The sequence below is a fragment of the Vibrio sp. V12_P9A6T4 genome (assembly GCF_963874835.1).
GTDB classification, from domain to species: domain Bacteria; phylum Pseudomonadota; class Gammaproteobacteria; order Enterobacterales; family Vibrionaceae; genus Vibrio; species Vibrio anguillarum.
In genome coordinates this window covers 1-57,671 of record NZ_CAWNJO010000038.1, presented here as the reverse complement: position 1 = coordinate 57,671, position 57,671 = coordinate 1, and the positions used below count along the sequence as shown (strand labels likewise).

Annotated in this window: 45 protein-coding genes (1 of these 45 running past the window's edge); 29 read left to right on the top strand and 16 right to left on the bottom strand. The window is 44.7% G+C overall.

Going from position 1 to position 57,671, the window contains the following annotated elements; genetic code table 11:
• Both AACQ42_RS04390 and AACQ42_RS04385 read right to left on the bottom strand, forming a co-directional pair.
• Window positions 1-277: the 5' portion of a GNAT family N-acetyltransferase gene (locus tag AACQ42_RS04390; RefSeq protein ID WP_047688721.1), read on the bottom strand. Its footprint begins 173 nt before the window's first position; only the first 277 of its 450 coding nucleotides appear in the window; the start codon lies at window positions 275-277; its stop codon lies off the left edge, out of view.
• A 42-nt stretch (window positions 278-319) separates the two neighbouring features.
• Window positions 320-1,414, bottom strand: coding sequence for a response regulator (locus AACQ42_RS04385; RefSeq protein ID WP_013868403.1), 1,095 nt, complete (start codon window positions 1,412-1,414; stop codon window positions 320-322).
• A 123-nt stretch (window positions 1,415-1,537) separates the two neighbouring features.
• On the opposite strand from AACQ42_RS04385, the gene AACQ42_RS04380 reads away from it, so the two are divergent.
• Both AACQ42_RS04380 and AACQ42_RS04375 read left to right on the top strand, forming a co-directional pair.
• On the top strand, window positions 1,538-5,506 hold the full coding sequence (locus AACQ42_RS04380; RefSeq protein WP_094165638.1) for a hybrid sensor histidine kinase/response regulator: 3,969 nt from the start codon (window positions 1,538-1,540) through the stop codon (window positions 5,504-5,506).
• 139 nt (window positions 5,507-5,645) lie between these two features.
• A complete protein-coding gene (locus tag AACQ42_RS04375) occupies window positions 5,646-7,382 on the top strand; it encodes a methyl-accepting chemotaxis protein (RefSeq protein ID WP_029189686.1) in 1,737 nt (578 codons plus the stop codon).
• Window positions 7,383-7,511: 129 nt separating this feature from the next.
• Here the strand turns inward: AACQ42_RS04375 and yjeH are convergent, their stop codons facing one another.
• Complete coding sequence (gene yjeH / locus AACQ42_RS04370; RefSeq protein ID WP_094165637.1) at window positions 7,512-8,789, bottom strand: L-methionine/branched-chain amino acid transporter; 1,278 nt, start codon at window positions 8,787-8,789, stop codon at window positions 7,512-7,514.
• Window positions 8,790-8,980: 191 nt separating this feature from the next.
• Here yjeH and AACQ42_RS04365 point away from each other — a divergent pair, with 191 nt between their 5' ends.
• Window positions 8,981-9,595, top strand: a complete 615-nt coding sequence (locus tag AACQ42_RS04365; RefSeq protein WP_013868407.1) for a LysE family translocator — start codon at window positions 8,981-8,983, stop codon at window positions 9,593-9,595.
• 81 nt (window positions 9,596-9,676) lie between these two features.
• Here AACQ42_RS04365 and AACQ42_RS04360 read toward each other — a convergent pair whose 3' ends face one another.
• Entirely contained in the window at window positions 9,677-9,886 is a 210-nt protein-coding gene (locus AACQ42_RS04360; RefSeq protein ID WP_017045072.1) for a hypothetical protein, read from the bottom strand.
• 328 nt (window positions 9,887-10,214) lie between these two features.
• Between AACQ42_RS04360 and hcp the strand changes: the two genes are divergently transcribed.
• Window positions 10,215-11,876: a hydroxylamine reductase gene (gene hcp / locus AACQ42_RS04355; RefSeq protein ID WP_094165636.1), complete on the top strand. Its 1,662-nt coding sequence runs from the start codon at window positions 10,215-10,217 to the stop codon at window positions 11,874-11,876.
• 95 nt (window positions 11,877-11,971) lie between these two features.
• Entirely contained in the window at window positions 11,972-13,027 is a 1,056-nt protein-coding gene (locus tag AACQ42_RS04350) for a hybrid-cluster NAD(P)-dependent oxidoreductase (protein WP_094165635.1), read from the top strand.
• A 106-nt stretch (window positions 13,028-13,133) separates the two neighbouring features.
• Here the strand turns inward: AACQ42_RS04350 and AACQ42_RS04345 are convergent, their stop codons facing one another.
• On the bottom strand, window positions 13,134-14,576 hold the full coding sequence (locus AACQ42_RS04345; protein ID WP_094165634.1) for a glyceraldehyde-3-phosphate dehydrogenase: 1,443 nt from the start codon (window positions 14,574-14,576) through the stop codon (window positions 13,134-13,136).
• A 515-nt stretch (window positions 14,577-15,091) separates the two neighbouring features.
• Between AACQ42_RS04345 and AACQ42_RS04340 the strand changes: the two genes are divergently transcribed.
• The 6 genes from AACQ42_RS04340 to copI all read left to right on the top strand — a co-directional run bounded on the left by AACQ42_RS04340 (window position 15,092) and on the right by copI (window position 25,041).
• A complete protein-coding gene (locus AACQ42_RS04340; RefSeq protein ID WP_094165633.1) occupies window positions 15,092-17,758 on the top strand; it encodes an ATP-binding protein in 2,667 nt (888 codons plus the stop codon).
• A gap of 112 nt (window positions 17,759-17,870) precedes the next feature.
• The gene (locus tag AACQ42_RS04335) at window positions 17,871-18,287 is read left to right on the top strand and encodes a hypothetical protein (protein WP_094165632.1); all 417 of its coding nucleotides are present in this window, start codon (window positions 17,871-17,873) and stop codon (window positions 18,285-18,287) included.
• A gap of 82 nt (window positions 18,288-18,369) precedes the next feature.
• On the top strand, window positions 18,370-19,818 hold the full coding sequence (locus tag AACQ42_RS04330; protein WP_094165631.1) for a TolC family protein: 1,449 nt from the start codon (window positions 18,370-18,372) through the stop codon (window positions 19,816-19,818).
• A 9-nt stretch (window positions 19,819-19,827) separates the two neighbouring features.
• Entirely contained in the window at window positions 19,828-21,330 is a 1,503-nt protein-coding gene (locus AACQ42_RS04325) for an efflux RND transporter periplasmic adaptor subunit (protein WP_094165630.1), read from the top strand.
• Complete coding sequence (locus AACQ42_RS04320) at window positions 21,327-24,455, top strand: efflux RND transporter permease subunit (protein ID WP_094165629.1); 3,129 nt, start codon at window positions 21,327-21,329, stop codon at window positions 24,453-24,455. The genes AACQ42_RS04325 and AACQ42_RS04320 overlap by 4 nt, the downstream gene beginning before the upstream one ends.
• A 76-nt stretch (window positions 24,456-24,531) precedes the next feature.
• Complete coding sequence (copI, locus tag AACQ42_RS04315; protein ID WP_176429669.1) at window positions 24,532-25,041, top strand: copper-resistant cuproprotein CopI; 510 nt, start codon at window positions 24,532-24,534, stop codon at window positions 25,039-25,041.
• A 35-nt stretch (window positions 25,042-25,076) separates the two neighbouring features.
• Here the strand turns inward: copI and AACQ42_RS04310 are convergent, their stop codons facing one another.
• Complete coding sequence (locus tag AACQ42_RS04310; RefSeq protein WP_094165627.1) at window positions 25,077-26,108, bottom strand: LacI family DNA-binding transcriptional regulator; 1,032 nt, start codon at window positions 26,106-26,108, stop codon at window positions 25,077-25,079.
• Window positions 26,109-26,352: 244 nt separating this feature from the next.
• Here AACQ42_RS04310 and AACQ42_RS04305 point away from each other — a divergent pair, with 244 nt between their 5' ends.
• The 3 genes from AACQ42_RS04305 to AACQ42_RS04295 are packed head-to-tail and all read left to right on the top strand — an operon-like array spanning window position 26,353 to window position 28,404.
• Window positions 26,353-26,796, top strand: a complete 444-nt coding sequence (locus AACQ42_RS04305; RefSeq protein WP_017048182.1) for a PTS sugar transporter subunit IIA — start codon at window positions 26,353-26,355, stop codon at window positions 26,794-26,796.
• A 55-nt stretch (window positions 26,797-26,851) separates the two neighbouring features.
• Window positions 26,852-27,139: a PTS sugar transporter subunit IIB gene (locus AACQ42_RS04300; RefSeq protein ID WP_088733162.1), complete on the top strand. Its 288-nt coding sequence runs from the start codon at window positions 26,852-26,854 to the stop codon at window positions 27,137-27,139.
• Window positions 27,140-27,147: 8 nt separating this feature from the next.
• Complete coding sequence (locus AACQ42_RS04295) at window positions 27,148-28,404, top strand: PTS ascorbate transporter subunit IIC (protein WP_019282681.1); 1,257 nt, start codon at window positions 27,148-27,150, stop codon at window positions 28,402-28,404.
• Between the two features lie 61 nt (window positions 28,405-28,465).
• Here AACQ42_RS04295 and AACQ42_RS04290 read toward each other — a convergent pair whose 3' ends face one another.
• Complete coding sequence (locus AACQ42_RS04290; protein WP_010319355.1) at window positions 28,466-28,909, bottom strand: dCMP deaminase family protein; 444 nt, start codon at window positions 28,907-28,909, stop codon at window positions 28,466-28,468.
• Between the two features lie 849 nt (window positions 28,910-29,758).
• On the opposite strand from AACQ42_RS04290, the gene AACQ42_RS04285 reads away from it, so the two are divergent.
• The 4 genes from AACQ42_RS04285 to yddG all read left to right on the top strand — a co-directional run bounded on the left by AACQ42_RS04285 (window position 29,759) and on the right by yddG (window position 32,856).
• The gene (locus AACQ42_RS04285) at window positions 29,759-30,745 is read left to right on the top strand and encodes a Gfo/Idh/MocA family protein (protein WP_094165626.1); all 987 of its coding nucleotides are present in this window, start codon (window positions 29,759-29,761) and stop codon (window positions 30,743-30,745) included.
• Window positions 30,746-30,775: 30 nt separating this feature from the next.
• The gene (locus AACQ42_RS04280; protein ID WP_026028175.1) at window positions 30,776-31,174 is read left to right on the top strand and encodes an OsmC family protein; all 399 of its coding nucleotides are present in this window, start codon (window positions 30,776-30,778) and stop codon (window positions 31,172-31,174) included.
• A gap of 171 nt (window positions 31,175-31,345) precedes the next feature.
• On the top strand, window positions 31,346-31,945 hold the full coding sequence (locus AACQ42_RS04275; RefSeq protein WP_026027405.1) for a sugar O-acetyltransferase: 600 nt from the start codon (window positions 31,346-31,348) through the stop codon (window positions 31,943-31,945).
• Window positions 31,942-32,856, top strand: a complete 915-nt coding sequence (gene yddG / locus AACQ42_RS04270) for an aromatic amino acid DMT transporter YddG (RefSeq protein WP_013868422.1) — start codon at window positions 31,942-31,944, stop codon at window positions 32,854-32,856. The genes AACQ42_RS04275 and yddG overlap by 4 nt, the downstream gene beginning before the upstream one ends.
• Before the next feature lie 75 nt (window positions 32,857-32,931).
• Here the strand turns inward: yddG and AACQ42_RS04265 are convergent, their stop codons facing one another.
• A complete protein-coding gene (locus tag AACQ42_RS04265; RefSeq protein ID WP_094165625.1) occupies window positions 32,932-33,828 on the bottom strand; it encodes a cation diffusion facilitator family transporter in 897 nt (298 codons plus the stop codon).
• Between the two features lie 239 nt (window positions 33,829-34,067).
• Window positions 34,068-34,946 (bottom strand): LysR family transcriptional regulator, encoded by an 879-nt coding sequence (locus AACQ42_RS04260; RefSeq protein ID WP_010319645.1) that lies wholly within the window; start codon window positions 34,944-34,946, stop codon window positions 34,068-34,070.
• Window positions 34,947-35,159: 213 nt separating this feature from the next.
• Here AACQ42_RS04260 and AACQ42_RS04255 point away from each other — a divergent pair, with 213 nt between their 5' ends.
• Window positions 35,160-35,741, top strand: coding sequence for a class I SAM-dependent DNA methyltransferase (locus AACQ42_RS04255; RefSeq protein WP_254918580.1), 582 nt, complete (start codon window positions 35,160-35,162; stop codon window positions 35,739-35,741).
• A 296-nt stretch (window positions 35,742-36,037) separates the two neighbouring features.
• On the opposite strand, the gene AACQ42_RS04250 is transcribed toward AACQ42_RS04255, so the two are convergent.
• Both AACQ42_RS04250 and AACQ42_RS04245 read right to left on the bottom strand, forming a co-directional pair.
• Entirely contained in the window at window positions 36,038-36,973 is a 936-nt protein-coding gene (locus AACQ42_RS04250; protein WP_094165623.1) for a LysR family transcriptional regulator, read from the bottom strand.
• Window positions 36,974-37,106: 133 nt separating this feature from the next.
• Complete coding sequence (locus AACQ42_RS04245; protein ID WP_176429674.1) at window positions 37,107-39,080, bottom strand: acetoacetate--CoA ligase; 1,974 nt, start codon at window positions 39,078-39,080, stop codon at window positions 37,107-37,109.
• A gap of 270 nt (window positions 39,081-39,350) precedes the next feature.
• Between AACQ42_RS04245 and phhA the strand changes: the two genes are divergently transcribed.
• The 3 genes from phhA (at window position 39,351) to AACQ42_RS04230 (ending at window position 43,108) form a co-directional block, all read left to right on the top strand.
• Window positions 39,351-40,142, top strand: coding sequence for a phenylalanine 4-monooxygenase (gene phhA / locus AACQ42_RS04240; protein ID WP_094165621.1), 792 nt, complete (start codon window positions 39,351-39,353; stop codon window positions 40,140-40,142).
• A complete protein-coding gene (locus tag AACQ42_RS04235) occupies window positions 40,135-40,467 on the top strand; it encodes a 4a-hydroxytetrahydrobiopterin dehydratase (RefSeq protein ID WP_013868428.1) in 333 nt (110 codons plus the stop codon). Before phhA ends, AACQ42_RS04235 begins: the two co-directional genes overlap by 8 nt.
• A 316-nt stretch (window positions 40,468-40,783) precedes the next feature.
• On the top strand, window positions 40,784-43,108 hold the full coding sequence (locus tag AACQ42_RS04230) for a methyl-accepting chemotaxis protein (protein WP_094165620.1): 2,325 nt from the start codon (window positions 40,784-40,786) through the stop codon (window positions 43,106-43,108).
• Between the two features lie 76 nt (window positions 43,109-43,184).
• On the opposite strand, the gene AACQ42_RS04225 is transcribed toward AACQ42_RS04230, so the two are convergent.
• Window positions 43,185-44,579, bottom strand: coding sequence for an MATE family efflux transporter (locus AACQ42_RS04225; protein ID WP_094163152.1), 1,395 nt, complete (start codon window positions 44,577-44,579; stop codon window positions 43,185-43,187).
• Between the two features lie 94 nt (window positions 44,580-44,673).
• Between AACQ42_RS04225 and AACQ42_RS04220 the strand changes: the two genes are divergently transcribed.
• The 3 genes from AACQ42_RS04220 to AACQ42_RS04210 all read left to right on the top strand — a co-directional run bounded on the left by AACQ42_RS04220 (window position 44,674) and on the right by AACQ42_RS04210 (window position 48,125).
• Window positions 44,674-45,516 (top strand): AraC family transcriptional regulator, encoded by an 843-nt coding sequence (locus AACQ42_RS04220; RefSeq protein WP_176429670.1) that lies wholly within the window; start codon window positions 44,674-44,676, stop codon window positions 45,514-45,516.
• 237 nt (window positions 45,517-45,753) lie between these two features.
• Window positions 45,754-47,301 (top strand): DUF3369 domain-containing protein, encoded by a 1,548-nt coding sequence (locus AACQ42_RS04215; RefSeq protein ID WP_017048193.1) that lies wholly within the window; start codon window positions 45,754-45,756, stop codon window positions 47,299-47,301.
• 50 nt (window positions 47,302-47,351) lie between these two features.
• Window positions 47,352-48,125: an ABC transporter substrate-binding protein gene (locus AACQ42_RS04210; RefSeq protein ID WP_094165618.1), complete on the top strand. Its 774-nt coding sequence runs from the start codon at window positions 47,352-47,354 to the stop codon at window positions 48,123-48,125.
• Between the two features lie 22 nt (window positions 48,126-48,147).
• On the opposite strand, the gene AACQ42_RS04205 is transcribed toward AACQ42_RS04210, so the two are convergent.
• Entirely contained in the window at window positions 48,148-50,118 is a 1,971-nt protein-coding gene (locus AACQ42_RS04205; protein WP_254918577.1) for a sensor histidine kinase, read from the bottom strand.
• 112 nt (window positions 50,119-50,230) lie between these two features.
• Between AACQ42_RS04205 and AACQ42_RS04200 the strand changes: the two genes are divergently transcribed.
• On the top strand, window positions 50,231-51,199 hold the full coding sequence (locus AACQ42_RS04200; RefSeq protein ID WP_094165616.1) for an ABC transporter substrate-binding protein: 969 nt from the start codon (window positions 50,231-50,233) through the stop codon (window positions 51,197-51,199).
• Between the two features lie 99 nt (window positions 51,200-51,298).
• On the opposite strand, the gene emrD is transcribed toward AACQ42_RS04200, so the two are convergent.
• Window positions 51,299-52,504 (bottom strand): multidrug efflux MFS transporter EmrD, encoded by a 1,206-nt coding sequence (gene emrD / locus AACQ42_RS04195; protein WP_094165615.1) that lies wholly within the window; start codon window positions 52,502-52,504, stop codon window positions 51,299-51,301.
• Between the two features lie 345 nt (window positions 52,505-52,849).
• Here emrD and AACQ42_RS04190 point away from each other — a divergent pair, with 345 nt between their 5' ends.
• Complete coding sequence (locus AACQ42_RS04190; protein ID WP_094165614.1) at window positions 52,850-53,107, top strand: hypothetical protein; 258 nt, start codon at window positions 52,850-52,852, stop codon at window positions 53,105-53,107.
• 107 nt (window positions 53,108-53,214) lie between these two features.
• Window positions 53,215-54,567 carry a molecular chaperone gene (gene yegD / locus AACQ42_RS04185; RefSeq protein WP_094165613.1) on the top strand — a complete coding sequence of 451 codons (1,353 nt, stop codon included), beginning with the start codon at window positions 53,215-53,217 and terminating at the stop codon, window positions 54,565-54,567.
• On the opposite strand, the gene AACQ42_RS04180 is transcribed toward yegD, so the two are convergent.
• A complete protein-coding gene (locus AACQ42_RS04180) occupies window positions 54,558-55,511 on the bottom strand; it encodes a DMT family transporter (protein WP_166537977.1) in 954 nt (317 codons plus the stop codon). The genes yegD and AACQ42_RS04180 overlap by 10 nt on opposite strands.
• Before the next feature lie 149 nt (window positions 55,512-55,660).
• On the opposite strand from AACQ42_RS04180, the gene AACQ42_RS04175 reads away from it, so the two are divergent.
• Complete coding sequence (locus AACQ42_RS04175) at window positions 55,661-56,116, top strand: Lrp/AsnC family transcriptional regulator (RefSeq protein ID WP_026027548.1); 456 nt, start codon at window positions 55,661-55,663, stop codon at window positions 56,114-56,116.
• A gap of 39 nt (window positions 56,117-56,155) precedes the next feature.
• Here the strand turns inward: AACQ42_RS04175 and AACQ42_RS04170 are convergent, their stop codons facing one another.
• Window positions 56,156-57,406 carry an SGNH/GDSL hydrolase family protein gene (locus AACQ42_RS04170; RefSeq protein WP_094133317.1) on the bottom strand — a complete coding sequence of 417 codons (1,251 nt, stop codon included), beginning with the start codon at window positions 57,404-57,406 and terminating at the stop codon, window positions 56,156-56,158.
• Window positions 57,407-57,671 lie beyond the last annotated feature (265 nt).

The following is a 57,671-nucleotide window of genomic DNA, read 5'->3' as shown; positions in this document are numbered from 1 at the left end:
GGCTACCCACCCCTCTATTTTGAAAATCTGGCAGAATAAAAAAGCGTGAGAAGTAGAGCGTTTCATGCTTGCTCTGCAGTAAATAAGTGCCAATCGGTTGGCCATCAGCGCAGATGATCGTTGGTAGACCAGAATGCCATTCTTGGCGATGCAGCACTTGCTGCAACTCTTCATCCCAGCCAAATATCGCCGTAATAGCATCCATTTCTGCGACTTTTTTTAGATCAAAAGCAAATTGATAATCGCTGTCACTTGCGGGGCGAAAGGTTACCTTCATACGTTTATCTTTTTGTTTAATAATACGTTGCTTACCAAGATATCAATCGTCGGCGTATTCATGGGCAATCGAAATAAAGCGCTCTTCTATTGCCAAGAAGGCATCAATGACTTCTGGGTCAAAATGGCTTCCTCTTCCGTCCAAAATAATCCCTTTCGCATCGGCGTGAGGCATCGGCTCCTTATAGATGCGTCGGCAAATCAGAGCGTCATAAACATCAGCGACAGCCATTAACCGTGCGCTGAGTGGTATAGCATCACCTTGTAAACCGTTAGGATAGCCAGAGCCATCCCATTTTTCATGGTGCCCATGGGCGATCTCTTTCGCCATATCGATAAGGTCATTTTTCGCGCCTGACATCTTTTCCGCTTTTTCTAGCGCACGTAGCCCTAAGCTGGCATGGCCTTTCATGATCTCAAACTCATCACTGTCCAGTTTTCCTGGTTTTAATAGTATGTTGTCGGCGATGCCCACTTTACCAATATCGTGTAAAGGGGCGGCTTTAAAGTAGGTATTAATAACATTCGGCGTTAGCTTTTGTTGATATTTTGGCAGCTTAGCCAGTTGCTCGGCTAACGCTTTGACGTAATGTTGTGTTCGCAGGATATGGTTACCAGTATCTGGGTCTCTGGTTTCAGCGAGGCTGGCGAGAGCATACACGACCGCGTCTTGCATTTTATCCAATTCATTTGAACGTTTGATCACCTCTTTTTCCAAGTAGCCATTTTGGTTCTTCAGTATGTCTTTTGAAATTTTGTTTTGCAGGTGAGTATCTACTCTGGCTCTTAGCAACGGTACGCTTACGGGTTTGTATACATAGTCAACCGCACCTAACTCAAAGCCTAGTTTTTGATCTTCAGGGTTATCCTTTGCGGTCAGAAAAATCACAGGGATGTCTTGGGTGTTAGGGTTTGCCATGATCTTTTGTATGACTTCAAAACCTGACATTTCCGGCATAACAATATCGAGCAACACTAGGTCAATAGAAAACTTGTCTAAGATACTGAGCGCCATCGGGCCTGATTTAGCGGCCTTGACATGATATCGGTTAGCCAACCCCTGTGACATAAATGCAAGGTTATCTGGCGAATCATCGACGATTAACACGGTACAATTGTCCAAGTTTTCGATGGGCATGAGTCTTTCCTAATAAAAAATAGCAATTGAGCGGCGAAGGTTGGGTTTAAGTCTAAACTTATCAATAACTATAGCTAATCTCAGCGTTAGTAGAGTGAGAAAATTATTAAGAAGGCGCTTCACATGCGATCCATCCGAACTTTATTCACCGTCTTATTTATTGCTATGGGATTATGTTCCATTGCGATGTTTAGTATCACAGACAAAGTAGCCGCTCTGAGAACTGAGAGCCGACAACTGAACGACGAACTTTACCGTTTCTATCGTCTGTCACAAGAGTTGAAGCAGAGCTCAGATCACTTAACCAAATTTGCCCGAGCCTACGCTTCGACTGGCGATGAAAAGTGGCTCAACCTTTTTAATTATGTGCTGAGCGTCAGAAATGGTTCTGTGCCTTTACCGAAAGGGAATGAGTACGAATTTTGGGATGTCGTTGCACAAAACAAACTACTTGCCCGCTCACTGGGTGGCACACCAGACAACCCTTCGTTACTCGATAGAATGCGTCTTTCGGGCATTGAATCGGTGGAGTTTTTAGAGCTCAAAAATGCGCTTACTTTGTCTGATTCACTGGTGTTACTCGAAAGAGAAGCCTTCATGGCCATCAAAGGATGGAAAAAGAATAGCCAAGGCGAATTTGTCGACACAGGTGAGCCGGATCTGGAATTGGCTCGGGCTATTCTCTATGGTGAGCAATACTTCGCGGAAAAGGCGAAAATTATGCAGGCGATTGGTTCTGCGCATCAATCGATCATGCAACGCATGGAGCAAAACATTCAACGTGCCGATAGCGAAGCGCTGCGTTATGAATGGATAAACTTGGCGTTAGTATTAACCTTACTCAGCGTGATCATCGCCTCCTTTGTTCTGCTGTGGCGTCTTTACATCAATCCGTTAAGTCAGCTACTCAAAACGGTTGTGACTCAAGTCAAACGGGAAGATTACGCTTTTACGATCACTCAAACTGCCTATGCAGAGCTACAACATTTTATCGACAGTTTGAATGTGGTGTTTCATCACATCGCTGAGCAGCTTAGCCAAAATACTTTACTTAAAGATTTCAATATCATCCTGCGCAAAAACGATTCTACGGACCGTTTGTGTAATGAAGTTACACAATTCTTACTGCATCAATTTCCTTTGGAAATGGTTGGCATGTACATCTATCAAGAGGGCGTATTAAAACGAGTGGCTGGGGTGGGTTATGGTGAGCATTCGGCCAGAGAATACACCGATCCATCATCGACGCAGCTCAGTGTGTTGCTCAGTGGCCAGCCCTATGCGATGAAAGCACTCGATGGCAACTGTCACATTGAATTTAACGGTGGCAAGTTAGTCATTAACGAAGTGTATTATTTGCCGCTGCACGTCAATCACCATCCTGTCGCTTTACTAGAGCTGGGTACTATCGGGTCGTTGTCGAGTTTGCAATTTCAGTGGTTATCGCAAATGTTGGATGACTTATCGGTCAGTATTCAATTGAGCCAAAACATTGAAATTCAGCGACGAGCCGAGCAGAAAGTACTCGAACAATCTCAACTGAATCAAGAGATCCTCGATGCGACGCCGAACCCCATGTATTGCTTGTCGGCCTCGGGTACGTATCTCACCATTAACGCTAAGTTTATGGATTTAGTTGGCCTGTCGGCCGAGCAAATTATCGGTAAATCGCCGCAAGATATCTTTCAAAATGAAACGGCGACCATTTTTGCCCAAGTACATAAAAGGCTTGGAGAGGAGCAGTCTTCGCAAGATTACGAATTGTCTCTCTATGACGCTTCGCACCACAAAAGAGAGATGTTGGTATACGAAGCTTCTTTCCAAAATAATCGTGGTGAAGTTTCTGGAATTGTCGGAATTTTGCTTGATTTAACCGATCGCAAGCAGATGGAAGAGCAATTAAGAGAAGCTAAAGAGACCGCGGATGCCATGAGCCAAGCCAAAGGCGATTTCCTCGCGAACATGAGCCACGAGATCCGTACACCAATGAATGCCATTTTGGGCATGGCACATTTGGCGCTCAACACCGAGCTCAATCCTACGCAACAAAAATACATTTCACGGATCAATGAATCGGCGAAAAACTTGCTTGGCATCATTAACGACATTTTGGATTTTTCCAAAATAGAGGCGGGCAAGCTGAATGTTGAGCACATTGATTTTAGCCTTGATGAGGTATTGGATAACCTCACCACCTTGATTTCGCTAAAAGCCCAAGAGAAAAACATCGAGTTTTTATTAGATATCGACCCACATATTCCTGTGGGCTTGGTGGGCGACCCGCTGCGTTTGGGGCAAGTTCTCGTTAACTTATGTGGCAATGCGGTGAAATTTACCGAACAAGGGGAGATCATCGTTTCGGCGCGAGTCGTGGGGCAAAACGATGCCAACGTGACCTTGAAGTTTACCGTTTCTGATACAGGTATTGGCATTGCTGAATCTAACGTAGCCACTCTATTCTCTGCATTTTCTCAAGCTGATAATAGCATTACTCGCCAATATGGAGGAACGGGCTTGGGGCTTAGCATCAGTAAACAGCTAGTCGGATTGATGGGTGGCGACATTCAAGTTCGCAGTGAAGAAGGGTCAGGATCCACCTTTGAATTCACGGTTGAGTGTGGGCTGCAAGAAGCCAAAATGCGCGATATCGCTAAGCCACTCAGCGCTCTAGCAGGCAAACGTGCGTTGGTAGTCGATGATAATGACTCGGCGCGCAATATTTTAATGACGTTGCTCAATGCGATGCATTTTGAAGCGAAGTCAGTCAGTAACGGTTTTGAGGCGCTAGATGAAATTCGCAATACGCATTTTGATATGCTGTTTATTGATTGGAATATGCCGGGTATGAATGGCATAGAGTTGCTGCAGAGAATGAAACCATTGGGTGTTTTTGATAACACCAAACGATTCCTCGTCACGGCTTACGGCCGAGAAATCTCCTTGGTGGGAGAAAACAGTAAATTAGTCGATGCTTTGATTGTGAAACCTGTGAACCCATCAAATCTCCTTGATGCCATTATGGACAGCTACGGCATCGAGCAATTAAGGCAGAGCCATGAGTATCTTGATCATGATACAAGGCCAACATTTATTGGGCAAAAAGTACTTTTGGTAGAAGATAACGAAGTGAACCAAGAGGTGGCTTTCGGCCTGTTAGAAAGTACTCAATTGAGCATTGTTCTTGCTAATAATGGACAAGAAGCTTTGACGAAATTGCAGCAAGAAGCTTTTGATTTAGTGCTGATGGATATGCAGATGCCCATTATGGATGGTATCAGTGCGACGAAAGAGATCCGCCAACATGAGGAGTGGAAAACGCTACCGATTGTTGCAATGACCGCCAATGCGATGTCTTCAGATGTCGAGCACTGTTTAAATGCAGGTATGAATGATCATGTGGCGAAACCAATTGATGTACAGCGCTTGTACCACGTACTACGCAAATATTTAAAGGCGGATGAAACCACGCCAGTACCCTCTACGGTATTACCGAATCAAGTGAAACCGAGTACTGGCTACCCAGAATTGACCGGTATTGATGTGGAGCAAGCGATTTTCCGAATTGGTGGCAATGCGCAGCGATACTTTGAAATATTGGATCACTTCCTTGCCAGCCAGCAGCAAGAAATAGCCGCATTCCCTAAATTGATTGATAAGGGGCAGTGGGAAGAGGCAGAGCGAGTGATGCACACCCTAAAAGGTTCAGCGGCTAATCTAGGGATTGAGCCTATTGCGCAGCTAGCCAACGAGATGGAAGGGGTAGTACAGCGACATACGAAACCCGCCATTCAAGATCTCAACACGGTATCAAAGTTGATGTCTACTTTGTTGGATGAGCTAAGGGATTGGGAGCAGACACAATTACATCCGCAGCAAGAGCACCGTGATATTGCGTTGCTCTACCAACAATTAGTGCAATGTGTTGAAAACTACGATGCTGATGCGATTCATATGATCCACCAAATTAAACAATGCAATTTATGGTCTGACGAGCAAAAGAAAAGTTTGATGCATGCGATTGAAGATTTTGATTTTGAAGCGGCTAAAGAGGTATTGGCTCAGTTGCCAGTACCGACTGAAAAAATAAGTTGAAGTATGATGGTGCTTAAAATTGATGCAATAATTGTGGCGTAAAATTCGACATTTTGGCCATTCTCATCCTATGCTAAGAGCAATAATAACAATGAATAAACAGAAATAATTTCGTTGATAAATGAAGAAGGATACTTTTATGAATATCAACAACACCATGAAGCTCGTGTTTGCTGTCATCGGTATCGGTATTGTCATTAGTGTTGTGACGGTATTACAGCTCAATGGGCTAATGCAACAAGTTGATAATATGGCTCAAGTTCGTTATCAATCTTACCAAGCGGCCGATGAGCTTCGTCAAAGCTCTGATGATTTAACTCGGTTGGGCCGAACTTATGTGGTCAGTGGCGATGAAAAGTATGAAAAAATGTACATGGATATTCTTGATATTCGTAATGGTAAGAAACCTCGCCCGCAGAACTATCACACGATATATTGGGACCTTGTGTTGCAATATGGACAAAAACCTAAAGCAGACGGTAAGAATATCTCTCTCAACCAAATGATGACGGATCTTGGTTTTACTCCGCAAGAGTTTAGTTTGCTCAAAGAAGCTCAAGCTAATTCAGATGGCTTAGTGAACATGGAAGTCAAAGCGATGAATGCTGTTAAGGGGCTTTACCCTGATAGCAATGGCAACTACACCGTTAGAAAAGAGCCAGACCGTAATATGGCGATTTCTCTCTTACACAGTAATGAATACCATCAAGAGAAAGCCAAAATTATGGCTCCGATCGATAAGTTCTTTATTGAATTAGAAAATCGAACCAATAAACAATTCATGGATGCGGCGCAGAAAGTAAAAAGTACGGTATTGATTGGTAATATCTCCTTAATTAGCGTTTTTGTTATTGCCATTATTGGGTATGCCATTGTTAACCGAAAAGTAGTGAAGCCGATTGATACCATGGCTAAATTGCTACAACAAGTAGACAAAAATTCTGATTTGACTTTGCGAGTTGACGATAACAGTCACAACGAACTGGGTATAATCGGCGGCACCATTAATAAGGTGCTTGGTAGTTATGCCACAACCATTAGCAAAATAAACCAGGTAAACCACACCATTTCGGCCATCTCTGAAACGATAAGCGATGTCACCAAACAAAACGTCAAAGTGGCGAATCAGCAAAATCAAGAACTTGAAATGGCGGCGACGGCGATGGAAGAGATGACATCGGCGCTCTCTAGCGTGGCGGAAAGCACCACCATGGCAGAAGAGTATGCGGGCAGCGCGGAAAAAGAAGCCAGTACCAGTAAACAGGTCTTTGATAAAACGACCCATGAATTCGGTGAATTAGAGGGTGAATTTACCAAAACATCCGAGATCATCCAGCAACTTGCGAATGAGTCTAATAACGTTGGTAATGTGCTTGATGTGATTAAAGCGATTGCTGAACAAACCAACCTACTGGCGTTGAACGCGGCGATAGAGGCTGCTCGTGCGGGTGAGCAAGGTCGCGGTTTTGCGGTGGTAGCGGATGAAGTACGCTCACTTGCCCAACGAACTCAACAATCGACGGGTGAGATCGAAAGCATGATTTCGATGCTGCAAGAGAAAGCAGAACAATCGACCAAAACGATCCGGGTGAGTGCTGATAAAATGCAGTCAACGCGCTCTAATATGTCGGTGGCGAACGAAGCGCTTGGTACCATCCAAGGATCGGCGATTGAGATCCATAAATTGAATACGTCGATATCGGCTGCGACAGAAGAGCAATTGGCTGTGAGCGACGAAATTTCCAGCAATCTTAGTAACATTAAAGCCCTTTCGGGTGATATGAACGTTGCCATCAATCAACTCGGGCCTGTCGTTGTTGATTTGCAACGTAATGTCGATGAGTTAAATAGCGCGATTAAGCACATCCGCACTTAAATTTAATATCCTCTCCTTGCTATTTTTTAGGCTCTCTATACTGAGAGCCTTTTATTTCGGCAAAATTTTTTATTTGCAGAATGATGCCCACTTAAGTGGTCACGGTAATACCGCAAGGTAAGCGATAAGTTAAAGCTCTTGCTTCGGCTGACTTTTTCTTGCCAAACGTTGCCAAGGTAAAGAGAGCAAAATGAAGATAGTCAGAGCATACAGCATTGACCAGCCTAAGCAGATAAATACCGCAGTGCAGAGGATCAACGAAATCGCCGCCAACAGTTTGTTGATGCCACTGAGCAATTTATAAGCGGCGAACATCGCTAACAGATAAACTAAGACAAAGATTCCATTCGCAAGTTTTAGGAAAAATTCCAGATTAAGACCAGACCATTCACCAAGCAGGCAAGAAGCCATTAATACAACTCCAACAGCAATGGTTGCATTGGCTGGGACGCCGCGGATTGAAATTCTGGCGATTGCGCTTTCTGGTCGATATTGCCTTGCTTGTGCCCACACCATGCGAGATAAGCTTTGCGTGTATAAATTGATGCTCGCAAAGCATGCAAAAAAGCCGATAAGGCTTATCACCGTTGCCAAACTGCTACCAAAAATTTGTTCGCTCAGCCAAGGAATGGAGGTGCTATCAAATTCTGAGCTGCCATACGCACCAAATTTAAGGATGACCACCGAGCATGCCCAATAGGTGATTCCAGCCACAAAGCAGCCGACAATGATCGCGATCGGAAAATCGCGCTGTGGGTTTTTAAACTCTTCTCCCATATGAGCGAACGCTTCAATGCCAACAAAACACCAGAACATCACGCCGAGTGTGGCGCCAATCGGCCAAATACTGTCCGTGCTGAGTGCGGGCATGGTTAAATCTGCAGCGCCAACATCGCCTATCCAGAAAAAAGCACCAACTAATACGAAAATGCTCAGTGCAATAACGGTTTGTAACTGCCCGGAAGATTTGGTGCCCGCCAAATTGACCGCAATCAGCAACAGTACGGTTAATACTTGCGCCATCATCGCCGAGTTGAGTGGCGCAGGGAGGAGTTGTTGAGCAAAGCCTGCCGCCAATGCGACAGCGGCCGGAACGCCGACAGGGATCACGCTGACAAAAAGCCAAGCAACCGAGCGTTCCAACTTAGCGTTAAAAGCTTGGCGGACAAAGTAGGCGGTTCCGCCGGCGTTAGGGTAACGCTTACCCAGAGCGGCAAACGTCAGTGCAATCGGGCAAATCGCCACAAACAGCAGTAGCCATGCCCACAGTGAGAGCTCACCTGCAATACCAGCGGCAATCGCTGGGATCATAAATAACCCTGTTCCCATTAAAGTGGTGGAAAGTTGTCCAATACCAGACAGCAAGGTGATCTCTTGTTTTAACTTATTCACGGCTTCCGTTCCCAAATATCGTTCTGGCGGTTAGCATACGCTGAAGCGAAATAATATGCATCTATCTCAGTTTGCCTATGCCCATTGGGTGCAACGGCTAACCTGCAATATCAGGCCGTTTGGGCAGCGCCATATTCAGGTAGCGTTATGCGAGTCATTTCGTTATCGTCATTACCTTAAATCACCGAAACAACAGCGAGAAATCCATGACATTCACCGTTTGGTTATCACTATTTACCATTTGTATTTTAGGCGCGATGTCGCCAGGGCCAAGCCTAGCTATGGTGGCCAAACACAGCCTCGCTGGTGGGCGTAAAAATGGGTTTGCAACGGCGTGGGCGCACGCATTTGGTATTGGTGTCTATGCCTTCATTACCTTAATTGGCTTAGCGGTTGTACTGCATCAATCCCCCTTACTGTTTAAGACAGTAGGCTATGCAGGCGCGTTGTATTTGGCCTATTTGGGTATCAATGCATTACGTTCCAAAGGGGGCGTGGCGGCTAAATTAGAATCGGGTGAGACGGTCAGTGTGTGGCAGTCGGCTAAAGAGGGATTATTGATTTCTCTGCTTAGTCCTAAAATCGCGCTATTTTTCATCGCGTTATTCAGTCAATTTGTCGCCATCGGCAACGAACTGAGTAGCAAAGCTATTATTGTGTTAACACCATTTTTAGTGGATGGGCTTTGGTATACGTTCATCACCTTAATTCTTTCTAGCCCAATATTACTCGATAAACTGCGCGCGCGTGCCGTATTGATTGACCGTTTGTCGGGCGTAGTACTGATTGCGCTTGCCATCCGTGTCGTCATGACTCTTTAGCTAATACCAAAAAAGCGGGAGGAAATGCCTCCCACTTCTAATGAGTTTCGCCGTGCCAATGAAAGAGGGCGAATAGGGTTTTCATCGATAGTGTGCTTGAGTTTTTTCTTCATATTCACCTTCAATAACGTAGCCGCTTTTTGACGTAAAGGTGTGGCGCTTGAGCTGCTTTTCTATACGTTTGCCAGTGATGATCGCTGCAATAGCGAGAGGAATGGCGAGCAGCAAACTCAGCATCAACGCGAAAAACCCTACAACCAGCGCAAATGTAGTCACAATAAATCTATTCATAACCTGTACCTCTTTCTGAATTGAAGCTAGGTTAACGCAGCCAAGATGAATCCAACATGAATGTTGTGTCTCTAATTTTTGGAGTTGTATGGACGACGTTCATTCCCCCAATAATATTGGGACTCTGACAGGTAGTTCAAATTTTGAGTCATTTTGACACCTTGGTGTCTTTGCTCGTTATTTTTGGTAGTCAAATTGACATTATTGTTGTGTGGTTTTTTATTTATTCTTTTTAAAAACAAGTTGTTATATGTTGGCATGTATTATGCCCTAAAGGCTTCGGATAATAAGCGTGATTGACACGCCTCAAATAACTGGAGCTAAAATAATGTTCTGTATTCAATGTGAACAAACCATTCAAACCCCTGTGGCAAAAGGTTGTGCCTACTCTCAAGGCATGTGCGGTAAAACGGCTGAAGTTTCAGACTTACAAGATGTACTAGTGTATTCATTACAGGGCGTCTCTTTTTGGGCCAATTTAGGTCGAGCGTGTGGTGTGATCGATCAAGAAATTGACCAATGGGCTCCCAGAGCCTTCTTTGCCACGTTAACCAATGTCAATTTTGATCCTGAACGTATCCTTGAACTCGTTCAAGATTCCACGCAGTACCGTCAACGTTTGGAAGAGAACGTGAGAGCGGCTGCGGTATTAGTCGGATTTGAATTGCCTGAGCTCTCTGCTGCTGCCAAATTTGAATTACCACAGACCAAAGAGGCTCTGTTGGCCTTTGCACCGATAGCGGCCGTTAACCGTGGGCGTGAAAGCCTACATGAAGATGTGATTGGTTTGCGTTTACTTTGCTTATATGGGTTAAAGGGTGCGGCGGCTTACTTAGAACACGCTCGCGTTTTAGGCCAAAGTGATCAAGCCGTGTACGCTGAATACCACCAAATTATGGCTTGGCTTGGCACTGATCCAACTGACCTACAAGCGTTACTCGATACGGCAATGCAAATTGGTATGGTCAATTACCGCATTATGGAGATGTTAGATATGGGTGAAACCGAAACCTTTGGTCACCCTGAACCTACGAGCGTCAATGTGAAAACGGTAGCGGGTAAGTGCATCTTGGTTTCAGGCCATGACTTGCATGATCTGGAAAAAATTCTGCAACAGACTCAGGGCAAAGGCATTAATGTCTATACCAATGGTGAGATGTTGCCTGCTCACGCTTACCCGCAGCTAAAGAAATATCCGCATCTTGTGGGCAACTATGGTAGCGCTTGGCAAAATCAGCAAAAAGAGTTTGCTAACTTCCCCGGTGCAATCGTGATGACATCAAACTGCTTGCTCAACCCGAATGTAGGGCAGTATGCCGACCGCCTATTTGCCCGCAGTATTGTCGGCTGGCCGGGTGTGGCACATGTTGAAGGTGACGATTTTAGTGAAGTGATCGAATGCGCGTTAGCCCAGCCCGGTTTTAAACACGATGAAATAGAGCAACATATTACGGTTGGTTTTGGTCGTAATGCATTAATGGCGGCCGCGCCAGCCGTGATTGAACAAGTCAAACAGGGCCACATCAAGCACTTCTTCCTGGTGGGAGGTTGTGATGGTGATAAATCTGAACGCAGTTACTACACTGATTTCACAACGCAAGCGCCGGAAGATAGCCTTATTTTAACGTTGGCGTGTGGCAAATTCCGCTTCAATAAAAATCAATTTGGTGACATCAATGGCATACCGCGGTTATTAGATGTTGGCCAATGTAACGATGCGTATTCAGCGATTCAACTGGCACTCGCACTGGCCAGTGAGTTTGATTGCGGTGTGAATGATCTCCCACTGACATTGGTTCTTTCTTGGTTTGAACAAAAGGCGATTGTTATTCTACTGACGCTACTCGCGTTAGGTGTGAAAGGAATTTATACCGGCCCAACCGCACCAGCATTCCTCACCGAAAACTTGATGAAGATTTTGCAACAAGAGTTCGATCTACGAGGAATTACTACTGCTGAGAATGATTTAAAAACGATTTTGGCTGCGTAATCGTCAGCATTAGGCTCTGCGTATTCAGAGCCTAATGCCGCTTAAGATGTTTGAATAAAGCATGATTTGAAAAAAGTATTGTATGAGGGATGGGTATGTCAGCTTGGGCTTACCAAGATGTGCTTGAATTAACTTGCCGCCAAAAATGGGCAGAAACCGAGGAAAGCGTCAGTTTTGAACTGGCCTCGAAAGAAGAGAGCGCCTTTCATTTTAAACCGGGTCAATTTGCAACTTTAGGCTTTGAATTACCAGAAGGCGTGGCGTTTCGTGCTTACTCCATCAGTTCAATGCCACAGCAAAACTTTCTGCGCTTTACGGTTAAACGAGTAGTAGGTGGAAAGGTTTCAAACCATATTGTCGATGCATTGAGTGTTGGCGATACGGTCTCGGTGCTACAACCGCAGGGTGCATTTAACAGTGTAGATTGCGCGCCGAAACGAAAAGTGACACTGATCAGTGCGGGTTGTGGTGTTACCCCTGTGATGGCTATGGCGCAACAATGGCTGCGACAAGGCGACATTGAGATCGATTTTATTCATGTCGCCAAAAGTGTTTCCGACACCATTTATTACGCAGAGCTGCAACAACTGGCACAATGTTATCCGCAGTTTCATTTAAAACTTCTGCTCAAAGAGGCGAAGGGTAGCTCGCATCCACAAGGGCGGCTGAGTCAGGCTTGGTTAGTCCGATTGTGCCCTGATATTGCCGAGCGCAGTGTGTATCTGTGCGGTCCCGTTGGTTTTATGCAAGATGTTAAAAGCTACCTACAACAGCTGAATTTTGATATGACACACTTCTTTGAAGAGAGTTTTACGCCATCAGTGTATGAAAGCGAAGTGAGCCACCCCAAACAAGAGAGCTCAGATCAAGACGAGATTGAGCCTCAGGAGGTGACAGTCAGTACGCCAGCGTTTGCATCATCCGTGACCGTGAAAAAGGGCAGTTTACTGCTCGATGCGTTAGAGAAAGGTAACGTACCAGTGATTGCGGCTTGCCGAAGTGGGATATGCGGATCGTGCAAATGCAAAGTGAAGGTGGGTATGGTCGAGCGTTTGAGCACCGAAACATTGAGTGCACAAGAGATTGATCAAGGCTATGCCTTAGCGTGTTCGAGCAGATTAGTTTCGGACGTTGAAGTCTCATTGAACTGATCGCTTCATAAAAAAGCCGCCTTATATCAAAAGGCGGCAAGCAGGGGGAGGTGAGATAAACACTCACTATTATTATGTTGTGGAGATAAAAATAATATTAAGCCGTTTACTGGGCGGTAGTTGGGAAAGTTCGGTAACGAACGCCCATCATCTGCTCCATACAATGTACAACTTGGCCGCTGTAGCCAAATTCATTGTCATACCAAATGTAGAGCACGCAACGGTTATCTTGAGCGATCGTCGCTGCGCCATCAACTACGCCAGCATGGCGAGAGCCAACCAAATCACTGGAGACAATTTCTGTTGAGTCGGTGTAATCAATTTGCGCTGAAAGCGGCGAGCTAAGCGCCATTTCACGTAGATATGCGTTGAGATCTTGCTTATTCACTGCATTGGCTAAGTTGAGGTTAGCCACGGCCATCGACACGTTTGGCGTGGGGACACGAATCGCATTACCGGTTAACTTACCAGCGAGTTCAGGTAACGCTTTGGCAACCGCTTTGGCGGCACCCGTTGAGGTTAACACCATGTTGAGCGATGCGCTGCGGCCACGTCGTTCACCAGAATGGAAATTGTCGATAAGGTTTTGATCATTAGTAAAAGAGTGCACCGTTTCGATATGGCCAGAAAGTACGCCATATTGATCATGAATTGCTTTCAATACCGGTGTGATAGCGTTGGTGGTGCAACTGGCGGCTGAGATAATGGTGTCTTCGGGCTGAATATCAGCGTGGTTTACGCCGAACACGATATTTTTAATCTCACCTTTGCCGGGTGCTGTCAGCAGCACCTTGCTTGCCCCTTGACAGTTCAAGTGTTGACTAAGCCCTTCGCTATCACGCCAAACACCAGTATTGTCGACCACTAACGCGTTATGAATACCATAGTGTGAATAATCAACCTCTTGTGGCTTATTGGCGTAGATGATTTGGATATAATTGCCGTTGGCAATAATGGCCTTGCGAGCCTCATCGATGATGATGCTGCCGTTAAACTGGCCATGAACTGAGTCACGGCGTAGCAAGCTTGCCCGTTTTTCTAAATCTCCTGCTTTACCCCCACGAACGACAATCGCTCGCAAGCGCAGTGGATAGCCCGGGCCACTTTTTTCTATCAAAAGACGAGTCAGCAAGCGACCAATACGACCAAAACCGTACAGCACCACATCCTTAGGCTCACTGAGTGTTTCACCATTCAACGCACCATTAAGCGCCGTTAGCAGGTAATCCTCAAGGCCATGTTCATCATCATGTTGTTGCCAAAATTGATGAGCAAGTTGGCCAATGTCGATACGACATGGCGACAGAGCAAGCGTGGTCAGTTTTTGTAAAATCGGCATCGTTTGCTGGGTTGAAAGCGCCTCACCTGTGTAGCGACGAACAACACGATGTGCCTTGATGATATCAATGGTGGTGGCGTTGATGAGTGTTTTTCCAAATAAAACCACTTCAACACCTTGTTGGCGATAAAGCTGACCGATGAGGGGAGACATGGATTCAGCAATCGTTTGGCTGGCTTGCCAGTCTGAGAGATGTTTCTCTGGGCTCATATTGACTTGGGACCTTTCACGTTATGTTAAGCAGTAATGTTCACAGTGTAGGGCTGGTGAACGCGTATCTTGCACGGTCATCTGTGCTGAGATACAAGTCGATGTTTATTGTTGTTTTTATGTGGCCGGATTGTAAATGTGGAATGGTTATTCTGCTAGCAAAAATAATGACGACATTTTTTACTAAAAACTAGGTAAAAATCAGCGTATTGAGTGGTTTTTGGCGGTGGTTAGAGATGTTGACAAATTCTAAAGTCGCGACTTATTTTGTGATGATAATGGTCTACTTCAAATATTTGATGTGGAATGGTTTTTCTTTTTCATAAAAATGAGATTAGATTCAAATTGTTATCTTAAAATGTGGTGAGTTTTCGGTTAATTCACCATCACGCTTATTGGATGAATCGTGACGCGCAATGCTTTCGTTACTGCGCTGGTTTTATCTTAATAAGAGCGCAGACGCATAAAATAGCGTCTACTATTTAACCATTGGCTAGGATGTATTACTTCCAAGGATGATAACAATGGTAATACTTACCCACTTCTCAATTAAGGCACGCTTGTTCTTACTCTGCCTCATTCCAACACTGGTTATTCTGGCTGTGGCATGGCGTCTATTCCTCCCATTTGAAAGCCGTTTAGACACATACCATGTGTTGAACCAAAAGATTGGAGCAATCAATCAGGTCACTACCAGTTCAGCCCTTTTTTATACCTTGCTAAGTGCGAAGTTGCGCAGCGAAAATAGCGAAGACTCTCGGCCGCAGCTCAAGCAGGAGCTAGCTGAATCGCTGGATAAAATTGTGCTGGATACAGGTTCTACAAATAGTCATTTTGGGAGTAAAAGCAACCGTACATTGATAGAAAACCGTGTGCTTGACCTTCACCATTTGTTGGATGAGTTGCCGTCGGCTTCACAAAGCGAGACCCTAGAATTAGGCCGCCAAGTATTTAATCTTTTGTATGAAGTGATGGCCGAGCTGCAAAGAACCAACAGTTTTCTTGCGCCTGTTGATATTCATACCTTGGATCTGGTGTATAGCGACCTGCATTGGTTTGCATTTTGGGTGCAAAAAGAGGCGTGGTTAATCAAAGAATTAACCATGGATCAAGAGGTGTTTCAATCTCGACAAACAGAATACTTTCAAGCTGTTGAGCGCCAGCAACAATACTTCGAACGTATCATTGATAACGGCGCTCAACTCGAACAACTGGTGCAGTTGTTTACGCAACCTGAATTTCGCCAAGCCGCTTTGATTCGCGAAAAAATCGTTAGTAATGAAGCTGATCCTCAAGCATTAGCTTCTTATGTCAAAAATGTGGAAGAGCGTTACTTGGCGATAGATAAACTGGTGCAAAGTGTCAACCAACACTTATCGGCTCAACTGAATGTGCGTCTCCAGCAAGAAAAAATGGGTATGTTAAGTATATCGGCATCGCTGTTAGCCGTGTTGGCGCTGCTGTTTGTGCTAGGAGCAAGTACCTCATCTCGCATCTCGTCAAAGCTCAAGCGGATCATCAATACCATGAGTCGATTGCGTGAAAAGCAGAACGGCATTGAACAGATCCCGATTGATGGCAAAGATGAGTTTTCCCGCTTTACGATCAATCTCAACCATATTATTGAGAAACAGCAACAGTACGAGAGTGCTTTGGTGGAAACAAAGGAAGCGGCAATTGCCGCTAATCGAGCCAAAAGCGCGTTCTTAGCCAATATGTCGCATGAGATCCGAACGCCTCTTAATGGTATTATCGGTATGACTGAAATATTGTCACGCAGCGAGTTTACGGGGAATGAGCGTGAAGTCCTGGCCGATATTGATACCTCTTCGCAAGCGTTGCTGATCTTGATTAACGATATTCTCGATTTATCTAAAATTGAATCAGGCAACTTGGAGCTTGCTCCGCATCGCTTTGAACTCGCTGAATTGGTATACGACACGGTGAACTTGGTGAACGCGAAAGCGTTGAGCCAGCATATCGAGCTTAATATTTATCTCGACCCTACATTACCTCGTTTTATCATCGCGGATGAATATCGCCTGAAGCAGGTCTTGATGAATTTGTTGTCCAATGCGGTGAAATTTACCAAAGATGGTTATGTCAACACGGGTTTAACCTTAGAAACGGGCGATATAACCTCGATACGTTTTGCTGTATCCGATACGGGAAGTGGCATCGATAAAGAGATGTTGAACACGATTTTTGATCCATTTATTCAAGAAGATAGCAGTATTACCCGTCGCTTTGGTGGGACTGGGTTAGGGTTGGCTATCTGCCGTCAATTAGTCGATCTGATGCAGGGTGACATTCATGTACAGTCCACTAAAGGCTTAGGTAGCTGCTTTGAATTTGTCGTCCCGATTGAGGTTGCCGAAGATCAGCCGCAAGTTGAGCCTCTTGCCACGCAGGCGTTGTTAATTACCAATATGTCTAACTACTCATCCGCTATTCGGCGTGAATGCGTTCAATGGGGGATTCAACTCAATGAAGCGCGTGATGTTGAACAAGCAGTCAAGAGTGGGCTTAGCGCCGTATGTATTTTATATTGCCAAAGCTTAAGCCACAGCGTGCAATCGGATCTCATTGCGCTACGTGAGCATTTTTCAAGTGCAAAAATAGTGGTTCTGCAGCATCACTTGTTCGTCAACAAAGACGCAATTCATCTTGCGCAGGCAAGTATCACGTTGCCTTTTTTAGGGGCGCGTTTTGAACGTGCCCTCAAAGCATTAGTGGCCGATACAGAAACGCTTTTAACGCCAGTCGAGGAGAGTCAGTTAGACTACTTAGAGTGCAATCATAAGCGTATTTTGATCGTTGAAGACAATTTGATGAACCAAAAAATCGCCAGCTTCTTCCTTGAAAAAGCAGGGATTGGTTATGTGGTGGCCAACAACGGGCAAGAAGCGGTAGATGCCATCACCCAAGGGGGACATTTTGCTGCGGTGTTAATGGACTGCATGATGCCAGTGATGGATGGCTTAACCGCGACGAAGAAAATCCGCGAATGGGAAAAAGAGCAAGGCGTTGAAAAATTGCCTATTATCGCCTTAACCGCCAGCGTTTTGGAGGAGGATATTAAAAGCTGCTTTGACGCGGGCATGGATGCGTATTTGCCCAAACCTTATAAATCCAAGCAACTTTTTGATATTTTTAGCGATCTGCAAGTGGCGAACTCTTGAGAAGATAGCCTAATCGCTATTTTTATCGATTTTCGAAATTTAAATTAATTGACCTTACCCCTAGGGCAAGCTTTAGTCTGTGAGAGTTTTCAGTCAGATAGTGATATTGGATATGCAACTTTCGCTGCATACAATTTGGGTTTCCATGTTGGTGATGATGACGCTGCTTGCTTCAAGCTTAGTGTCTAGTGCACCTTTAATGGCGATCACAATGTCACCGAGTTCGGTTGTATCCCATTCAGTGACTGACGATGCAAACCCGCCGCAACACTGCTCAAATATGAGCGCCGCTCACCATGATTCCGATGCAAGTGACATGACTTCATCAGCGATGAGTAACGATTGTATCGATCACAGCTACCAAGGTGTTGATTCCTGTTGTAGCGTCATGTGCATGACCACGTTAGCTTTCTTTATCACTGAACACCAACCCTTCACACCTCACGCGGTTTTATTGTTGATCAATGCAGAAGCAACGCGTGGCATTGTGATGGTCGCCCGCTCACTTTACCGTCCCCCTATCGTTTAATTTCCCTTTCATTACGCCTATGGCGTGTTTGTGCGGCCTTTAACTAGGTTCGTGACTCTCTGTTGCATCTCAACCTTTTGCGATGCATGAAAGATGGAATTTTATTGTGAACCTTAAACTCTCTGTGATCGCTTGGTCGATCAGTATAGTGGGCGTTTTGTCATTCCCCTTGATGGTGAATGCAGCCCCACAAGCCGCGATGGCTCAGCCAGATTCGCATGCAAAACAATTAGCTCAGCTGATTGACGCTGCATTATCGAATGATGCCGTCCGCAAGCAATATTTTGCTCAATCTCAAGCAATACAAGAAACTGGAATGGCCAGTTCAACCCTAATGGATCCTAAGATCAAAGTTGGCTTTGGTGGTTTGCCCATTGATAGTTTTAAGTTTGATGAAGATCCTATGACTAACATTTCTGTGGGTTTAATGCAGCAGTTTGAACGGGGTTCAAGCTTGGCATTACAAGCGAAAAAAGCAAAGCAACAAGCCAGTGGCGTTGCGCTTCAGGTTAATTTACGTGAGTTGGAAGTGGCAAACAGCATGACTCAATTATGGTTAGAGTTAGGCTACCAACAACGCGCTGAACGTATCGTGCGGGCAAACCAAACCTTAATGCGTGAGCTGGTCGGTTTTATTGAAACGAACTATTCATTAGGTAAAAGCGAAGCGCAAGATCTGCTGCAAGCGCAGCTACAAGTTTCTAAGTTGGATGAAAAATTACAAGCCAATCAGCAAATGCAGCAACGCATTGTGTCGCAATTATCCGAATGGTTAGGTAGCGCTTGGTTGGTTGAACAGCCTATGTTAGCCGCTGAAGAGTCAGTGAACTGGTCCCGTTTGGAAGCGCAATTGGCGGCCATGAATGACAGCACCACTCACTATGCTTTATTGGTCACTCACCCGATGGTCGGCATGGCAGAAGCGACAATTCACACCAACCAAACGCAAGTCGAAATAGCACAAACGGCCTATCAACCTCAGTTTGGTGTCGAAGTGATGTACGCCTATCGCCAAGCAAGCAGCATGCAAGGTGGGCCCGCAGCCGATATGGTCAGTGCTTATCTTACCATGGATATCCCGCTGTTTACAGGGAACCGCCAAGATAGAAACCACGCTGCGGCGCAATATCAAGTGGTCGCGGCTAAATCACAGCGTGATGTTCTATTGGCGCAGATGAACGCCAAAGTGAATGCCTTATTGGTTGATAAAACGAACCTCGAACAGCGTTTAGCGCGCTATCAAACCACCTTACTAAAGCAAGCGAAAGCCCGCACTCAAGCGGTTGAGAGAGGCTATGAAAACAATACCTCCCAGTTTAATGATGTCGTCAGTGCCGCCAGCGATGAACTAGCGCTGCAATTAGAACAAATGCGCCTAATGACCGATTTAAATCTAACCAAAAGTAACCTCGCTTATCTGTTAAATGGGTTCGATTTTCAAGTTAGTGCGCCTTCACTTACGTCTGTAGAAATATTTACGTCTGTAGAAAAACTTACCTCTTTAGAAACACTTACGCCTGTAGAAAAGTAGGAGAACTCAATGAAATCATTAAACATAGCCGTATTTTCCTTAGCGATAGGTGGATTACTGGGGTTTAGTATCAATCAATACCTGTCTGGTCATGGTATGGAGGCAATGAACTCAACCAATGCGATGTCTGAACCGCTGTATTGGGTTGCGCCGATGGACCCAAACTATAAACGTGATAAACCGGGCAAGTCACCGATGGGGATGGACCTCATCCCTGTGTACACCGAATCGCCGACGCAAGCACAAGAGAAGAGTGGCACGGTGACCATCAGTGCTGTGGTCGAAAATAACTTGGGTGTGAAAACGGAACCCGTGGTGTTTGCGCAGTTATCTCCACGCATTGAGACAGTCGGCTACATTGCGTTTGATGACAGTTTATTGTGGCAAACGAATGTTCGCGTTGCTGGTTGGGTTGAAAAACTGAACATTAATGCGGTTGGAGAGCGGGTTCGTAAAGGCGATGTCTTATTTACGCTCTACTCACCAGAGCTGGTTAAAGCGCAGGAGGAGCTGTTAAATGCTCATCGAGCCAGCCGTGAAAGTTTACTGAAAGGCGCAACCGAGCGTTTGGTTTCACTGGGGGTTGATCGTGAACAGATCAGACAGATTATCGCTCGAGGCAAAGCCACTCAATCGATAGAGGTCAAAGCCATTGCTGATGGGGTGATTGCGAGTTTGAATATTCGCGAAGGGGGATACTTATCGCCAGCGCAAGCGGTGATAAGCGCAGGTCCTTTAAACGAAGTGTGGGTTGACGCTGAGGTATTCGAGCGCCAAGCACATTGGATTACGTCGGGTAGTTTAGCGTTAATGACACTGGATGCTATTCCCGGCAAGGAGTGGCAAGGGAAGATAGATTACGTCTATCCCATTTTGGATCCGAAAACCCGAACGCTGCGTATGCGTTTGAAATTTCTTAACCCGAATGGAGAGTTGAAGCCTAACATGTTCGCCAATATCGCTTTGCAGCCCGTATCGCAACAAGCGGTGCTCACCATTCCTAAATCAGCAGTGATTCATTCGGGCGGCATGACGCGAGTCGTACTTGCTGAAGGAAATGGCAAATACCGCTCAGCAAGGATTAAAGTTGGCCGCGAAGCAGGCGAACGCCTTGAAGTTTTACAAGGGTTAACGGAGCAAGACACGGTCGTCACGTCGGCGCATTTTCTGCTGGATTCGGAGTCGAGCCAAAGCGCTGATTTGTCGCGAATTAACGGAGTGGAAGCTGCCAATGAAGCGTGGTTAACGGGTGATGTCAGCACGTTGATGGCAGATTTTGGGATGATCACTCTCAATTACAAACCAGTAAGCAAATGGGGTTGGCAAGCAGGTCAGATCAATTTCACGGTCGAGGAGGCGTTGGATCTCAGCTTATTTGCTGAAGGGCAAACGGTTCGATTTCTAGTGGCAAAACAGGGTGACGAATATGTACTAAAAGCACTGGAAGCGAGTGAGCAGGTAAGTAGTGCGACGAACATGACTGCCGCAGAAACGTTAGGAGATCAACAATGATTGGTGCGATTATTCATTGGTCGATCAATAACCGTTTTTTGGTGTTGGTGGCGGCTCTGTTTCTCACTTTGGGCGGACTTTACAGTGTAAAGAACACGCCTGTTGATGCTTTACCGGATCTCTCAGATGTGCAAGTGATCATCAAAACCAGCTATCCCGGCCAAGCGCCGCAGGTAGTGGAAGATCAGGTCACTTACCCACTCACAACGGCGATGCTGGCGGTTCCGGGAGCGGAAACGGTTCGTGGTTATTCATTCTTCGGTGATTCCTACGTCTACATTATCTTTAATGATCAAACCGATATTTATTGGGCTCGTTCGCGGGTATTGGAATATCTAAGCCAAGTGACGCCAAAACTGCCACCCAATGCCAAACCAACCTTGGGGCCCGATGCGACGGGGGTTGGCTGGATCTACAGTTATGTACTGCAAGATAAAACCGGCCAACACGATCTTGCGCAGTTACGCAGTTTGCAAGATTGGTTTTTGAAGTACGAGCTACAAACGGTGAATGGCGTCTCCGAAGTGGCTACCGTTGGCGGCATGGTTAAGCAGTATCAAGTGCAAATTGATCCGGCAAAGCTACGCGCTTATAACCTGACTTTGCAACAAATCAATGCGGCGATCCAAAATGGTAACCAAGAGTCGGGAGCGTCAGTGATTGAGGTTGCGGAAGCCGAACACATGGTACGCACCAGTGGCTATCTGACCAGTATTGATGACATTAAAGCGCTACCACTGAAAGTGACCGACAAAGGAACGCCATTATTGTTAGGTGATGTGGCGGATATTAACCTTGGCCCACAAATGCGTCGTGGTATTTCTGAGTTTAACGGTGAAGGAGAAGCGGTTGGAGGTGTGATCGTGATGCGTTTTGGTGAAAATGCTAGCCAAGTGATTGATGACGTCAAAGCGAAATTGACTGATCTCCAACGCAGCTTACCGGAAGGTGTCGAAATTGTTGCCACTTATGATCGTTCAACCTTGATCAATCAAGCCGTTGAAAATCTTTGGCATAAGCTAGCAGAAGAGTTCATTGTCGTTGCGGTCGTGTGTGCGCTGTTTTTATTCCATATCCGCTCATCATTAGTGATTGCTTTGAGTTTGCCTGTGGGTATTCTATCGGCGTTTATTGTGATGCACTGGCAAGGTATCAATGCCAATATCATGTCACTTGGGGGGATCGCTATTGCTATCGGTGCTATGGTCGACGGGGCGATTGTGATGATCGAAAATGTGCATAAACACGTTGAACGCACCCCACTGACCGACAAAAATCGCTGGCAGGTGATTGGTAAAGCCGCTGAAGAAGTCGGCGCGCCACTATTTTTCTCACTACTTATCATTACGTTAAGTTTTGTGCCCGTTTTTGCACTCGAAGGCCAAGAAGGTAAGATGTTCTCGCCATTGGCGTTCACTAAAACCTATGCCATGGCCGCTGCGGCAGGTTTAGCGATCACGCTCGTCCCTGTTCTTATGGGCTATTTTGTGCGTGGCAATATTATTTCCGAGCATAAAAATCCAGTTAATAAGGGGCTTGTGGCACTTTATCGTCCACTACTCAACCTGAGTTTGCGTTATCCCAAAAGCATGATTGTATTGGCTTTGGCATTAATGGCTTCCGCTTATTACCCAATGAGCAAATTAGGCAGTGAGTTTATTCCGCCATTAGATGAAGGCGATCTCATGTACATGCCGACAACCTATCCGGGGATCTCGATTGGTAAGGCGCGTGAGCTATTGCAGCAAACCAATAAACTCATCAAAACCGTACCAGAGGTCAAAACCGTGTGGGGCAAAATGGGGCGTGCAGAAACCGCAACCGATCCCGCGCCCTTAACCATGATTGAAACGGTGATCCAACTTAAACCTCGCGATCAATGGCGTGAAGGCGTAACCACAGAATTGCTACGCAAGGAGTTTGACAGCTTAGTGCAATTTCCGGGGTTAACCAACGCGTGGGTGATGCCAATCAAAACACGCATCGATATGTTAGCTACAGGGATCAAAACGCCGATTGGTATCAAGATAGCGGGTCCCGATCTCAAACAGATTGAAACCATCGGTGCGCAACTTGAACCTATCCTTAACCGCGTTCAAGGCACGGCATCGGTTTATGCTGAACGTGTTGCTGGTGGACGTTATGTAACGATAGACATCAATCGGTTACAAGCGGCGCGCTATGGGCTAAGCATTAAAGATGTGCAACAAGTGGTTTCAACCGCAGTAGGGGGCATGAATGTAGGGGAAACCATTGAGGGGTTAGAGCGTTACCCGATCAATGTACGTTACCCGCAAGATTACCGTGATTCGGTAGTGAAGCTGCAAAACTTACCTTTGGTGACTCAAAACGGTGCACGTTTGGCCTTGGCCGATGTGGCTGATATTCGCTACGAAGACGGCCCGCCGATGATCAAAACCGAAAACGCACGGCCAAACGGCTGGGTCTTTGTCGATATTGATGGACGCGATCTCGGTTCATATGTGGCAGAGGCGCAACAAGCGGTAGCGGAGCAATTACAGCTGCCAGCGGGATATTCTCTCGTATGGTCTGGTCAATATGAATACATGGAGCGAGCAAAAGCACGCTTGAGTGTCGTCGCACCGATCACGATCGCAATCATCATGTTGCTACTCTATTTCAGTTTCCGTCGAATCGGAGAGGTGTTGATCATTATGGCGACATTGCCGTTGGCGATGGTGGGTGGCGTGTGGTTGATGCACTACCTTGGCTACAACTTTTCAATCGCCGTGGGAGTGGGCTTTATTGCACTTTCAGGTGTTGCGGTAGAAATTGGCGTGATCATGCTGGTTTATTTAAACCAAGCTTGGCACTACAAAAAAATTGATGCGCAAGAAAATGGTGCGGTCATTGACAGCCAAGATCTCATCAATGCCATTGGCGAAGGAGCAGGACAGCGCGTGCGCCCAGTCATGATGACGGTACTGACAGTTATTATTGGCCTGATCCCGATTATGTATGGCACGGGAACCGGTTCGGAGGTAATGCAGCGCATTGCCGCACCCATGATTGGAGGCATGGCTTCAGCACTATTGCTCACATTATTGGTTCTACCTGCGGTATTCAAGTTATGGAAAAACCGTGAAATCGCAACACTCAAATAGCGTGCAGTTGGCAAAGTAAAAACTAAGCACCAATCGGAAAATAAATAGTAACTGGATGAATTTAAGGAAAATCAAAATGAAAAAAACACTAATCACACTTTCACTGGCTTTGTTCACTTCTTCTGTCATGGCTGAAATGGATCATAGCAAAATGGATCATGGCAGCATGGCGATGAAGCAAACAGACACGATGAACATGGCGATGGATGACATGTCAGAAGTCGGCATGCCTGCCAAAGGAGCAAAGCCCGATAGAGTGGTGCATGTTTTACTCTCGGATGACATGAAAATCACCTTCAAAAAGGAGGTGAATATTGAACCCGATGATGTGGTGCAATTTGTCGTTATGAACACAGGTAAAATTGAGCACGAATTTTCGATTGGTTCAGCCGCCGAGCAGCTAAAACACCGAGAAATGATGCGCCAAATGGGCAATCATAAACACGATGGTGGCAGTGCCGTCACCGTGGCACCGGGTAAAGCGAAACAACTGTTATGGCACTTCCATGGGGATAACAATGTTGAGTTCGCCTGTAATATACCCGGCCATGCTGAAGCTGGGATGATTAAGAAAATTCAGCTGTAAGCCTATAAGCCACCTTGTTGATTGCGACAAGGTGATCACGGACGAACGGTACTAGCTCGTTTTTGTAACTGGAAGCCAACGTTTGTTGATTCCAGTTCAAGAGTTTGTTCTTTGATTTGTTTTAATAAGCGCTCAGCGGCCAAAAGACCAAGCTGTTCATAATTGACATGAGCGGCACTAATGGCTGGAAAAGCATACTGACAAAGAGATGATCCATCCAAACAGATGATGGCCATTTCCGTAGGAACTTTAATCAGCCTACGCTGACACTCGAATAATACTCCCAGAGCTATTTCTTCGTGGCTACATACCACAGCATCAAGCGTTGGGTCCCTTAATAACAATTTAGAAATTCCTTCCTTACCTAAGTGTGCAGAGGGAGCTTCATGAGTTGTTAGAAAGTGATCAGGTGCTTGGTAGTTATCAATTAATGCGCTTTGCCAACCCCGCAGTTCATTTCTTAGAACGGAGTGGTGGCTACGTGCTCCAATAAACCCTATATTTTGATATCTATTTTCAATGAGATGTTGAGTACATTGTTTGCCAACCTTGTAGTAATCAACGCCGACATTCAGATACGTTGATGATTCATTCAACTCAGCAATTTCAATGACGGGAATGTTAGCGCGTTGAAGAAGTTGGTGACTTTTTGAACTGTGCTCACTTCCAAATAGCACAACAGCTGCTGGTTGACTTTCCAAGAAAGTGGCTAATAGTTTCTCTTCATTATCAATGGAATAATCACTATAACCGAGCAGTAACTGGTATCCCTGACGGTTAAGCGAATGTTGGAAATTGGGTAAAAACACAGCGCAAGATTTTTCAATTAGCGATGGGATGATTAATGCTATTGAATAGTTTTCGCCAGATGCTAAAGCGCCAGCTGCTTTATTTGGGATATAACCTAGTTCTTCAACAACAAATTCTATTTTTTCTCTTAGTTTGCTAGAAACAAGCTCAGGTGTTCTTAATGCTCTTGATACCGTCATTGTGCCAACACCCGCCTTAGCTGCGACATCGGCAATGGTAACCTTTCCCGTGCTTCTACGTTTTCGCGATTCGCTCATATTTATCTTCATGTTATTAATAAGTTAGCGATGTGATTTTAACACACACACTCGGGCGTGTTGATATTACCGTATAACTATTGTTGCACCGATACATGAAATACTATGATTTCAATAAATGATAGCGCTATCACAAATCAAGCCAACACATAAAGATAGCGCTACCATTTGTGATTTCGATCTGGTTTTCTATTTGGATAGACAGATAAATTGATGCTACCTATTCATATCAAGAACCTAAAAAATGTTACGTGAACTATTAACCGAAGACGTTATTCGAGTGCATAAATCGGCTGACGACTGGCAAGATGCAATTCGCAAAGCATGTCAACCATTGATTGAAAATAAGGCCATTAATCCAAGTTATGTTGAGGCTATATTTCGGTCACATAGGGAGCTCGGTCCTTATTATGTTGTTGGACCTGGAATGGCGATGCCTCATGCTCGACCTGAAGATGGGGTTAATCGTTTAGCATTTGGCCTAACGGTAATTCAAGATGGAGTTAACTTTAATTCGGATGGCAATGATCCTGTAAAAATGCTGGTTACTTTGGCCGCGACAGATAGCAATAGTCACGTAGATGCAATATCTAAATTAGCCGAATTATTTATGAATGAAGAAGACGTAGAATATATCTGCTCAGCCAAATCTGTTGAAGATATTTTGCGTGTTATCCAAGACTATTAATAGTAAAAACACGATAAATAATAGTAAAAATACAATAAAGCAGAGGGTGAATATAATGAAAATTATGGTAGTTTGCGGCCACGGCCTAGGTACAAGTTTGATGATGGAAATAAGCATAAAAAATATAGTGAAAGATCTAAATGTTGACGCTGAAATCGACCACATAGATTTAGGTTCCGCAAAGGGGACCGTTTGCGACATCTTTATTGGTACAAATGATATAACAGACCAACTAAAATCATTGGGTGTTGAGCCTAAGATTGTGAGTTTGGATAATATGGTCGATAAAAAAGCAATGAAAGAACGTTTGTCAGCGGCTCTTCAAGAACTTGGTGTGTTGTAGGAGGCACTATGGAATTCTTTAATTTTTTAATGAATGACGTGCTTTCTGAGCCAGCAGTGTTAGTTGGCTTGATCGCATTAATAGGTTTGATCGCACAGAAAAAACCATTGACGGAATGCATTAAAGGTACCGTGAAAACTATTTTGGGCTTCATTATTCTTGGAGCTGGTGCGGGGCTAGTTGTTGGTTCGCTAGGAGATTTTGCGACCATATTTCAGCATGCTTTTGGCATTACTGGTGTCGTTCCAAATAATGAAGCCATCGTGTCTATTGCTCAAAAGTCATTTGGTAAAGAAATGGCGATGATCATGTTTTTCGCGATGCTGGTAAATATATTGATTGCACGCCTTACACCATGGAAATTTATATTCTTAACAGGGCACCACACTTTATTTATGTCGATGATGGTGGCTGCAATTTTGTCATCAAGCGGTATGTCCGGTATTCCATTGATTGCCCTAGGTTCCATTGTCGTTGGTAGTGTTATGGTGTTTTTCCCAGCAATTGCACATCGATATATGCGTCAAGTTACAGGTTCTGACGATGTTGCTATTGGTCACTTCTCTACACTTTCTTATGTATTAGCTGGTTTTATTGGTAGTAAATTTGGTAATAAAGAACATTCTACGGAAGATATGAATGTTCCTAAAAGTTTACTATTTTTACGTGATACACCCGTTGCGATCTCATTTACTATGGGCATCATCTTTATGGTGACCTGTCTATTTGCTGGTGGGGAATTTGTGCGTGAAGTGAGCGGTGGAAAACATTGGTTTATGTTTGCGCTGATGCAATCTATTACGTTTGCGGGGGGTGTGTATGTCATCTTACAAGGTGTACGTATGGTTATTGCTGAAATTGTTCCTGCGTTTAAAGGTATTTCAGACAAACTAGTTCCTAATGCTAAACCAGCATTAGATTGTCCTGTGGTATTCCCCTATGCCCCAAATGCTGTCTTGGTAGGCTTTCTATCTAGTTTTCTTGCTGGCTTATTAGGTATGTTCTTACTCTACATTATGGGTTTGACAGTGATTATTCCTGGGGTTGTTCCACACTTCTTTGTTGGTGCTGCCGCAGGGGTATTTGGTAATGCTACAGGTGGGCGTCGTGGTGCTATTTTGGGCGCATTTGCGCAAGGTTTATTGATCACGTTCTTACCTGTATTTTTAATGCCAGTGCTTGGAAACCTAGGTTTTGCTAACACAACGTTTAGTGATGCTGATTTTGGCGCAGTTGGTATTTTACTCGGCCTGATTGTTCGTTAACGCTCCCAAACAAAAACCGCCCTTCCTATTTGGCAGGGCGGTTTTTTTGACCATTGATTAATTATTTCAAATCACTAAGCGGTAGCCAGTTTACTTTAACACCCGCTTGTAAAAACATATCTTGGCTGACTTTGATCTTATCACCCCAACGGGATAAGAAGTCTTCTGTTTGCTCTGGGCAGTGTACTGCGGAAATCCCAGTTTGAATGATTTTTGCTGCACAGTTTGGGCAAGGAAAATGTGTCACATAAATTTCGCAACCATCCAAATCACGCTTGGCGAATAGGATGGCATTTTCCTCAGCATGCAGTGTTTTGAGGTATTTCATATCACGATCATCGGTGCCTGCACTGTCTGAAATACCATGTGGGTAACCGTTAAATCCAACCGAAACGATGCGATTTTGCTTAGTGATCACTGCGCCGACTTGCGTGGAGGGATCTTTACTCCAAGAGCCAACAAGTTCTGCCATTTGGTAAAAGCGCTGTGCCCATTTCGAAATCATGTGTTGTTCCTCTGACGATTTTCTTGCATTTCCTCAGTAGCGAGGGAGATGTGTGATTAAGATCGACATTAATATCCTAGTTTTCTCACACTTAGTCTAGAGCAATTCTCATTTCTAAACAGAATTCAGCCGTGCCAATCAGTATTAGAGTGAGAGCTCTATCTCATTTCGTGCGGGTATCTTAGCTGCGGCGATAGGCAATTATAGGATTAAGTTTGTGAGAGATCTCTTACACGTATCGTGAGACTTTAACGTTTCGCTATGCAATAAAAAGAGATTGAATTTCTGTAATTATTTGAATTTAAATGATAATTTTCATTCGGTGTCTTTCTGGTAGAGAAAAAACAACAGGTGGGGGATTGCTGAAAAAAGTGAAATCCGTAATCTGAAGTTGTCAGCAGGAAGCGGACACGGAACAGGAAAGACCCAAGGATAGGTCATCTTCAGGACGAAGATTCGATAATTCAGGAAGAATGATCGGCAAGGATAGCGAAGGACATTAGCTGGATGCTGAATAACTAGGATGGTTATCAAGGAAAGTTAATGGACGGTGCAAAGGAAAAGTGCACAAATCTGTCGGGACGACGGAGTTAAGGACACCGCTAGGAAGGCGATGAAAGGGAATGCGCTGAGGGAATCAGCAGACTATCAAGGAATTGATGCAGGGAGCACTTATCAGTAGCTGGATTGCTGCGAGTAAGAACTGGAACCCCACTAAGTGAGAGCTTAGTGGGGTTTTCTTTATTTTGGTTACCTAAAAATAATGGCCACCTGAAAATAATAAGTGGTGAGGTTAACATTGCTTCCTGCGGAGTAACTCCAGATAATAGGTGAAAATAATGAAAGGATATGATGATGATTCGCTTAGCCGTTATTGGAACCAACTGGATTACTGACCAATTTATCGAAGGGGCATTAAAAACGGGGGAATTTCAGCTAGTAGCGGTTTATTCCCGTTCGCTGGACAGGGCGAAACAATTTGCCGAAAAATACGATGCTCCTGCTTTGTTTACTGACCTTAAGAGCCTAGGTGAGAGTGACAATGTGGATGCCGTGTACATCGCCAGCCCGAATGTACTGCATGGTCCACAGTCGATTCAAATGATGCAAGCGGGCAAACATGTTATCTGTGAGAAGCCGCTGGCTTCTGATTTCTCATTAGCACAGCAGATGTATCAAGTTGCCAAACAGCATGGCGTAGTATTATTCGAGGCCTTTATAACCCCACATTTGCCCAATTTTTCCGTTCTCAAACAAGAGCTATCGCATATTGGCGCTATCCGTAAAGCGGTGCTCAGCTACTGCCAGTATTCCTCTCGTTACCCTAAATATCTCAAGGGTGAGATGCCCAATACCTTTTTGCCCGAGTTCTCTAATGGTTCGATCATGGATATTGGTTATTACTGTTTGGGCTCAGCCATTGAACTGTTTGGTGAGCCTAAATCGGTGCAAGCCCAAGCGCATTTACTGGAGACGGGGGTTGATGGTAACGGCAGTGTGATCTTAGGATATGACGGTTTTGATGTGCTATTAATGCATTCAAAAACCAGTGACTCCTATTTGCCGAGCGAAATTCAAGGTGAAGAGGCCGCACTGCACGTTGAGATGATCTCTACCTGCAACCGCATCACGAGAATTAACCGTGGTGGTCAAACCCAAGATCTGAGTATTGAGCAACACGCCAACCGCATGTTTTACGAAGCACAAAAATTTGCAGATCAGATACAGAACAAGACAATAGATGAGCAATGCAAATTACGCTCACTCACCGTTTCCAAATTATTGACAGAAATACGCCGCCAAACGGGCGTGATTTTTCCAACCGATAACCTGTAGTTTCATCGCACAGAGAAGAGAGCAAAAATAATGCAAGCTGAAGTAAAGTGGGTCGAAAATTTCAAGTTCTTGGGCCAATCCCAATCTGGTCATTCGGTGGTGATGGATGGCAGTGGTGGTGCAACCGCGCCTAGCCCGATGGAGATGGTTCTGATGGCTGCGGGAGGTTGTAGCTCTGTGGATGTGGTTGATGGCTTAAAATCGGCCAATCAACAGGTCACGGCATGTAACGCCAAATTGACGGCTGAGCGCCGTGAAACCGCACCGCGGATTTTTACGCTAGTCAATATCCATTTCGACGTATCAGGCGTTGATCTTGACCCTAATGTCGTTGAAAAAGTGACGGCCGATTCATTAGAAAAGTACTGTTCTGTCTGCTTAATGTTAGGCAAAGGTGTCACAATGACTCACAGTTGGTCGATTGTTTAAGCCATTCAATCAATAAGGCTAGGAAAAAGCAATATGCTCTGATCTTGCCTTTTCCTGTGCGTTACAGGTTGGTTGAAATTAAAGAGGAAAGTGAAACAGTGAGCTTTTCTCTTTTTTCTTTTGTTTATCCAAGTAGTCTAAATACACTAGATGCATAAGGAGGAACGGCTCATGACCGAAATGGAAAAAATGATGAATGGTATGGTGTTTGACGGTGCAGACCCAGAAATGGAAGCCATTCGTAGCAAAGCAGGACATTTACTGTTGCAGATCAACCAATGCGCCGATGCTACAGCCCGCCATCAATTGCAAACTCAACTATATCGTCAAATTGGCCAACAAAGTGTGGTGCAGCCTCCTTTCTATTGTGAATTCGGTGAAACAATTTCCATTGGTGATGAAACCTTTATCAACATGAATGTCACTATGCTTGATGGCGCTAAAATCACGATTGGTAATCATGTTTTGATTGGCCCTAACACCCAGTTTTATACACCAGCGCATGCTTTGGATTATCGCAGCCGCCGCTTGTGGGAAACATTTTGTAAGCCGATTACGGTTGAAGATGACGTATGGATTGGTGGCAACGTTGTGATTAATCAAGGAGTCACGATTGGTGCGCGTTCGGTTGTCGCGGCAAATTCAGTGGTCAATCAGGATGTGCCAGCTGATAGCCTAGTCGGAGGCACACCAGCGAGAGTACTCCGTTCATTAAAAGAAATGAATGGAACATCTGACCTGCATAGTGCAGTTAAGGAAGGGCATCATTGAAGCAGCATAAACATACACTATTTGGTGTTGCGGCTATCTTGCTGTGGAGCTGTCTAATGGGGCTAATCAGAACGGTCACCGAGCAATTTAGCCCAATTGGTGGGGCGGCACTGATTTACACTGTGAGCTCAGTATTTCTGATGCTTGTCATGGGCGTGCCTAAATTCAAACACTTTTCTCTGCGTTATGTTCTGATCGGTGGCGCGCTTTTTGTGAGCTACGAAATCTGCTTAGCATTAGCGTTAGGTATGGCCAATGATCGCCATCAAGCGCTCGAGATGGCGGTGATTAACTATTTGTGGCCAGCCTTGACGGTGTTGTTTGCGGTATTTCTCAGCCGTAAACCCGTCCATATTCTGGTGTATCCAAGCGTTGCGCTCGCATTTGTTGGGGTTGCTTGGACCATTACTGGTGATAGTGGATTTTCGGTGATGCAAATATCAGCCAATATTGCGACTAATCCCTTAACCTATAGCATGGCGTTTGGCGGGGCGATTATTTGGGCTGTTTATTGCAATATCACCAAACAGTTAGCCAATGGACAAAATGCCATTATCCTGTTCTTTATGGCTACTGCTATCGCCCTCTGGATTAAGTATTTTCTTAGCAGCGAAAGCACTTTAGTGTTTACCGTTCCAGCAACCTTGAATTTAGCGTTAACGGGTGTGGTGATGGGCAGCGGTTATGCACTTTGGAATGTGGCAATCTTGCGTGGCAACATGGTTCTATTGGCGACTCTTTCTTATTTCACGCCAGTGATTTCAACCTTGCTTTCATCGCTAATCTTAGGTGTAGCGCTTGGGCTAAGCTTTTGGCAAGGTGTGATTATGGTGACGATGGGTTCTTTAATTTGTTGGTGGGCGACCAGAGAACGTCAATCGACGGTGCAAGAGAAAATGCCAATAGCCTGACATTGCAACAGCTTTGCTATGTATAAAAAAGCCCTCTCGTTCCAGAGAGGGCTTTTTCCGTTTAATTGAGACTGATTAGCGAGCCACGTTCATGGTTAATTGCAGTACGAATGGCAGCTTTGATAAACGCTTATGTAGCGAGCGACGAGTACTTTCGATATCTTCGAGTGCAATCATTTCATTCTCATCAGGGCGAATATCGACATTGACCCACAGCTCATGACCGACTTTAGTCACCGCAGTCAACTCGATATCTTGCTCTGATTCTTCACCTACGGCAATGACACCTTGATCCACGGTTTTACAAATCTCTTTGCTTGGTGACATCATCAACAATTCACGCGTTGCCGATTTAAGCATGTCATAAGGCACTTTGATAAAGTAAAACGACATTAATAGCATCATGATTGGGTCTGCATAGACGGCATATTTTGCCCAAGGAGACAAGGTCATCAACCAAGCGGCAATGAAACCGACCGTTACCGCGACGCTTAATAGCGTGTCCATTTGCCACTGTTTTACTTCAGCGTCAATCAAACCAGAAGAGTAACGTTTACTCTTGTTGACTATGAACCACCACGCAATCGCACAACCAATCACGTTCACTGTGCCAAAAACAGTGGCGATAGAAGCATCCACTTCTCGACCACTGCTAAACAATGCCATGACAGCCGAGTACAACGAATAACTCACGACTAACAAAATAACGCTGGCTTTGATAGCAATAACCGCAGGTTCTAGCACCGCGCGTCCAAAGGGAAAAGTCGAGTCAGAAGGTTTACGAATGTAGCGTGACGCCACCAGCGACAATAATGTTAACAGCAAACTAACCAGTGAATACACACCGTCAAACACGATAACCAGTGAACCGACAAGCATACCAACCACAAGTCCGCCACCAGCAAAGCCAGAAGCTAAAAGGGCCGAAATCGTCAAAATGCGATTTTCATTATTTCTTGTTCGAGCACACATAAAAGACTACCTGTTGAAAACATGCTGTTATTTTGGCTTAAAGCACGGTTTTGACAATCTCTAAGTGCATTGGTCGTTGGCTTGAATATTGGGGGTTAAGTTTATTTTTAATTAAAACAACTAGTTATGTCGTTATTTTCCTGTCAGGATAATTGACGCTGACTGTCTTCGCTTTAGATTGTTTGAAATGTGGGCATCTTAAAAACCAAACAACGAAAATTAAAAATCAAACAAGAAAATTAAAAATCAAACAAATAGTCACGCAACTTATCGGCTAACCAGTTCATGCCAGGGTGTTCGGCCATGCCAGTGGCCGTAAACATGCAGTAATCTTCTTGAGTGAGACCGTAGGTGTGCTTAATCACCGTTAGCTTTTGTTCACGTAGGAAGTGGCGAATTAAAGGTTCTGGCAATACGCCCCATGCATTCTCAGTCAAAATGGTATTGAGCATGTAATCGAAACTGGAAAAGCCAATGTAGCGACGAGAGAAAGGTTGTAATTCGGGGTTATCTTTTTCGTTTAAATAGACCATCACGGCTTGCATTGCTCTGCGCAGTTCTTCGTCGGTGACTCGCGAAATTTTAGTTAGCGGGTGGTCACTTTTGCACACCGACATCATCCGGATTTTACCCAAAGGTTGATAAGTGATCCGCGGGTCGTTGATTCTTTCATAATCGACGCCAAAAGCAAAATCGACTTGATGAGTGGCAATCAAGTTGGCTAAGTCGCCGCTTGAAGCCAATACAAGGTTAAACGAGGTCGCGGGAAAACGATTATTCAGCTGGTGTGCAAAATCTTGCCACAAGGCATCAGGAAGAGAATCATCACGGGCAATCCACATCTCGGCGTTGAAGCCCCGTGATATTTGCGTACAGGTGTGTTTTATACGTGCAATGGTCACCAAAACACTTTCACAATCTTTATAAATTGCTTTCCCCGCTTCAGATAAGGTCAGGTTGTTGCCAGTGCGCACAAACAGAGCGGTATCGAGCTCTTTCTCCAACGCTTTAATCGCCATACTGAGTTTGGTTCGGTTACATTCTAATTGTCGCGCCGCTTCAGAGACTGAGCCAGTGTCCGCGACAGAGAAAAATGCTTCAATTTGAGAAAGGTTCATAACGTTCTCTAAGGCACAATAATGGGTTGATCATAAACAATTTTAGTACCACTGCCTATCTGATGTTCTTCTACCAACTGACGGTTTTCTCGCCAATCAAAGCCAGTTCATCATTTCTTAGTCAAGATTGAGCTGTAACTCTATGAACGTAACACAGTTTTGGTTTATTCTTGGGAAAATTTCCCCAATACAAGAAGTAACACGGAGGCCATGATGGCGAACGAATGGGATGAGTGTGCGGCTCAGTGGGAGCAGGACGAATCCACAACGCTTTTTGCTCAAAATGTGTTTCAGCAATTGCAGAAACGGGTCACTCTCGAAGGTAAACATGTTCTTGATTTCGGGTGTGGTACGGGCTTGCTGAGCCAAATGATGTCTCGCCATGCCAGAGATATTGTCGCGCTCGATGGCTCTGAGGCCATGATTGAAGAGTTGGATAAAAAAGAGTTGGTCAACGTTGAACCCGTGGTGGATTTTCTGACCCGTGGGCTAGTCGCGCAACATCCGGCCTTTCGCAAACAATTCGATCTTGTTGTGGCGTCATCTGTGTGCGCGTTTGTGCCGAATCTTAATGAAGTATTTACCATCATTCATTCTCTATTAGATGAGCATGGCGTTTTTATTCATTGGGACTGGTTGGTTGAAGAAGATGATCCTGACTATGGTCTTAGCCAAAACCAAATTGAGACACAACTGAAAAGCGCAGGTTTTAGCCAAGTGGAAACCGCAGTTGCGTTTAAGGTTAAAAATTCAAAAGGTCTAGCGCCAGTAGTGATGGGCATTGGTAGGAAATAACATTATAAAGTCGATGGTTTTCCAGATTGAGAATGGCTTATTTACATTATTTCACTGTTCCATAATGACCAACTTGCGTAAGCTCTAGCTTGTTGATAAGTGTCATGATAGTCACTCCCTAGAAGACTATAAGGCATTGATCACGAATAATTCTGTTTGTTGACTGATAACTCATGGCTAGGGTTAAGCAAAAATAAAAGCACATCAGAAGATAAATAAAGAAGGCCAGCGCAAAATAGTGCTGGCCTTCTTTATTTTAAGCATTGAGCTAAATTTTCAATGTTGATTCACAAACATCAGTGTGGTTTTTTGAGCTGATCACACAACCATTTCAAAGCTTGGTCGTTCATACTGGGCTTGTTCCAAACTAAGCTGTAAGCCACTTTCCCATAATTGAAAGGTAACGGTTTGATGAGCAACCCCTTAGCTTGCATCGCTTGTTCCGCCCAGCGTTTGGAGCAAGTAAAGAGTGAGTCGGTATGCTTGCATAAGATGGCGGCCGCACCAAAGTCAGCGACAACAACCGGAACATGACGAGCTCGATGAGATTGAGCTAAATTCTGTTCAAAAAAAGGTTCAGCCAGCTCTTTGTCCATGATGCCGATATGCGATTGAGCAAGGTAATGTTCGGTAGTGAGTACTTCATTGGCTAAAGCATGATCACTACGCATTAAGCAGACCATTTCATCGTGAGTAATCACTTCCCACACGAGTTCTTTATCTCGCGTTGGGGGTTGGCTGATATCGTGTGGCAAAATGACGAAATCAATCAGCCCGCTTTGCAGGGCGTCGAAGCCATAGTGATCTTTCGAGTAGATAGTAAAGGAAGCTTGCGGTGCATGATTTTTTATTACGTTCGTCAAAATAGGAGCAAATAGCTCAAAGGCACTTTCTCGCATCGCAAGGCGGTATTTCCCCTGATAATGTTGAGGTTCGAAATTTGAGTGATGCAGCAATCCATTCATGCTAGAGAGAATTGAATGGACAGTAGGACCCATTTGTAGCGCGAAAGGGGTAGGTATCAAATGTGTGCCGTCACGATAAAATAGTTCATCTTCCAAGAGAATGCGTAGTTGCGATAAGTTTTTACTGATGCTTGAAGGGCTAATGCAGAGCTGGGCCGCTGTCTGCGTGACGCTGCGGGTACTGAGCATGACGTGTAGCGCTGTTAAGTGTTTTAAACTGATTCTTGAAAGGTGAATATAATCCATAAATAAAGGCGGTTCCTCCAGACTTTTTCAAAAGCATATCACTGACATACTGACAAATTACACGAAAAGATGCGGGTTATTTGACAAGCTGCCGAAATATTTACCGCTATGTACCTACATCAACTTCCATCGCCTTTTATTTCGAGAATCGTGTTTATGTAAACAGCGCGTGGATTTCTTCTAATACATGAGGATTGGCAATGGCACCTAAGTTTTTGACTGTCTCGCCATGCAGTACTTGCTTCACCGCGAGTTCTACCAGTTTTCCGGATTTGGTGCGCGGGACATCACTGATGGAATGGATCTGCGCAGGAACATGACGAGGGGAGCAGTTTTCTCTTAGGCGCTGTTTGATGGTGTTCACCAGTAGGGTGTTGAGTTCGCACTGTGGAGCCAGTTGTACAAAAAGGATGATCTGCTCATCATTATCGATTTTCTGACCCACTGCGACCGAATCTTGTATTTCAGGAAAGCTATTCACTTGCTGATAAATTTCCGCCGTGCCGATACGCACGCCCCCAGGGTTTAAGGTGGTGTCACTGCGCCCATAAAAACGTATTCCCCCATTGTCGGTCCACTCAACTTCATCACCGTGGTGCCATACACCAGAGAACTTGCTCCAATACGCATCGTGATAACGTTGGCCATCGTCATGCCAAAACCCGATGGGTTGATTAGGGAAACTGTTGCAGCAGACTAACTCTCCCCGTTGTTGTATCACGGGTTGACCAAGGTCGTTAAATACGGCGACATCAAGTCCTAAGCCTGCGCCTTGGCATTCTCCTCGATACACCGGCAATATGGGGTTGCCAAGCACGAAGCAGCCACAAATATCGGTTCCACCCGAGATAGAGGCGAGGTGTAAGTCCGCTTTTATGTTGGCGTATACATAATCAAACTGTTTTGGGTACAAAACCGAACCTGTTGAACATAATGTTTTCAGTGAGGAGAGAGGGTAGTAATCGCTCGGTGAATACGCGGTTTTTTGCAGTGCCTCTAAATATTTGGCCGATGTACCGAACAAAGTGATGTTGGCTTCTTCTGCCAAATCCCACAATACACCCGGTTGCGGATACATTGGGCTACCATCATAAATAACCAACGTAGCACCGCTAGCGAGCGCCGAAACATGCCAGTTCCACATCATCCACCCACAAGTGGTGTAATAAAACACACGATCGCCCGGTTGAATATCACAGTGTAATTGATGCTCTTTGAGATGATTTAAAATCGTACCGCCAACCGAATGGGCGATGCATTTGGGTTTACCTGTCGTACCTGATGAGTACAAGATAAACAGTGGGTCATTGAAGCCAATGCGTTCATAGCGTAGCCCACGTGGAAGGTAACTTGCGAGAATCGCATTCCAATCAGAAAAAGCGTCGTTAAAATCAGCCGTGAGTGAGCGTTGCTGTAAATATTCGATCTGACAAATGTTGTGTAGGCTCGAAATAGCATCGGCAATCTGACCATTTTTTTCTTCCATGAGATGGGTTTTGCCATTAAACGTATACCCATTGCAGCAGAATAAAATTTTGGGTTGTACTTGGCCGAAACGTTCTACTACGCTGTCGACACCGAAATCAGGAGAGGTTGATGTCCAAACGGCTCCTAAGCTAGTAGTCGCTAACATAGCCACTAAAGTTTCGGTCATATAGGGTAAGTAACCGGCGACAACATCACCTTTTTCAACTCCATTTTGTTTTAACCACTGCTGGATAATAGAAACCTGATCACTGAGTTGCTGCCATGTTAGCTTCTTGCTTTGCCCATTTTCATTTTTAAACCAAACGGCAATGCCTTCCGGTTGTTGAAACGCATAAGAGAGCAGATTTTCCGCGTAGTTCAATTGTGCTTGGGGAAACCAAATTGTGTCTCTGGCAGCGGTGAAGTCGTCCCATCTCGCAATCCCCTCACCGTAAATGCAGTTACCACGAAAGCCGATCACATCGCAAAATTGCCACACTTCTAACCAAAATTGTTTTCTCTCGGCAACGGACCAGAGATGCAGTTGTGAGTAGCTTTCTATCGCCTCACCTTGCATATTAATGTGCTCAATAAACTGGTTTAAATTGGACGCTTTGATGCGGTCTTGGCTAGGGACCCAAAGCGGTGTGTGCGGCGTCAAATTTTCTTCAAACATAATCGCGTTCCCTACAACCCTACAAGTGGGTATATATCCGTTTATTTTCTGATCTGTTGGCACTGTTTAGTGTTGTCGGCGAACGCCGTAAAGTCAAACGGGTTGGCCATAATCATATCCATGATATCTAAGTAAAAAAACCATAAATGTAAAATATTTGTTACGCGTGAGCGTCGTCAGATGTCGAGCCTAAGATTGGCAGACTTTTCACGAGGCGATAGGCTTAATGTAATCGGTTTGTTAAAAGGTTGTGATATGACGCAGTATCATTCTAAGCCATTAAATAGCAAAGGTTTCATTGACTGGAGTAACGAAGAGGATCGGATTTGGTATGATCTGATCGCGCGTCAAGAGACCGTCGTTGAGCAGCGAGCATGCCAAGCCTATTTGGATGGGTTAGCGATGCTGCAACTCTCTAAAGATCAGGTTCCTCAGTTGCCCGATATCAACCGTATTTTGCAACGAGAAACCGGATGGCAAGTCGAGCCAGTGCCCGCTTTAATCAATTTTGATCGATTTTTCGCCTTGTTGGCAGAGAAAAAATTTCCAGTTGCCACGTTTTTGCGTAGCCGTGAAGAGTTTGACTATTTGCAAGAACCGGATTTTTTTCATGAGATTTTTGGTCATTGCGCGATGCTTACTCATCCTGATTTTGCATCATTTACTCAGGTTTACGGCAAGCTTGGGGCTAACGCGAGCCAAAAACAGAGAGCTTATTTGGCGCGGCTCTATTGGTTTACTGTCGAATTTGGTTTAGTGCAAGAAAGTGACGGTGTAAAAATCTATGGCGGAGGTATTTTATCCTCCCCCGCTGAAACCGTGTATAGCCTTGATAATCAAACGGCCATACGTGAAAAATTTGACATCCAACAAGTGCTGAGAACGCCATATCGTATTGATATCATGCAACCCATTTACTATGTGTTGGATGATCTACGAGATCTGTACCATTTGAGCCAAGAAAATCTTGTACAGCAGGTAGAAAGTGCCATGCAGGCAGGTTTGTTGGCCCCCTTATTTCAACCCAAGGAAGAGACCCATGCTTGAAGAATTACGTTGTGAAGCTTGTAGCCTTGATGCGCTAGCATTATCGATCCCCGAGCAGCAGCAACTACTCACTGAGCTTGAGGGGTGGTCTATTGTTGTACGTGATGACATCCCCCAGTTGGAAAAAGTGTATGTGTTCAAAAACTTCAAGTTAGCGTGGGCATTTTCTAACCAAGTTGCTCAATTAGCTGAAGCGGAATTCCACCACCCCAGTTTGTTATTAGAGTGGGGAAAAGTGACCGTGACTTGGTGGAGCCATTCCATCAAAGGATTGCACAAAAACGATTTTATCTGCGCCGCAAAATGTGATGGATTAATCGATTAAAGCTAATACTATCAATGTGTTAGTTTTAGATCTCGACCTGGTGGTTATTTTCCCTTCGTTGTGCACTTGAAGCTGCAGCAGTGCTGGCTACGTTTGCTTAACCCAGCATAGAGTTTACTTGTGCTCATGGGGATGAGCTCACTTACCGCCTACCTGCAACTTCAACAAGTTGTTTGGATGTATCCGGTCGTTTTTCTACGCAAAAGCCAAACCGTGACCTACACTTTGAAAAGCTCATAATACAAATTTCATATAAACCCAGTGGCTGGGGGCGACGATGGCTTTACAAAAAGTTGTTCATTTCTATGCGTAGGGTTTGACTATGAAAATATCAACGAAAATCATTGCGGCATGTACTATCTTGTGTTCAGTTGGCGTGGTAATCAGCGGTGGTTTTGTTGGGTGGCGAGCATCAGAGCTCTCAAGCCAAGCACTTTATGACCGAGCCGCAAATCAACTTACCTCCGTACGCGAAATCAAAAAGAGTGAAATAACTAACTATTTCAAACAGATCCGTCTGCAAATTGAGACCTTGTCTTCCGAGGTATCGACTCAAGAAGCAATGGATTCTTTTACTCGTTCGTTCTCTCGTTATCCTGCCCACCGTATAACGCCCCAAGATATGGATGCGCTAGGACGGTATTATCGTGATCAGTTTGGTCGTACTTACCGTCAGGAAAACAGTGGCAGTCAGCCAAATGAACTTGGTGCGTTTGCACAGCTTTCAGAGCAGGGAAAAGCACTGCAGGCTCGCTACATCGGCGTAAACCCTAACGAGCTTGGATCCAAACATCACTTGGATTTTGATTCATTGGGCAGCAGCTATGATGAAGCTCACCGGCGTTATCACGCCTCATTTAGGCGATTTTTAGAAGCGTTTGGCTATTACGATATTTTCCTTGTCGATTTGTCAGGCAACGTGGTTTATACCGTGTTTAAAGAACTGGATTTTGCGACCAATTTATCAACTGGCGCATATCAAAATTCGGGGCTAGGCCATGCATTTGCTAAAGCAAAAAACTTGCAAGAGGGGCAATCCTACCTCGAAGATTTTGCACCTTATTATCCTTCCTATGAGGCAGCGGCTTCGTTTATTTCGGCCCCAATTTTCAAAGAACAGCAGCGGGTAGGCACGCTGATCTTTCAGATGCCGATCGATGTGATCAACAACATCATGACATTTGGTGGTAGCTGGGCTGATGCGGGGCTCGGTAAAAGTGGAGAAACTTACCTCGTGGGGCAAGATGGTTTATTGCGCAGTCAATCACGGTTTTTATTAGAAGATCCTGAGCAATACTTTCAAACCTTAACTGATATTGGTGTTGAGCCAGCCACCATTGATCAAATCAAAACCAAGGGTTCGGCCATTGGGCGTCAACGCATCAAGACCGACGCGGTACGACAGGCATTGGCGGGTGGACAAGGCCTAGAAACCATCAAAGACTATCGCAATGTTGAAGTACTTTCGGCCTACGCACCTCTGGATGTTTTGGGACAAAAATGGGCTATATTAACTGAAATCGATCAATCTGAGGCGTTACAAGATGTCTCGACTTTAGAGCGTTCAGTACTGCAGACGGTGTTGATTAGCATTGCTGTTCTTGTGGTGCTCTCACTCTTTATTTCTTACGTCGTAGGAAGTGGTATATCCAAACCTATCCGCAGTGCGTCGTTAGAGCTGCATCGGATTAATCAGGAGAATGATTTAACCGCGCGTTTAAGTGAAAAGGGTAAAGATGAAATGGCGGAAGTTGCGGTTGCCTTTAACCAGCTATTTAGCAGCTTACAGAAAACCATTGAGCAGTTTGCGCGGGCGACGGAGTCACTCAACGGCAGCACTCATCGTATGTCTTCCAATATGGAGAGCACGCGAGGCGCTGTTGCCGAGCAGAGTATGAGAACAGAATCGGTCGCGGCGGCGGTAAATCAAATGAGTGCTTCAATTGGCGAGGTAGCGCAGTTTGCTAGCCGAGCTGCCGATTATGTGAAATCAGCTAATGATACAGGGTCACAAAGTGTCGACGTCGGGGAAGCGTTGGGAAATGAAATCAGTTTGTTGAGCGATGAGATGAAGATGGCGGTGGAAGCTATTGAGCGGCTCCATAGTGAAAGTAATTCTATTGCTGAAGTGCTTGATGTTATCCAAGGTATCGCCGAGCAGACCAACTTACTGGCCCTTAATGCGGCGATTGAAGCAGCACGTGCTGGCGAGCAGGGTCGTGGTTTTGCGGTCGTTGCCGATGAAGTGCGATCATTAGCAGGGCGCACGCAGACTTCGACTGAAGAGATCCGTAAAAAAATCGATTCGCTACAACATGAAATAAACAGTGTGTCGCAAGGAATTGAAAAGGCCAATAAAACCGTGGTGAAAGGGGTTGAAACCTGCCATTTGAATACGGATATGCTTGCTCAAATCATGTCGATGTTAACCGAACTGAATGACATGAATGTGCAAATTGCTGCCGCGACAGAAGAGCAAAAATCAGTAACGGATGAAATCAGCAGCAGTATTACTTCGATTGCTGATGCCTCACTGTCGGTTTCTGGGCAGGTGAATGATGTTGATGGAGTGCTTACCGACCTTTCTGGGCAAGCAGAGACACTAAATAGTGAGATTGCTCAGTTCAAATATAAGGCGTAACGCTAAGACATTTCCTACTTAATCAGCAACTGTGTTGGTTACGTTCGCTCCAAGCATAGAGTTATACTCAGTTTAACTATGCTTTGAGCGTTGAAGGCTCTGTCTCGTTGACCAAGTTATTGATCCAACGTTTGGAATGGATCCGTTGTGTTGTAAGGATAATTTTGACGGCCTCTTCAAGCATAATAACCATCATAACCCAATGCAAAGGCCAGCCAAGAACCAACCCTGTGTAATAAGCCAACGGAATGCCAATCGCCCATTGGCCAAATAAGTCAATGAAAATACTGTAGTTAATATCGCCGCCACTTTTTAACACGCCACCGATACCGACCATATTAAATACCCGTAGTACCATCCCAAACGCCATTACTAAGCAAACATTCACGGCCATTTGTGTATCATGCAGTGGACTTTTTTCGATCAAAGCGTAAATCCAAGGTTCAGCCAAAAAGCAGAACAATGCCAGCAGCAACGCCAGCCCGCAGCTAGTAAGTACATACCACCAAGAAGTCTGCGCGGCACGCTCGTAACGCTGTGCACCAATTTCATGTCCAAGCAAGATAGAGGCGGCCACGGCAAATCCAAGAAAGGCGGAAATGAGTACACTTTCAATGGGGGAAAGCAGTGAGATAATCGCAAGTTCAGAAACGCCCAACTGGCCGACAATAACGTTGTAAATCAAAATGCCAGCCGCCCATGCTGAATCGTGAATAATCATTGGCCTTGCGACTTTAAAATAGCGCTGTCTATGGTGTTTCATTTTTGCTTGCTGCCAGTTTTCGCGATTGGGCAATAGATGAGCGTAATGTCGCTTTACTTGCCAAAAAAGCAGCATGGTTTGGCAGCCGCGTGAGATGCTTGTGCCAATCGCTGCACCCACAACCCCCAATTCTGGAAAGCCGAACAGGCCAAAGATGAGTAAAGCGTTTAAGACAGCGTTAATAATGATGGCGAGAATGCTTACTTGAGTTGGCAACTTTGCCACGCCGACAGAACGTAGTGCGCTCTCTAGTGGCACTACTAATGCGGTACAAAATAAGCTAAGTGCTGTGATCCATAAATAATCCGTGGCTAGTGTGACGTATTGAGCATCATTGGCCACTAAAGAAACAACAGACTGAGGTATCCACAAATAGAGCAGCATAAAGGGGAGTGTAAACAGCAGAGCCACTATCCAAGACTGAGCCAATGTCCGTTTTATGCCCTCGATGTTACCTGCACCAAAATATTGCGAAGCTAACACGCTTACTGCACCGCTAGCGCCAACAATAACGATGAGATTAAAGAAAAATATTCGGTTGCCAACACCAACGGCCGCCGTAGCGGATTCACCTAATTGGCTGACCATAAAAATATCCACTACACCTAACAGTGAAAACAGCATTGACTGGAGGGATACCGGTACGCCAATATCGATCAATTTGCGCCAAAATTGACGGTCTAGCTGATGAAAGGGAGTCATAAACATGGTGCATTACCTCATTTTGATATGCGGCAAGTGTAAATCGAATCGTAATTTTTGTATTCTCTCAATACCTCTATAACTTTTGCCAAACTCTCATATGTCAGACAAGCAAGAACGGTATTCCATCTCAGATAAAACACATCAAGAATTTATTGACCAAAGTCGCGTCTTAGCATTGGAGCAAAGCGGCATTGTGCAATGCGGAATTGCAACCTGCCGCGAAATGTTTTCTGTTTATCGGAAAAATCAGAGCGTGCATATGCTGTTATACACGGTGAAGGGAAAAGGTTGGCTTGCGAGTGGGAGTGACCGTTACTTACTGGAACCGAGCTCATTAATTGTGGTACCAGCGGGTGTCGAAAATGGTTTTGGAATTGAAGAAGAAGAGTGGCAAGTGGTGTGGATCTTTCTTGCACCACAGCGTCATTGGAAAAACACCGTAAAAGAAGAAATACATTACACATTAACGCCTATCGCTGCGGTCATGTATGCGAGTATTCAAGCGCTACTGCGAACCTTAACACTGCCTGCTGAGCTTGGTGAGCAGGTCGGGCAACGTATTGTTGAACAGATAGAAATCATGCTCCGAGCACCGATTGAACTGCCGCTCTCGCGTACTTTGTTGCGTTTAAATCGCGTCTTTCAGCGTGTCCAGAGCCAGCTGCATAAAGATTGGACAATAGAAAATCTCGCCGCATTATTTCCTTGCTCGCAAGCTCATTTGCATCGTTTATGTCAGCAGCACTTTGGCCACAGTCCTAAAGCCCACTTAACGCGAATGCGTATGGAGTACGCCGCTCGTTTGCTTGTTTCTACCGACTGGCCAATCCAACATGTCGGTGACATTGTCGGCTATCCTAACCCAGCAAACTTTAGTACTCGTTTTAAGGTATGGAGCCATTGCACACCACGAGAATTTCGTAAAAAACGAAATGATTAATTCCACGGCATTGGTAAATGGCACTCTTCATTCATAAACTTTTTTATCTACTAAACGCGATGAAATTATTGCACCTCGAGCACGGCTTATGAAGGTGATTGAAATATCAATATCATTGAGCATATGGCTTGTAAAAATCAATTTATTCATCACATTGATTAGATTCTAACCACCAACAAAACGGTTATGTGCTAAACCTATAAGAGTAGGAATATTGTCAATATAGAGAGATAAGCGATGGATCTGTTTGCGGATTTTCGACAAGAGGCTCAACCAAAGAGCCAGGAGAGTCATGAACTTAGTGTTGAAAATAAACCATGGCGAGTACTGCTAGTCGATGATGATGAGCAGATGCACCAGATCACTCGTTTAGCGCTAAGAGGGTTTTCATTTCAAGGACGGCCACTAGAGCTACTGTCTGCTATGTCTGGTCTTGAAGCCAGAGAAGTGCTGAATACTCAGCCCGATATAGCTTTAGCGCTCGTTGATGTAGTTATGGAGACGGAACACGCGGGGTTAGATTTAGTTAGGCATATCCGTGAAGAGTGTAAGAATAGAATCATTCGTTTGGTATTACGTACCGGGCAAGCAGGGCAAGCCCCCGAAGATACGGTCATCCAAGAGTATGAAATTGATGACTATAAAGAGAAAACAGAACTTACCACACAAAAACTCAGAACCCTGCTCTATTCGATGTTGCGATCTTATCGGGATCTTTGTTTGATAGAAGAGCAAAAAGAGGGGCTTAAACGCGTGATTGAAGCCTCAGCGAAGGTACAAAATACCACAACCTTACAAACCTATGCTGAATCGGTACTGAGCCAGCTCACTTCTTTACTTAAACTCCATGCATCGGCATTTTATTGTATCGTTCAGCCTAAATCTGAAGGCGAAGGTTCGTGTGCTTTAACGTTGGCGGCTATTGGAGGATTTGTCGATTTTTATTCTGACTGTGATTTCTCGCGCTTACCTTCGGAAGTGGCTAAGCGCTGCCAGCTTGCACTGCAAAGCAAAATGTCTCATAGCTACGATGATGCCTCTGTACTTTATATGACAGACAGTCGTGGTGTAGAAAATTTACTCTATATTAATTTGCTTGAGCGCTTATCTGAAAATGACGAACGCTTGCTTGAAATCTATATGTACAACATAGGGTTAACTTTTGAAAACTTAAATTTACAGCTTGATTTACGCGAAACATCGAGGGAGCTTGTTTATAACTTAGCCAATGCCGTCGAAGCCAGAAGTAAAGAAACAGGGGCTCACGTACAGCGGGTTTCTCTGATCTGTGAAAAATTAGCCACATTAATGACCCTACCTGAGCAGGATATTTATATGATTAAAAATGCGTCACCCCTGCACGATGTAGGTAAAGTGGCGATCCCTGACAGTATTCTTCATAAACCAGGGAAATTGGACGCTCAAGAATGGGCGATCATGCAAAAACACGTTGAATACGGTGTTGATATCTTAAGTCGTTCAAAACGCAGTTTAATTATCAAAGCGAAAGAGATTGCCGGTTCTCACCATGAAAAATGGGATGGAAGCGGTTACCCAAACCAATTAGCCGGTGAAGGCATTCCTATCAGTGGCAGAATCACAGCATTAGCTGATGTGTTTGATGCCCTTGGCTCGAAACGCAGTTATAAAGATGCTTGGCCGGAAGAGACAATCAAACAAGAAATTGTCGCGCAAAAAGGAAAACATTTTGATCCGATGTTGGTCGATCTGATGTTGGCACATTGGGATGATTTCATCACTATTCGTGAACAGTTTCCAGACTAGAATCTTTTTTGGAACCGAAAAATAAATCCGTTTTCAGGGAGTAGGATAGAGTGAAAAGCAACCAATTAAAGACGATTGTTGGCTTGTGTACGTCTAGCTTAGCCATCGTTCAGATTCCTTTTGTACAAGCACAAATTGATCCTTCAAATCCCAAACTTAATGAACCTAAACAAATGGTCGCACACCTTGGTGAACTCCCTGGACTGATTAATGCGGATGGTTCGGGGCCATTTGCCGAATTAGTGAGGTACATGGATAAGGTCGACCCTGATACAGAGATCCATATTGAAGTTTTCCCTTTGCATCGAGCTGTACATGGGGTCGTTAATAAGCAAGCTGACTTTGCCTTACCCGCGATTTATGTTGATGATCCTGAAGGAAAGTTACCATTTCGTTTTAGTACGAAGTCGTTCGGTTTAGTGGCACATGTTCTTTATACAAATAAAGCCAATCGAATCACGTCAGAACAGCTTTGGAGCCAGCCTGATAAATACTACGTTGAGGCCGTTCCTAGCTATATACCTTTTGAAGTTGCGCGCTCAAATAGCATCAATGCTTCACTACTTAAAGTAGCCGCTGGACGTATTGATGGATTTGTCTGGGCACAAGAAGAAGCGGATATTGCGCTGAAAAGTTTAGGTTTAGAGAATGTTTCACGCCAACACTTTGCCGATTTCAAGGATGTATTTGTCATTGCTCACGGCTCTAAAGGCGATGAGGTTGATCAATACTTAACGCGAATACTCTCTCAACTAGAGGAAAGTGGAGTATTGAAAATACTCTATGATGCTATTCACCGTCCTTACGATGATTGGCAACCTTGACCCTCTTACTTTCTATCTATTATTACTTTCTGTCTATTATTACTGCATCATTTATTGCAGCATCATCATTAACAAGTTCAAGAGCCTTAGGGAGAGTAAAAACGTAATGAACACCTTGGCCAACATTAGAACTAAAATCTAGTTTTCCTTGTAATTTTTGAGTCGCTAGATTAAAGACAAGATTCAAGCCAAGCCCTGATCCGCCACGGCCTCTTTTGCTGGTAAAAAAGGGTTCAAAGATTTTATGGTGCAGTTTTGGTTCGACGCCACAGCCATTATCTTTATATTCTAAGAGGATATTCTCTCCTTCCTGTTTGAACGCAATGGTTATGATGGGGTTTTGCTCATCACTAAAAGCGTGGTTGACGCTATTCATCACTAGATTAGAGACTATTTGAGTCAATACTCCAGGTAAGCTGTTCATGGTTAGTCCTTCATCGCCTTCAAGTACGGGGGTAACAGGGATTTTCCTGGTCTCGGGATGAAGACTAGCGATAAGCGCGCTTAATACTTGGTGGATTGAGAATTGACTACGACTCTCAGATACCTGATCGACCGCTGTTTGTTTAAAGTCTCGGATCAGTTTGGCAGCACGATTTAAGTTGCTTTCAAGCATCGTATTGGTTTCATTCATTCTCTGCATCAATTCAGAAAACTGCTGACTTGTGAGCGTTTGGTTGGCGAAGGCGCTATTTAGCTCTTGTGTTACCTCAATGATTACCGAACTTGCGGTCACCGCGATACCTAATGGCGTGTTGACTTCATGCGCCACCCCTGCAACTAAACCACCTAAAGCCGCTAATTTCTCAGATTCAATCAACTGTGTTTGCGTGGCTTTTAGTTGCTCAATACTGTTTTCCAGATCGCAGGTTCGTTTGGCGACTTGACGCTCTAAGTTTTGGTTGAGTTTTTGTAGTTCAAGCTGCGCCAGTTTTAGCTCGGTAATATTAATGGCTGTGCCCCGTAACCCGAGAAACATATCCTTCTCATATCGTGCTACTGCTTGAAACATCAAATAGTGCTTACAATCATTGATGATAATTGTCTCCTCACACATTGAAAACGAGCAGTGTTTAGTAATGGACTGGAGTAATTTTTTCATATCTCGCAGTGAGTCAATCTCTGAAAGTAGTGGCTTGCTATTTTCACTGATCTCTAAAGCTTGACGCATGGGTTCGGAAGTGTAAATCAACCTGTCAGTACTATCCGTCTCCCATAACCAGTCGGATGAGACGTCCGTAAAATCGGCCAATCGTTCTTGTTCAAGTTTTATATTACTGTACAACGTAGTTACATTTCCGGTGATTTTATTAGTCTCATCGGCCAGCCAAGTGAGTTCATCGTTATGCCCCATAATCCATTTCTTATGGGGAAGTTTTAGTGGTTTTGGCGGATGGCGAGGGTTGTACTTGCGTAAGTATTGAGCAATGGCGAAGACTCGTCGATTTACGCTCTCATGGAAAATCATCAAAATGGCATAACAAATAAAAGCCGTTTTGATGGCGTTCACTACTAATATCAGTAGAAACTGCTTGACTAAGTAGTTGTAGATTTCTTGGGCATTAGACTCAACGTAGATCTCACCAATCTGCTCTTTGGCTTCCGTTTTTGGGTTGATATAAAGCATTGGGTAACGGTGAGCCACCAATCGCTCCGTCACTTTTTCTCCGGCACTGAATTGATAACCGCCAGACGTGATTTCCAAATAATCAATTTTAGGCAAGTTCACTAAGCCATCTAAGCGCTGTTGAAGTGCCACGAGATCATAATTCCATAAAGAAGTGGCAAGCAGTTCGGCATGAACGAATTCTATTTCGTGATGACGCTGAGCCACATCATCGAACTCTCTGTCATAGTCGAAATACGTTTGTGCTAACGTTGTCATCAGGGTGACAGCACCACTCAAAATGACAAGAAAAAAAATGATCCTGCGACCAATACGACTCGATAGTGGGTTATCTATGCTTTCATTAAATGTTCGGCTTTTGTTCATCCTGCTTCTCATTTTTTTGAGTGATAATTTGAGTATAGATGTCACATGGGAAGTGTGAATAACATCTTATTGACTACACTATAAAAAATAGCCGAATCATTGGAGGCAGTTCATGCGTTGGATATGGATATTGTGTGTGATAAGTGCGCCCGTGATTGCGGGAAAAGTACTCTTAATAGAGAGCTACGAGCAAGGTTATGAATGGGACGCTAGCTATGTATCCGCCCTTAAGCAGTCGTTAACGCCTGCGCACGAACTGCATACCTTTGAGATGGACACCAAACGGGTACCAGCGAGCCGTTATTCACAAATCGCCGAACAAGCCTTTAGCCGATATCAGCAACTGAAACCACAGGTAGTGGTTTTAGGAGACGACAATGCGTTGGTTCATATGTTGCCGAAACTCTACAACGAGCCAATCTCAATCGTGTTTTTGGGGATTAATTCAAACCCACGAAAATTCATGGTTCAATACCAAGGACAAGCCAAAGTGACCGGTGTTTTAGAGCGCCCCCTCTATGTGAAAACCATGGGAGAAATTGGCCGGATGCTCGATAAAGATAAGCGTAAAGTATTGGTGTTATTTGATTCGGGTAGTACGGCGAGTATTGCGTTGGAATTTATGCAAACCCAAGCCGATATGATTGAAAAGAATTTAGGCATTGCAACCGAGATGGTGTCAGTGGCCACAGAACAAGAGTGGCAGACACGAATTAATACCGCTCAAGAAAAAGGATTTGGGGCTATCGTTGTAGGGCTTTATCAAACCTTGGTGGACGATAAAGAAAACAATGTGTCTGCTGACAAAATATTAGCGTGGACAAACAAGCATGCCAATGTTCCTTTATTTGGTTTTTGGGATTTTTCGATCGGTGCGGGCAAAGCGGCGGGTGGTGTTGTGTTAGCGGCTAGTGACCAAGGAGAGATGGCGAGCCAAATTGTGTTACGCATTTTAAATAATAATGAAGACGCAAGCCGCATTCCTATCCAAATCGGCCAGCAAGGGCGTGCTATTTATCATCAGGGCGAAATGTCACGCTGGGGGTTAAGCGTACCGGAAGGATGGATGAAGATTGACTGACTTTGATGGGACTGTATTGAATTGTCGAATTCTGCATTACGTCTAAAATAAAAAAGCAGAGAGGCGGTGGCCCGTCTGCTTTTTCTTCATTACAGTGTATTAAACAGCCAATGGCATTTCATTTGATGGGTCATGCTTATTGTAAACACGAATCAAACCAACCACAGCAAACACAGACATCAACAACATCAATGCGCCAAGCGGCATCTGGTCATGAGCTGGAATAGCCGACGCTAAAAGGGTGGCTAAACCAGCCCCAAGGTTTTGCATACCGCCTAACACAGCACCTCCTGTTCCTGCATGGTAAGGCAGTGGTGTTAACGCTCCAGTGGTCGCTGCGGGAAAGAGAATGCCCGCACCGAGAAAATAGACAGTGGCGCCACCGATTAAGGTCAATGCGCTGGTTTGTCCCAACACTCCAGGAACAAACACCACCAATGAGCCCAATGCTATCGCTACCAACCCCACATACAAGGCGCTTTTTTCGTTGAAGTTCAACGCAATCACACTCGATAGCGCCGCACCAACTAAATAACCTGGGATCGGTAAGACAAACAATAAGCTGACGGTGGTGGCAGGCAGTTGCAAAACGCCACCAAGTAATACACCTGCAGCGGCTTCAAACACCGCGACGCCAGAGAAAGTCGCCACGAGACAAATTAAATACCCTTGGAAACGTTTGTCACTCAGCACATAGCGATAACTGTTTGCAACCGATTCGTGTCTGCGAGCCGCTTTAGGCAATGTTTCTACCATACTCGTCATCATAGTGATCACCACGGCAATCGCGAATAGGGATAAAAATAAGTAACTAGAGCGCCAGCCAAAACTTTCTGTTAAGTACCCACCAAGAACAGGAGCAATGAGTGGCGAAAAAATAACGCACATGCTGATAAGGCTATTGGCCTTATGCAATTCTGCTCCTGAAAAACAGTCTCGAGTAAGGGTTCGAGACATTGCGCCACCACACCCAATGCCAAGCCCTTGAATAAAACTACCGACCAAAAACCAATCGTATTGGTGAGCAAATAATGCGAGTAGCGATCCTGCAATATAAATCAGCAACCCAGCGATAATAATCGGTTTGCGTCCTAGGCGGTCTGACAATGGACCATAGACAAATTGTGATAGTCCATAAGGGATTAAATAACATGCCATGACCGCCTGCAGTGATGCAGGAGAAACTAAAAATTCTCCCGCCATATGGCCAATGGACGGGACGTACATCGTTTGTGTCATTTGGCCGACAGCGGTCAAAATCGCAATTAAAAATGTGAGTTTCACTAACGGAAACGATGCGGACATGGTCTATCTCCTGCACAATGGTGCAACTACGAAATATAATCAATATGAATAATGAAACTAATGGCCAGCGTTAAAAGTATCGCTCTTTCGGCGCGAGATATTAGTGAGGCTAGGCGCTTTTATCAATCTAAAAGTGTGAAGTTGAGCAAGATAAAAATCTATGATTTGAATTAGAAAAACTAATCATTATTCGGGTGGGTAAAGAGAAATGAAAGACGGTTCCAATGCCTATGTTGAGTATGGCTCTTGGTGTCTGATAATGTACCTAGTTTTTCTATTGCTTTTGCGCTGAACAGTGACTAATATTTGATGTAAATGAGAATTAATATCATAAAGGTGTGATTGATGATGTTACCTTTACTTGCTGCATTATTATTTATAGTGGGACTTGGCAAAAAGTTGTCGGTTCCAAATTCGTGGCTCTTCTACTATGCACTTTCTGTTGTATTGTTAAGCTGGCTATTCAGTATGAACCCCATTTTTGTCCTGATCCCGTTGTTTATCTTGTCACCTTGTCTTATCCACTATCGACATATCAAGGTGATTAAAATGGCTTATGTGGGCTGCCTGCTGCTGTCTTTTTTCGTCTCTTGGATTGTGTAAACCAATCCATGTCTTTTCTCGCCAGACAGTCCAAGTTGAGCGGGTATAGTATTTGTGAAAATCATAAGGTAGGATCGCCGGCCTTTTTCTGATGCTAGGAGGTAGCGATGTTTATTGGTTTTGACTATGGAACGGCGAACTGTTCTGTCGCGATGATGCAAGATGGGCAGCCAACATTGTTACCCATAGAAGGTAAAAGCCACTACATTCCTTCGACAATATGCGCCCCGACGCGAGAGTCCATTTCTGAGCATCTGTTCCGTCATCACAATATTACGCCAAGCGATAAAGTTGGTGAGCAAGTACTTCGCCGCGCGATCAATGTGAATAGAGAAGAGAGTATTGAACTTGCCGCGCAAGACATTGCCTTTGGCCAAGCGGCGCTCGATCTCTATCTGCAGGATCCGCGCGATATTTATTACGTTAAATCCCCTAAATCATTTCTAGGCGCGGCAGGTTTACGTGATGTGCAGGTCAGTTTTTTCGAAGACTTGGTGTGCGCCATGATGGTCAATATTAAGCACAATGCAGAGCAGCACCTTCAGCGCACCATCCAAGATACTGTGATTGGTCGTCCTATTAACTTTCATGGCCGAGGTGGTGAAGAGGCCAATCGACAAGCGGAATCTATTTTACAACGTGCGGCGAAACGCGCCGGTTTTCAGCACATCAGTTTTCAGTTTGAACCCGTTGCGGCGGGCTTAGAATATGAAGCGACTCTGGTGCAAGATCAAACCGTACTGGTGGTTGATATCGGTGGTGGAACCACCGACTGTTCATTGCTAAAAATGGGGCCGAGTTGGCGAGGGCGTGACGACCGCACCGCGAGTTTGCTTGCGCATAGTGGCCAACGGGTCGGAGGCAATGATCTTGATATCTATATTGCTTTCAAACAGTTGATGTCTTCTTTTGGATTAGGAAGTAAAGCCATTTCTGGCATTGATATGCCGATCACGCAGTTTTGGAACCCGATTGCAATTAACAACGTGGAAGCGCAACGTGACTTCTATGCTCAGCAAAACTTGGCAGCATTGAAATTGCTACACAAAGAGGCGCAGCAACCAGAAAAGTTGGCGCGTTTGCTGAAAGTCTATTTTGAAACGCTCGGCTATCAAATTGTACGCCGTGCAGAAGAGGCAAAAATTGCTCTATCTGATCTTACGCAATGTCAGGTGGTGCTTGATCTTCTTTCTGAGCAGATCGAAGTGCAAATTGAGCGTGAGCAAATGATCGACGCCATTGAATCCCCTAAAGCGAAAATGGTGGAATTGGTCAAAGAAGCGGTTGAACAAGGTGGCGTAAAGCCGGATGTTATCTTTATGACGGGCGGCTCTGCTCGTTCTCCAATATTACGCCAAGCGGTAGAGCAGCAACTGCCCCACGTACCCGTTGTCAGCGGTAACTACTTTGGTTCAGTGACTGCTGGTTTGGCTCGTTGGGCAGAGATTTGCTATCGCTGATATGAGCGCTTAGCGCTTCGTTTTTGATGCGTTGGGGGCCGGTAATATTGCGAATGATCGTGTTTCATTAAAACATTACTGGCAACCAAGCTACCTAAGCTTATCAACCCTAATCCGATCCAAGTCAAAGGCGTTGGCATCTCACCAAAAACGGGAATCGCCAACAAGGTTGCCACGACTGGTGTTGCAGAGCCAAAGGCAGCGGAGCGTTCTGCGCCGAGTGTTGAAACTGCATATAAATAGGTAAATGCTGCAATGAGCCCCGCCCCGACACCTTGTAGCAGTGTGTGTCCCGCCAGTTCTTTCCACGGCCAGTGTGCAAAAGAGTGTGTGGCTAAGTAGCTATCGACGATGCCTAAAGCGATTAGAACGGCCAATAAAATAGTAGAAAGTAAAGCAACCCATCCCGCGCTGACGAGCGCATGCAAATTCGCTACCCGCGCACAAATCGTAAACACTGCCCACATCAGGCTGCCAGTTAAAAACATCAAATGTCCGGTCAAACGGTTTGACTCAAAATCAGTGGCACTTGAATAGAGGAAAATACCAACCCCTGCCACCACTAAAGTCAGCCCAGCTATTCGATGGCGACTTAACGGCTGTTTAAACAGCAACACCGCGATACCCGAGACAAACAGCGGCAGCACGCCCGGAACAAGCGCGCTACCATCAGAAACCGGAACGTAGTGCATCGCATGGCTTGTCACTAGTAAATAGGGCAATCCACAGCCAATAAATAGACCAATTAAGTAACGTATAGGTACATTTTGCAATTGATGTCGAGTTCTCCAAACCAATGGAGAGAGCAACAAAGCGGGCAGTAAAAAGCGCGTTAATGCAATATCCGCGGGGGTTAATAGGCCGCTGGCTCCTGCCTTTAAAGAGAGGAAAAAGCCGGACCATAATAACAGTGTGGTGCCTATCGCGAGGTAGCCATAAATCATAATTTCATTCACATCAATGGATGGTTTCTCACCATTATCTATGGTTCGGCTTACTTTTATCCGGCAAGTTCACCCCTATTGCTAGATGGTTTAGCACTTATCCGCTATAAATTAGCAAAATGTTAGTGGATTTCATCAAGGATCGAGTAATGGATAGAATAGACCGCCGCATGTTGACCTTATTACAAACAGAGGGACGCTTAAGCACCGCAGAGCTTGCAGAAAAGGTTGGATTATCACCTTCTCCCTGCGCAAGACGCTTGAAACGATTAGAGGAGAGCGGGATCATTGATGGCTATCAAGCTCGCTTAAGCCGGCAAGCTGTCGGGGTTGGTATGACGGTTTTTGTTGAAGTTAGCCTGAATAATCATCAAGCCGCTTCCATTGATAGTTTTGAAGAGGCAATCAAAGAGATGGAGGAGGTGATCAGCTGCCATGTGGTTTCAGGTGCGTATGATTACTTGTTGGAAGTCGTTAGTGCCAATTTATCTGGGTACGAAGCATTTACGCGTCAGTTACAGCGGCTCAACAATGTAAAAGATATGCATACCCACCTCGCCATGCGTCAAGTGAAAGCCGCTACCGCGATGCCTATTTGGGTCTAGAGACAGCACTTTGCGTGCTGTCTTCAAGGTTAGGCGTGCTTATTCAAATTGAAATGACGCGAGAGAGTTTTTACTGATTTCGTTGGCAATCAATTGATGGATGGCCGTGGTAGGGTGCGTCACGCCCCAAAATACGTATTTGTCAGAGCTATGGTAAGCGCAATCATTGGTTAAGCTATGACGGTACAAGTAATCTAAAGCTGAATTGCGATTGATGTTGAGGCATGCATCGGTTGCATTTTCAAAGCCGTATTGCTGTGGATTGGCTGTGAGGTTTTCAAACAAGCTATGAGCATCAAACAGGATGATATTTACCCCTTGCATCTGATAATACAGTGCTTGTTGCTGAATAAACGCATTGAAGGTGGTGATCTTAGCGCTGACTTTCGCTATCTCTTCTGCTGTTGAATATTTGAACTGCGGGGCTTTGGTTGCATCGGGCAGGGTGAGTAGAATAATATTTTTGGCCCCTGAATCCACAAGACGAATCATCGCGCTGCTAAAATCTGCTTTGACTTCATATACTTCACGGTTGTAATTCATAAAGTCATTTAAGCCAAATTCAAGGGTAAAGAGCGTATTTTCTGGCTGGTAGTTTTTGGCCATTGTCATGTAATTTAGATAAGAGCGGACTTGATCGTTCACACCTGTCAGCGCGATATATTGATTACGCCCTGCGGCACCGCCAATCGCCCAGTTATATACAGGTAAATTGTGCATTTTTGCTAAATACTCTGTCCACACCAAACCATTGGAAAAGTGTCCTAAAAACCAAGAGTTAGGATTGGGAAATTTCCATTGTGACGCATTGAATATATTTCCTGTATCCGAAAGGCTGTCACCTATGGTCACCATTTTATTAATGACGGGTTTGGCATTTTGTTTATCGTTAGTCCAGATCGAATGATTGTATGAGAACCTATTGTCTGCTGCGAAATAAGTAATATCTGCCGAATCGTGACTGACGCCAAGTGTCTCTTCACAACGCTGCTTTATTTCATATTGTGAGGCGTCGGTATAAAACATATTTTTAAAGCGCACAGATGACCACCAGTAACCACTAATGGTGTAGTCATTTCCTTGTTCATCCAATGCCCACTCCCAATCTGTTGCTGGGTCATCATGATTGCCAGCGGGCCGATACCAACAGCGTACATAAGTGTAGGTTTGCTTATTTTGCGTATTCATTACGCCATAAGCGGTAACTGGTTCTGAGGTGGTATCCGTATTTTCTGCAATCGCCATGGAGAGTGGCAATATTGCGGTCATCAATAACGTCATTAGTTTCATATTTTTTTCTTATTGGTTTAGGCACGTATCTACTAAAGAATAAGTGCGAAAGTGAAATTAACAAACTGGTCAGACCTATTTTGGGTTTATGGTGTTAAGCGTCAATCAATAAACGACTATGCTGAGCATTATTTGGTATTAAGATCAAACAATGGACTGTCAGTGAAGAAAATACGAAAGGGTTTTTATAAATCCTAATTTAGATAAATAACAATAAGGTTTTGCTTTATTAATTGTCCTAATGTTAAATTTCAGTAGTTTAATA

Excerpts from the sequence above, each read along its gene's own strand:
- AACQ42_RS04385 (WP_013868403.1), bottom strand. The coding sequence starts at position 1,414 with ATGCCCATCGAAAACTTGGACAATTGTACCGTGTTAATCGTCGATGAT.
- AACQ42_RS04380 (WP_094165638.1), top strand. The coding sequence starts at position 1,538 with ATGCGATCCATCCGAACTTTATTCACCGTCTTATTTATTGCTATGGGA.
- AACQ42_RS04375 (WP_029189686.1), top strand. The coding sequence starts at position 5,646 with ATGAATATCAACAACACCATGAAGCTCGTGTTTGCTGTCATCGGTATC.
- AACQ42_RS04365 (WP_013868407.1), top strand. The coding sequence starts at position 8,981 with ATGACATTCACCGTTTGGTTATCACTATTTACCATTTGTATTTTAGGC.
- AACQ42_RS04360 (WP_017045072.1), bottom strand. The coding sequence starts at position 9,886 with ATGAATAGATTTATTGTGACTACATTTGCGCTGGTTGTAGGGTTTTTC.
- hcp (WP_094165636.1), top strand. The coding sequence starts at position 10,215 with ATGTTCTGTATTCAATGTGAACAAACCATTCAAACCCCTGTGGCAAAA.
- AACQ42_RS04350 (WP_094165635.1), top strand. The coding sequence starts at position 11,972 with ATGTCAGCTTGGGCTTACCAAGATGTGCTTGAATTAACTTGCCGCCAA.
- AACQ42_RS04345 (WP_094165634.1), bottom strand. The coding sequence starts at position 14,576 with ATGAGCCCAGAGAAACATCTCTCAGACTGGCAAGCCAGCCAAACGATT.
- AACQ42_RS04340 (WP_094165633.1), top strand. The coding sequence starts at position 15,092 with ATGATAACAATGGTAATACTTACCCACTTCTCAATTAAGGCACGCTTG.
- AACQ42_RS04335 (WP_094165632.1), top strand. The coding sequence starts at position 17,871 with ATGCAACTTTCGCTGCATACAATTTGGGTTTCCATGTTGGTGATGATG.
- AACQ42_RS04330 (WP_094165631.1), top strand. The coding sequence starts at position 18,370 with ATGCATGAAAGATGGAATTTTATTGTGAACCTTAAACTCTCTGTGATC.
- AACQ42_RS04325 (WP_094165630.1), top strand. The coding sequence starts at position 19,828 with ATGAAATCATTAAACATAGCCGTATTTTCCTTAGCGATAGGTGGATTA.
- AACQ42_RS04320 (WP_094165629.1), top strand. The coding sequence starts at position 21,327 with ATGATTGGTGCGATTATTCATTGGTCGATCAATAACCGTTTTTTGGTG.
- copI (WP_176429669.1), top strand. The coding sequence starts at position 24,532 with ATGAAAAAAACACTAATCACACTTTCACTGGCTTTGTTCACTTCTTCT.
- AACQ42_RS04310 (WP_094165627.1), bottom strand. The coding sequence starts at position 26,108 with ATGAGCGAATCGCGAAAACGTAGAAGCACGGGAAAGGTTACCATTGCC.
- AACQ42_RS04305 (WP_017048182.1), top strand. The coding sequence starts at position 26,353 with ATGTTACGTGAACTATTAACCGAAGACGTTATTCGAGTGCATAAATCG.
- AACQ42_RS04300 (WP_088733162.1), top strand. The coding sequence starts at position 26,852 with ATGAAAATTATGGTAGTTTGCGGCCACGGCCTAGGTACAAGTTTGATG.
- AACQ42_RS04295 (WP_019282681.1), top strand. The coding sequence starts at position 27,148 with ATGGAATTCTTTAATTTTTTAATGAATGACGTGCTTTCTGAGCCAGCA.
- AACQ42_RS04290 (WP_010319355.1), bottom strand. The coding sequence starts at position 28,909 with ATGATTTCGAAATGGGCACAGCGCTTTTACCAAATGGCAGAACTTGTT.
- AACQ42_RS04285 (WP_094165626.1), top strand. The coding sequence starts at position 29,759 with ATGATGATGATTCGCTTAGCCGTTATTGGAACCAACTGGATTACTGAC.
- AACQ42_RS04280 (WP_026028175.1), top strand. The coding sequence starts at position 30,776 with ATGCAAGCTGAAGTAAAGTGGGTCGAAAATTTCAAGTTCTTGGGCCAA.
- AACQ42_RS04275 (WP_026027405.1), top strand. The coding sequence starts at position 31,346 with ATGACCGAAATGGAAAAAATGATGAATGGTATGGTGTTTGACGGTGCA.
- AACQ42_RS04265 (WP_094165625.1), bottom strand. The coding sequence starts at position 33,828 with ATGTGTGCTCGAACAAGAAATAATGAAAATCGCATTTTGACGATTTCG.
- AACQ42_RS04260 (WP_010319645.1), bottom strand. The coding sequence starts at position 34,946 with ATGAACCTTTCTCAAATTGAAGCATTTTTCTCTGTCGCGGACACTGGC.
- AACQ42_RS04255 (WP_254918580.1), top strand. The coding sequence starts at position 35,160 with ATGGCGAACGAATGGGATGAGTGTGCGGCTCAGTGGGAGCAGGACGAA.
- phhA (WP_094165621.1), top strand. The coding sequence starts at position 39,351 with ATGACGCAGTATCATTCTAAGCCATTAAATAGCAAAGGTTTCATTGAC.
- AACQ42_RS04235 (WP_013868428.1), top strand. The coding sequence starts at position 40,135 with ATGCTTGAAGAATTACGTTGTGAAGCTTGTAGCCTTGATGCGCTAGCA.
- AACQ42_RS04225 (WP_094163152.1), bottom strand. The coding sequence starts at position 44,579 with ATGTTTATGACTCCCTTTCATCAGCTAGACCGTCAATTTTGGCGCAAA.
- AACQ42_RS04220 (WP_176429670.1), top strand. The coding sequence starts at position 44,674 with ATGTCAGACAAGCAAGAACGGTATTCCATCTCAGATAAAACACATCAA.
- AACQ42_RS04215 (WP_017048193.1), top strand. The coding sequence starts at position 45,754 with ATGGATCTGTTTGCGGATTTTCGACAAGAGGCTCAACCAAAGAGCCAG.
- AACQ42_RS04205 (WP_254918577.1), bottom strand. The coding sequence starts at position 50,118 with ATGAACAAAAGCCGAACATTTAATGAAAGCATAGATAACCCACTATCG.
- AACQ42_RS04200 (WP_094165616.1), top strand. The coding sequence starts at position 50,231 with ATGCGTTGGATATGGATATTGTGTGTGATAAGTGCGCCCGTGATTGCG.
- emrD (WP_094165615.1), bottom strand. The coding sequence starts at position 52,504 with ATGTCCGCATCGTTTCCGTTAGTGAAACTCACATTTTTAATTGCGATT.
- AACQ42_RS04190 (WP_094165614.1), top strand. The coding sequence starts at position 52,850 with ATGATGTTACCTTTACTTGCTGCATTATTATTTATAGTGGGACTTGGC.
- yegD (WP_094165613.1), top strand. The coding sequence starts at position 53,215 with ATGTTTATTGGTTTTGACTATGGAACGGCGAACTGTTCTGTCGCGATG.
- AACQ42_RS04180 (WP_166537977.1), bottom strand. The coding sequence starts at position 55,511 with ATGATTTATGGCTACCTCGCGATAGGCACCACACTGTTATTATGGTCC.
- AACQ42_RS04175 (WP_026027548.1), top strand. The coding sequence starts at position 55,661 with ATGGATAGAATAGACCGCCGCATGTTGACCTTATTACAAACAGAGGGA.
- AACQ42_RS04170 (WP_094133317.1), bottom strand. The coding sequence starts at position 57,406 with ATGAAACTAATGACGTTATTGATGACCGCAATATTGCCACTCTCCATG.